This window comes from Bacillus sp. WP8 (assembly GCF_000800825.1).
GTDB classification, from domain to species: Bacteria; Bacillota; Bacilli; order Bacillales; family Bacillaceae; genus Bacillus; species Bacillus safensis.
In genome coordinates, this window is the sequence record NZ_CP010075.1 from 115344 (window position 1) to 171041 (window position 55698).

Annotated in this window: 70 protein-coding genes, 1 tRNA gene, 3 rRNA genes, 1 pseudogene and 2 other annotated features (2 of these 77 running past the window's edge); of the genes and pseudogenes, 72 read left to right on the forward strand and 3 right to left on the reverse strand. The window is 43.0% G+C overall.

Translation table 11 applies throughout. The features are described from left to right. From gltX to QR42_RS00910, 64 genes and pseudogenes are all read left to right on the forward strand, one after another. Nucleotides 1-476: the end of a glutamate--tRNA ligase gene (gene gltX / locus QR42_RS00610; protein ID WP_039175968.1), read on the forward strand. It extends 976 nt beyond the left edge of the window; 476 of the gene's 1452 nt are visible here — the last part of the coding sequence; its start codon lies beyond the left edge, outside the window; its stop codon occupies nt 474-476. Continuing rightward, nucleotides 476-706: a binding site (T-box leader), on the forward strand. (Overlaps the previous gene by 1 nt.) Nucleotides 707-788: 82 nt before the next feature. After that, a complete protein-coding gene (cysE, locus tag QR42_RS00615) occupies nt 789-1442 on the forward strand; it encodes a serine O-acetyltransferase (RefSeq protein ID WP_034283914.1) in 654 nt (217 codons plus the stop codon). Further along, nucleotides 1439-2839, forward strand: coding sequence for a cysteine--tRNA ligase (cysS, locus tag QR42_RS00620; protein ID WP_034283904.1), 1401 nt, complete (start codon nt 1439-1441; stop codon nt 2837-2839). The genes cysE and cysS overlap by 4 nt, the downstream gene beginning before the upstream one ends. A 3-nt stretch (nt 2840-2842) precedes the next feature. Continuing rightward, nucleotides 2843-3274, forward strand: coding sequence for a Mini-ribonuclease 3 (locus QR42_RS00625; RefSeq protein WP_024425587.1), 432 nt, complete (start codon nt 2843-2845; stop codon nt 3272-3274). Continuing rightward, nucleotides 3258-4007 carry a 23S rRNA (guanosine(2251)-2'-O)-methyltransferase RlmB gene (gene rlmB / locus QR42_RS00630; RefSeq protein ID WP_024425588.1) on the forward strand — a complete coding sequence of 250 codons (750 nt, stop codon included), beginning with the start codon at nt 3258-3260 and terminating at the stop codon, nt 4005-4007. Before QR42_RS00625 ends, rlmB begins: the two co-directional genes overlap by 17 nt. 2 nt (nt 4008-4009) lie before the next feature. After that, on the forward strand, nt 4010-4522 hold the full coding sequence (gene rae1, locus QR42_RS00635) for a ribosome-dependent mRNA decay endonuclease Rae1/YacP (RefSeq protein WP_024425589.1): 513 nt from the start codon (nt 4010-4012) through the stop codon (nt 4520-4522). Between the two features lie 63 nt (nt 4523-4585). Beyond that, nucleotides 4586-5242: an RNA polymerase sporulation sigma factor SigH gene (gene sigH, locus QR42_RS00640; protein WP_008345424.1), complete on the forward strand. Its 657-nt coding sequence runs from the start codon at nt 4586-4588 to the stop codon at nt 5240-5242. A 76-nt stretch (nt 5243-5318) separates the two neighbouring features. Beyond that, the gene (rpmG, locus tag QR42_RS18745) at nt 5319-5468 is read left to right on the forward strand and encodes a 50S ribosomal protein L33 (protein ID WP_008356502.1); all 150 of its coding nucleotides are present in this window, start codon (nt 5319-5321) and stop codon (nt 5466-5468) included. 34 nt (nt 5469-5502) lie between these two features. After that, the gene (gene secE / locus QR42_RS00645; protein WP_008345422.1) at nt 5503-5679 is read left to right on the forward strand and encodes a preprotein translocase subunit SecE; all 177 of its coding nucleotides are present in this window, start codon (nt 5503-5505) and stop codon (nt 5677-5679) included. Nucleotides 5680-5850: 171 nt separating this feature from the next. After that, complete coding sequence (gene nusG, locus QR42_RS00650) at nt 5851-6384, forward strand: transcription termination/antitermination protein NusG (RefSeq protein WP_003217197.1); 534 nt, start codon at nt 5851-5853, stop codon at nt 6382-6384. Between the two features lie 171 nt (nt 6385-6555). Next, nucleotides 6556-6981: a 50S ribosomal protein L11 gene (gene rplK / locus QR42_RS00655; protein WP_003216956.1), complete on the forward strand. Its 426-nt coding sequence runs from the start codon at nt 6556-6558 to the stop codon at nt 6979-6981. A 99-nt stretch (nt 6982-7080) separates the two neighbouring features. Next, nucleotides 7081-7779, forward strand: a complete 699-nt coding sequence (gene rplA / locus QR42_RS00660) for a 50S ribosomal protein L1 (protein ID WP_007496292.1) — start codon at nt 7081-7083, stop codon at nt 7777-7779. Between the two features lie 49 nt (nt 7780-7828). Further along, nucleotides 7829-7969 (forward strand) — a sequence feature (ribosomal protein L10 leader region). 69 nt (nt 7970-8038) lie between these two features. Further along, the gene (gene rplJ, locus QR42_RS00665) at nt 8039-8539 is read left to right on the forward strand and encodes a 50S ribosomal protein L10 (protein WP_024425590.1); all 501 of its coding nucleotides are present in this window, start codon (nt 8039-8041) and stop codon (nt 8537-8539) included. A 48-nt stretch (nt 8540-8587) separates the two neighbouring features. Then, the gene (gene rplL / locus QR42_RS00670) at nt 8588-8953 is read left to right on the forward strand and encodes a 50S ribosomal protein L7/L12 (RefSeq protein ID WP_008345418.1); all 366 of its coding nucleotides are present in this window, start codon (nt 8588-8590) and stop codon (nt 8951-8953) included. 96 nt (nt 8954-9049) lie between these two features. Continuing rightward, nucleotides 9050-9655 (forward strand): class I SAM-dependent methyltransferase, encoded by a 606-nt coding sequence (locus tag QR42_RS00675; protein WP_039175972.1) that lies wholly within the window; start codon nt 9050-9052, stop codon nt 9653-9655. A 255-nt stretch (nt 9656-9910) separates the two neighbouring features. After that, the gene (gene rpoB / locus QR42_RS00680) at nt 9911-13492 is read left to right on the forward strand and encodes a DNA-directed RNA polymerase subunit beta (RefSeq protein ID WP_003217223.1); all 3582 of its coding nucleotides are present in this window, start codon (nt 9911-9913) and stop codon (nt 13490-13492) included. A 61-nt stretch (nt 13493-13553) separates the two neighbouring features. Further along, nucleotides 13554-17153 carry a DNA-directed RNA polymerase subunit beta' gene (gene rpoC / locus QR42_RS00685; protein ID WP_039175975.1) on the forward strand — a complete coding sequence of 1200 codons (3600 nt, stop codon included), beginning with the start codon at nt 13554-13556 and terminating at the stop codon, nt 17151-17153. Between the two features lie 145 nt (nt 17154-17298). Continuing rightward, nucleotides 17299-17547 carry a 50S ribosomal protein L7ae-like protein gene (locus QR42_RS00690; RefSeq protein WP_024425593.1) on the forward strand — a complete coding sequence of 83 codons (249 nt, stop codon included), beginning with the start codon at nt 17299-17301 and terminating at the stop codon, nt 17545-17547. A gap of 113 nt (nt 17548-17660) precedes the next feature. Further along, complete coding sequence (rpsL, locus tag QR42_RS00695; protein ID WP_003216962.1) at nt 17661-18080, forward strand: 30S ribosomal protein S12; 420 nt, start codon at nt 17661-17663, stop codon at nt 18078-18080. Between the two features lie 121 nt (nt 18081-18201). Continuing rightward, on the forward strand, nt 18202-18672 hold the full coding sequence (gene rpsG / locus QR42_RS00700) for a 30S ribosomal protein S7 (protein ID WP_003216884.1): 471 nt from the start codon (nt 18202-18204) through the stop codon (nt 18670-18672). Between the two features lie 54 nt (nt 18673-18726). Further along, nucleotides 18727-20805: an elongation factor G gene (gene fusA / locus QR42_RS00705; RefSeq protein WP_039175978.1), complete on the forward strand. Its 2079-nt coding sequence runs from the start codon at nt 18727-18729 to the stop codon at nt 20803-20805. Nucleotides 20806-20923: 118 nt separating this feature from the next. Continuing rightward, a complete protein-coding gene (tuf, locus tag QR42_RS00710) occupies nt 20924-22114 on the forward strand; it encodes an elongation factor Tu (RefSeq protein WP_034283892.1) in 1191 nt (396 codons plus the stop codon). Between the two features lie 110 nt (nt 22115-22224). Continuing rightward, entirely contained in the window at nt 22225-23184 is a 960-nt protein-coding gene (locus tag QR42_RS00715; protein WP_039175981.1) for an alpha/beta fold hydrolase, read from the forward strand. 218 nt (nt 23185-23402) lie between these two features. Then, nucleotides 23403-23711: a 30S ribosomal protein S10 gene (rpsJ, locus tag QR42_RS00720; RefSeq protein ID WP_003156464.1), complete on the forward strand. Its 309-nt coding sequence runs from the start codon at nt 23403-23405 to the stop codon at nt 23709-23711. Nucleotides 23712-23748: 37 nt separating this feature from the next. Continuing rightward, a complete protein-coding gene (gene rplC, locus QR42_RS00725) occupies nt 23749-24378 on the forward strand; it encodes a 50S ribosomal protein L3 (protein WP_024425597.1) in 630 nt (209 codons plus the stop codon). 27 nt (nt 24379-24405) lie between these two features. Further along, nucleotides 24406-25029 carry a 50S ribosomal protein L4 gene (gene rplD, locus QR42_RS00730; RefSeq protein ID WP_007496312.1) on the forward strand — a complete coding sequence of 208 codons (624 nt, stop codon included), beginning with the start codon at nt 24406-24408 and terminating at the stop codon, nt 25027-25029. Further along, nucleotides 25029-25316, forward strand: a complete 288-nt coding sequence (gene rplW, locus QR42_RS00735; protein WP_003217016.1) for a 50S ribosomal protein L23 — start codon at nt 25029-25031, stop codon at nt 25314-25316. The genes rplD and rplW overlap by 1 nt, the downstream gene beginning before the upstream one ends. A gap of 28 nt (nt 25317-25344) precedes the next feature. Beyond that, nucleotides 25345-26178 (forward strand): 50S ribosomal protein L2, encoded by an 834-nt coding sequence (gene rplB / locus QR42_RS00740; RefSeq protein WP_024425599.1) that lies wholly within the window; start codon nt 25345-25347, stop codon nt 26176-26178. A gap of 57 nt (nt 26179-26235) precedes the next feature. Continuing rightward, complete coding sequence (rpsS, locus tag QR42_RS00745; RefSeq protein WP_003216920.1) at nt 26236-26514, forward strand: 30S ribosomal protein S19; 279 nt, start codon at nt 26236-26238, stop codon at nt 26512-26514. A gap of 17 nt (nt 26515-26531) precedes the next feature. Then, complete coding sequence (gene rplV / locus QR42_RS00750; protein WP_007496316.1) at nt 26532-26873, forward strand: 50S ribosomal protein L22; 342 nt, start codon at nt 26532-26534, stop codon at nt 26871-26873. A 3-nt stretch (nt 26874-26876) separates the two neighbouring features. Continuing rightward, nucleotides 26877-27533, forward strand: a complete 657-nt coding sequence (gene rpsC, locus QR42_RS00755) for a 30S ribosomal protein S3 (protein WP_003217241.1) — start codon at nt 26877-26879, stop codon at nt 27531-27533. Nucleotide 27534: 1 nt separating this feature from the next. Further along, entirely contained in the window at nt 27535-27969 is a 435-nt protein-coding gene (rplP, locus tag QR42_RS00760) for a 50S ribosomal protein L16 (protein ID WP_003156478.1), read from the forward strand. Next, entirely contained in the window at nt 27959-28159 is a 201-nt protein-coding gene (rpmC, locus tag QR42_RS00765; RefSeq protein ID WP_003217155.1) for a 50S ribosomal protein L29, read from the forward strand. The genes rplP and rpmC overlap by 11 nt, the downstream gene beginning before the upstream one ends. A 25-nt stretch (nt 28160-28184) precedes the next feature. Next, entirely contained in the window at nt 28185-28448 is a 264-nt protein-coding gene (gene rpsQ / locus QR42_RS00770; RefSeq protein WP_003216906.1) for a 30S ribosomal protein S17, read from the forward strand. A gap of 39 nt (nt 28449-28487) precedes the next feature. After that, the gene (rplN, locus tag QR42_RS00775; RefSeq protein ID WP_003216882.1) at nt 28488-28856 is read left to right on the forward strand and encodes a 50S ribosomal protein L14; all 369 of its coding nucleotides are present in this window, start codon (nt 28488-28490) and stop codon (nt 28854-28856) included. 35 nt (nt 28857-28891) lie between these two features. Then, nucleotides 28892-29203 (forward strand): 50S ribosomal protein L24, encoded by a 312-nt coding sequence (gene rplX / locus QR42_RS00780; RefSeq protein ID WP_008356538.1) that lies wholly within the window; start codon nt 28892-28894, stop codon nt 29201-29203. 25 nt (nt 29204-29228) lie between these two features. Next, nucleotides 29229-29768: a 50S ribosomal protein L5 gene (gene rplE, locus QR42_RS00785; protein ID WP_039175986.1), complete on the forward strand. Its 540-nt coding sequence runs from the start codon at nt 29229-29231 to the stop codon at nt 29766-29768. A 22-nt stretch (nt 29769-29790) separates the two neighbouring features. Continuing rightward, nucleotides 29791-29976: a 30S ribosomal protein S14 gene (rpsN, locus tag QR42_RS00790; protein WP_008356542.1), complete on the forward strand. Its 186-nt coding sequence runs from the start codon at nt 29791-29793 to the stop codon at nt 29974-29976. A 31-nt stretch (nt 29977-30007) separates the two neighbouring features. Further along, nucleotides 30008-30406: a 30S ribosomal protein S8 gene (gene rpsH, locus QR42_RS00795; protein WP_007496327.1), complete on the forward strand. Its 399-nt coding sequence runs from the start codon at nt 30008-30010 to the stop codon at nt 30404-30406. Between the two features lie 31 nt (nt 30407-30437). Further along, nucleotides 30438-30974, forward strand: coding sequence for a 50S ribosomal protein L6 (gene rplF / locus QR42_RS00800; RefSeq protein WP_008345395.1), 537 nt, complete (start codon nt 30438-30440; stop codon nt 30972-30974). 32 nt (nt 30975-31006) lie between these two features. Next, entirely contained in the window at nt 31007-31369 is a 363-nt protein-coding gene (rplR, locus tag QR42_RS00805; RefSeq protein WP_008356544.1) for a 50S ribosomal protein L18, read from the forward strand. Nucleotides 31370-31393: 24 nt separating this feature from the next. Further along, complete coding sequence (gene rpsE, locus QR42_RS00810) at nt 31394-31894, forward strand: 30S ribosomal protein S5 (protein WP_007496332.1); 501 nt, start codon at nt 31394-31396, stop codon at nt 31892-31894. A gap of 13 nt (nt 31895-31907) precedes the next feature. Next, a complete protein-coding gene (rpmD, locus tag QR42_RS00815; protein WP_003217067.1) occupies nt 31908-32090 on the forward strand; it encodes a 50S ribosomal protein L30 in 183 nt (60 codons plus the stop codon). Nucleotides 32091-32120: 30 nt separating this feature from the next. After that, nucleotides 32121-32561 carry a 50S ribosomal protein L15 gene (gene rplO / locus QR42_RS00820; RefSeq protein ID WP_003216888.1) on the forward strand — a complete coding sequence of 147 codons (441 nt, stop codon included), beginning with the start codon at nt 32121-32123 and terminating at the stop codon, nt 32559-32561. Nucleotide 32562: 1 nt separating this feature from the next. Next, nucleotides 32563-33855, forward strand: coding sequence for a preprotein translocase subunit SecY (gene secY / locus QR42_RS00825; protein WP_007496334.1), 1293 nt, complete (start codon nt 32563-32565; stop codon nt 33853-33855). 55 nt (nt 33856-33910) lie between these two features. Beyond that, nucleotides 33911-34564 carry an adenylate kinase gene (locus QR42_RS00830; RefSeq protein ID WP_024425604.1) on the forward strand — a complete coding sequence of 218 codons (654 nt, stop codon included), beginning with the start codon at nt 33911-33913 and terminating at the stop codon, nt 34562-34564. Continuing rightward, nucleotides 34561-35307, forward strand: coding sequence for a type I methionyl aminopeptidase (gene map, locus QR42_RS00835; RefSeq protein WP_003217210.1), 747 nt, complete (start codon nt 34561-34563; stop codon nt 35305-35307). The genes QR42_RS00830 and map overlap by 4 nt, the downstream gene beginning before the upstream one ends. A 27-nt stretch (nt 35308-35334) precedes the next feature. After that, nucleotides 35335-35641, forward strand: a pseudogene (locus QR42_RS19525) (KOW domain-containing RNA-binding protein). Beyond that, on the forward strand, nt 35619-35837 hold the full coding sequence (gene infA, locus QR42_RS00840; RefSeq protein ID WP_003217190.1) for a translation initiation factor IF-1: 219 nt from the start codon (nt 35619-35621) through the stop codon (nt 35835-35837). Before QR42_RS19525 ends, infA begins: the two are co-directional and overlap by 23 nt. Before the next feature lie 31 nt (nt 35838-35868). After that, complete coding sequence (gene rpmJ, locus QR42_RS00845; RefSeq protein WP_003156543.1) at nt 35869-35982, forward strand: 50S ribosomal protein L36; 114 nt, start codon at nt 35869-35871, stop codon at nt 35980-35982. Between the two features lie 21 nt (nt 35983-36003). After that, nucleotides 36004-36369, forward strand: coding sequence for a 30S ribosomal protein S13 (gene rpsM / locus QR42_RS00850; RefSeq protein ID WP_003217023.1), 366 nt, complete (start codon nt 36004-36006; stop codon nt 36367-36369). A 20-nt stretch (nt 36370-36389) separates the two neighbouring features. Continuing rightward, nucleotides 36390-36785, forward strand: coding sequence for a 30S ribosomal protein S11 (gene rpsK / locus QR42_RS00855; protein WP_003217231.1), 396 nt, complete (start codon nt 36390-36392; stop codon nt 36783-36785). A 175-nt stretch (nt 36786-36960) separates the two neighbouring features. Next, nucleotides 36961-37905 carry a DNA-directed RNA polymerase subunit alpha gene (locus tag QR42_RS00860; RefSeq protein ID WP_003217009.1) on the forward strand — a complete coding sequence of 315 codons (945 nt, stop codon included), beginning with the start codon at nt 36961-36963 and terminating at the stop codon, nt 37903-37905. Nucleotides 37906-37980: 75 nt separating this feature from the next. Further along, on the forward strand, nt 37981-38343 hold the full coding sequence (gene rplQ, locus QR42_RS00865; RefSeq protein WP_003216944.1) for a 50S ribosomal protein L17: 363 nt from the start codon (nt 37981-37983) through the stop codon (nt 38341-38343). A gap of 126 nt (nt 38344-38469) precedes the next feature. Beyond that, nucleotides 38470-39312, forward strand: coding sequence for an energy-coupling factor ABC transporter ATP-binding protein (locus QR42_RS00870; protein ID WP_008356549.1), 843 nt, complete (start codon nt 38470-38472; stop codon nt 39310-39312). Next, on the forward strand, nt 39288-40157 hold the full coding sequence (locus QR42_RS00875) for an energy-coupling factor ABC transporter ATP-binding protein (protein WP_039175989.1): 870 nt from the start codon (nt 39288-39290) through the stop codon (nt 40155-40157). Before QR42_RS00870 ends, QR42_RS00875 begins: the two co-directional genes overlap by 25 nt. Next, the gene (locus QR42_RS00880) at nt 40154-40951 is read left to right on the forward strand and encodes an energy-coupling factor transporter transmembrane component T family protein (protein WP_039175992.1); all 798 of its coding nucleotides are present in this window, start codon (nt 40154-40156) and stop codon (nt 40949-40951) included. The genes QR42_RS00875 and QR42_RS00880 overlap by 4 nt, the downstream gene beginning before the upstream one ends. Before the next feature lie 11 nt (nt 40952-40962). Next, on the forward strand, nt 40963-41706 hold the full coding sequence (gene truA / locus QR42_RS00885) for a tRNA pseudouridine(38-40) synthase TruA (RefSeq protein ID WP_039175993.1): 744 nt from the start codon (nt 40963-40965) through the stop codon (nt 41704-41706). A gap of 165 nt (nt 41707-41871) precedes the next feature. Next, nucleotides 41872-42309: a 50S ribosomal protein L13 gene (gene rplM / locus QR42_RS00890; protein ID WP_003217042.1), complete on the forward strand. Its 438-nt coding sequence runs from the start codon at nt 41872-41874 to the stop codon at nt 42307-42309. A gap of 20 nt (nt 42310-42329) precedes the next feature. Continuing rightward, the gene (gene rpsI, locus QR42_RS00895) at nt 42330-42722 is read left to right on the forward strand and encodes a 30S ribosomal protein S9 (protein WP_039175996.1); all 393 of its coding nucleotides are present in this window, start codon (nt 42330-42332) and stop codon (nt 42720-42722) included. A gap of 177 nt (nt 42723-42899) precedes the next feature. Then, complete coding sequence (locus tag QR42_RS00900) at nt 42900-43424, forward strand: GNAT family N-acetyltransferase (RefSeq protein ID WP_039175999.1); 525 nt, start codon at nt 42900-42902, stop codon at nt 43422-43424. Beyond that, a complete protein-coding gene (locus QR42_RS19315; RefSeq protein ID WP_158333012.1) occupies nt 43424-43564 on the forward strand; it encodes a hypothetical protein in 141 nt (46 codons plus the stop codon). The genes QR42_RS00900 and QR42_RS19315 overlap by 1 nt, the downstream gene beginning before the upstream one ends. A 37-nt stretch (nt 43565-43601) precedes the next feature. Beyond that, complete coding sequence (locus QR42_RS00905; protein WP_052196543.1) at nt 43602-44012, forward strand: GNAT family N-acetyltransferase; 411 nt, start codon at nt 43602-43604, stop codon at nt 44010-44012. Between the two features lie 108 nt (nt 44013-44120). Further along, complete coding sequence (locus QR42_RS00910) at nt 44121-45200, forward strand: serine hydrolase (protein WP_235354782.1); 1080 nt, start codon at nt 44121-44123, stop codon at nt 45198-45200. A gap of 36 nt (nt 45201-45236) precedes the next feature. Here the strand turns inward: QR42_RS00910 and QR42_RS00915 are convergent, their stop codons facing one another. After that, complete coding sequence (locus QR42_RS00915; RefSeq protein ID WP_039176003.1) at nt 45237-45806, reverse strand: DUF4825 domain-containing protein; 570 nt, start codon at nt 45804-45806, stop codon at nt 45237-45239. Between the two features lie 152 nt (nt 45807-45958). On the opposite strand from QR42_RS00915, the gene QR42_RS00920 reads away from it, so the two are divergent. The 3 genes from QR42_RS00920 (at nt 45959) to QR42_RS00930 (ending at nt 48336) form a co-directional block, all read left to right on the forward strand. After that, nucleotides 45959-46402 (forward strand): YbaK family protein, encoded by a 444-nt coding sequence (locus QR42_RS00920; protein WP_039176006.1) that lies wholly within the window; start codon nt 45959-45961, stop codon nt 46400-46402. Between the two features lie 58 nt (nt 46403-46460). Further along, the gene (gene cwlD / locus QR42_RS00925) at nt 46461-47174 is read left to right on the forward strand and encodes an N-acetylmuramoyl-L-alanine amidase CwlD (protein ID WP_034283867.1); all 714 of its coding nucleotides are present in this window, start codon (nt 46461-46463) and stop codon (nt 47172-47174) included. Between the two features lie 103 nt (nt 47175-47277). After that, a complete protein-coding gene (locus QR42_RS00930; RefSeq protein WP_039176011.1) occupies nt 47278-48336 on the forward strand; it encodes an Mrp/NBP35 family ATP-binding protein in 1059 nt (352 codons plus the stop codon). A 37-nt stretch (nt 48337-48373) separates the two neighbouring features. Here the strand turns inward: QR42_RS00930 and gerD are convergent, their stop codons facing one another. After that, on the reverse strand, nt 48374-48961 hold the full coding sequence (gerD, locus tag QR42_RS00935) for a spore germination lipoprotein GerD (protein ID WP_039176014.1): 588 nt from the start codon (nt 48959-48961) through the stop codon (nt 48374-48376). Nucleotides 48962-49051: 90 nt separating this feature from the next. Between gerD and QR42_RS00940 the strand changes: the two genes are divergently transcribed. Then, nucleotides 49052-49654 (forward strand): KinB-signaling pathway activation protein, encoded by a 603-nt coding sequence (locus QR42_RS00940; protein ID WP_039176017.1) that lies wholly within the window; start codon nt 49052-49054, stop codon nt 49652-49654. Here the strand turns inward: QR42_RS00940 and pdaB are convergent. Then, nucleotides 49647-50411, reverse strand: a complete 765-nt coding sequence (gene pdaB, locus QR42_RS00945) for a polysaccharide deacetylase family sporulation protein PdaB (protein WP_039176021.1) — start codon at nt 50409-50411, stop codon at nt 49647-49649. The two genes, QR42_RS00940 and pdaB, sit on opposite strands and share 8 nt — an antisense overlap. 378 nt (nt 50412-50789) lie before the next feature. Here pdaB and QR42_RS00950 point away from each other — a divergent pair. From QR42_RS00950 to QR42_RS00965, 4 genes are all read left to right on the forward strand, one after another. Next, nucleotides 50790-52338 (forward strand): 16S ribosomal RNA (locus tag QR42_RS00950). Between the two features lie 182 nt (nt 52339-52520). Next, nucleotides 52521-55451: ribosomal RNA gene (locus tag QR42_RS00955) — 23S ribosomal RNA — on the forward strand. Nucleotides 55452-55512: 61 nt separating this feature from the next. Continuing rightward, nucleotides 55513-55628 (forward strand): 5S ribosomal RNA (gene rrf / locus QR42_RS00960). Together the 16S, 23S and 5S rRNA genes with 1 tRNA gene alongside form the textbook arrangement of a ribosomal RNA operon. Nucleotides 55629-55670: 42 nt before the next feature. Further along, nucleotides 55671-55698, forward strand: a tRNA-Asn gene (locus QR42_RS00965); it runs 47 nt beyond the window's last position.

Here is a 55698-nt window from a genome sequence, read left to right on the forward strand (position 1 = left end):
ACCAATACGTGAAAGCACTTGATCTTGATCAGGTTGTGGCACTAACACTTCCGCATCTTCAAAAAGCAGGCAAGGTAAGTGAGCAGCTGACAGAAGAAGAAAACACGTGGGTACGCAAGCTTATTTCTCTGTATCACGAACAATTAAGCTACGGAGCAGAAATTGTTGAGTTAACAGAGTTGTTCTTTAAGGAGCAAATTGAGTATAATCAAGAGGCAAAGGAAGTTCTAGCAGAGGAGCAAGTACCAGAAGTCATGGCATCTTTTGCAGGTCAGCTTGAACAGCTTGAGTCTTTCACACCTGATGAAATCAAGGCTGCCATTAAAGCGGTACAAAAAGAAACAGGGCATAAAGGCAAGAAACTATTCATGCCGATTCGTGTGGCTGTCACAGGACAAACGCATGGCCCAGAACTTCCGCAAAGTATTGAATTACTAGGTAAAGAAACGGTATTAAACCGCATTAAACAAATATAAGGAAATCGTTGCGAGGGAGAAGTACAATGTACTCGTCCATCACAGAAAGAGTCTCCACCGGCTGAAAGAGACTTATGGGCAGACGTTGGAAATGCACCCTCAAGACCCTTGAGGAACACGTACGTTAGTATGCAAGGGCGGTACCCTCCGTTATGGGATTAAGTTGAGAAGGCTGAAAGATAAGAGGCTTTCTAAACAGAGTGGAACCGCGTTTTCAAAACGTCTCTGTCATTTGGCAGAGGCGTTTTTTATTTGTCCAAAAAAAGAGAGCAAGTCCTAAGAGAGATTGATGGGGAAGAACGGGGGGAGCATGTGTTTTTCAAAATGCTGAAAGAAGATATTGATACTGTGTTTGATCAAGATCCTGCTGCTAGAAGCTATATTGAAGTAGTGCTAACCTATTCAGGGCTTCATGCGATTTGGGCTCACCGTATTGCGCACGCATTTTATAAGCGGAAGCTGTATTTTATTGCGCGGATCATTTCTCAGGTCAGCCGTTTTTTCACAGGGGTGGAAATTCACCCGGCGGCAACCATTGGCAGGCGGTTCTTCATTGATCATGGCATGGGCGTTGTGATCGGGGAAACATGTGAAATTGGAGACAACGTCACTGTTTTCCAAGGCGTGACATTAGGGGGAACAGGGAAAGAAAAGGGAAAGCGGCATCCGACCATTTTAGACGATGCCCTCATTGCGACAGGTGCCAAGGTGCTTGGTTCCATTACAGTTGGAAAAGGAGCCAAGATTGGAGCGGGGTCGGTCGTGTTAAAGGACGTACCCGACCATTCCACCGTTGTCGGTATACCTGGGCGAGTCGTCGTTCAAAATGGAAAGAAAATCAATCGTGATCTCAATCATCAAGATTTGCCAGATCCAATTTCCGATCGTTTTAAAGAATTGGAACGAGAAATGGAAAAGCTAAAAGGTGAGCTGGCTTCATTGAGCAGAAAGGAAGAACAATCATGACAATCAATATTTATAATACATTGACACGTAAGAAAGAAGAATTTGTCCCGCTTGAGCCAGGAAAGGTCAAGATGTATGTGTGCGGACCAACCGTTTATAACTACATTCATATCGGGAATGCTAGACCTGCTATTGTTTATGACACTGTACGTAAGTATTTAGAATACAGCGGTTACGATGTGAACTTTGTATCAAACTTTACAGATGTGGATGATAAACTCATCAAAGCAGCCAATGAACTCGGAGAAGATGTGCCGACAATTGCTGACCGGTTTATCCAAGCTTACTTCGAAGACGTCAGTGCACTAGGCTGCAAAAAAGCAGACCTTCACCCGCGAGTAACGGAAAACATGGATGATATCATTGCGTTTATTGCGACATTGATTGAAAAAGGCTACGCCTATGAAGCAGATGGCGACGTGTATTACAGCACACGCTCATTTGAAGGCTATGGAAAGCTTTCACATCAATCGATTGATGAACTGAAGACAGGTGCCCGTATTCGTGTAGGTGAAAAGAAACGAGATGCACTGGACTTTGCCCTATGGAAGGCTGCAAAGGATCAGGAAATCTCATGGGATAGCCCATGGGGCGAAGGACGCCCAGGCTGGCACATCGAATGCTCGGCAATGGTCAAAAAATATTTAGGTGATACGATTGACATTCATGCTGGCGGACAGGATCTAACATTCCCGCACCATGAGAATGAAATTGCCCAATCTGAGGCTTTGACAGGGAAGCCTTTTGCGAAGTATTGGATGCATAACGGGTATATTAATATTGATAATGAAAAAATGTCAAAATCACTTGGCAACTTTGTGCTGGTGCATGACATTGTGAAAGAACAAGATCCTGATGTGCTGCGCTTCTTTATGTTGTCGGTTCACTATCGTCACCCAATTAACTACTCAATGGATTTATTAGAAAGTACAAAGAGTGCGTTTAACCGACTCAAAACATCGTATGCGAATTTACATCATCGTCTCGAGAGCAGCACGAATATCACGGAAGACAATGCTGAATGGCTGGCAAAAATTGAAGAACAGCGTGCGACATTTATTTCTGAAATGAATGATGACTTCAATACAGCAAATGCGATCTCTGTTTTATTCGAATTAGCGAAACAGGCGAATTATTATATGGAAAATGATCATACTTCGGAGGAAGTGATCAAGGCATTTATCGGCTTGTTCCAAGAAATTACGTCTGTTCTTGGCTTCTCATTAGAAGAAAAGCACACGCTTGACGAAGAGGTAGAAGCGTTAATTGAAAAACGTAATGAAGCTAGAAGAAATCGTGACTTTGCCCTATCTGATCAAATTCGTGACCAATTAAAGAACATGAATATTGTGTTGGAGGACACTCCTCAAGGTACTCGCTGGAAAAGAGGAGAATAGGCAATGTTGAATTTTGAAAAGCTGAAAGACGGTAAACAGCTGAACGGACTTGCGCTAGCTTATATGGGTGATGCCATTTTTGAAGTATATGTGAGGCATCACCTCCTCCAAACGGGGGCGACAAAACCAAATGAGCTGCACAAACGAGCAAGCAAAATTGTTTCAGCTAAATCACAGGCTGCTATTTTATTTACGCTTCAGCAGCAAGGCTTTTTCACTGAAGCAGAAGAAGCGGTGCTGAAAAGAGGAAGAAACGCAAAATCAGGCACGGTGCCTAAAAACACAGACGTTCAAACGTATCGTTATAGTACAGCGTTTGAAGCGCTCATGGGTTATTTATTTATCGAAAAGCAGGACGAACGCTTAGAAGAGCTGATTGGTCAGGCGATTGAAATCGGAACGTCAGGGAGGAAGACAAATGAGTCAGCAACATGATTATGTCATTGGGAAAAATGCAGTGATTGAGACACTGAAGTCAGATCGGGAGTTATACAAGCTCTGGATGGCAGAAAACACTGTAAAAGGACAAGCCCAGCAGGTCATTGAACTCGCTAAAAAGCAAAATATCACCATTCAGTATGTTCCGAGGAAAAAGCTTGATCAAATGGTGACAGGTCAGCACCAGGGAATCGTTGCACAAGTAGCAGCATATGAATATGCAGAATTGGACGATCTGTATCAAATCGCTGAAAAGCGCAATGAGCAGCCATTCTTTCTGATTTTAGATGAAATTGAAGATCCGCATAATTTAGGATCGATTATGCGTACGGCAGATGCTGTAGGGGCACACGGGATTGTCATTCCAAAAAGGAGAGCGGTCGGTCTAACAACAACAGTTGCTAAGGCATCCACTGGAGCAATTGAGCATATTCCTGTTGCAAAAGTGACCAATCTTTCAAGAGCCCTTGATGAAATGAAAGAAAGAGGAATCTGGGTTGCGGGAACAGATGCGTCTGCTAAACAGGATTACAGACAATTTGATGGTACAATGCCGCTGGCTCTTGTGATTGGCAGTGAAGGTAAAGGAATTGGCCGATTGATTAAGGAAAAGTGTGATTTTCTAATTAAACTGCCTATGGCCGGGAAGGTTACTTCTTTAAATGCATCAGTTGCCGCTGGTCTATTGATGTATGAAGTGTATCGAAAACGTTATCCGTTAGGAGAATAGAGATGGATATCCTCTTAGTCGATGGATACAACATGATAGGTGCATGGCCTCAGCTGCAGCACTTAAAGGAAAACAGCTTTGAAGAAGCCAGAGACGTGCTGATTCAACATTTAGCAGAATATCAAGCATACACAGGGTATCGAGTCATTGTCGTATTCGATGCCCATATGGTCAAAGGAATTGAAAAGAAGCGAACCAATCACCGAGTAGAGGTCATCTTTACGAGAGAGAATGAAACGGCGGATGAGCGGATTGAAAAGCTGGCGCAGGATTTGAATAATATTCGGACGCAAATTCATGTGGCAACCTCAGATTTTACGGAACAATGGGCTATTTTTGGACAAGGAGCTCTTCGGAAGTCGGCTCGTGAGCTTTTAAGAGAGATTGAAGTGATAGAACGAAAGATTGAAACGAGAGTCAAAAAGATTACTTCTGATAAACCAGCATCTAAGATTGAATTGTCAGAAGATGTATTGAAAACGTTTGAAAAATGGCGGCGCGGGAATCTGGAATAGCTTGACGATATTTCAACCATTAATGTATAATATTTCTATCTAGGTGCGGTCGGGGGGATCGAAGTGAATCTAAACAACAGCAAGGGTAAGTCCATCAGAGAGCAATTTTGCCAGTTGGAAGATGAACAAGTCATTGAAAGGGTTCATGTCGGAGATAGTGATGCGCTAGATTATTTAATAACGAAATACCGCAATTTTGTACGTGCGAAAGCAAGATCTTATTTCTTGATAGGAGCGGATCGAGAGGACATTGTCCAAGAGGGAATGATCGGACTTTATAAGTCTATCCGCGATTTCAGAGAGGACAAGCTTACTTCATTTAAGGCTTTTGCAGAATTATGTATTACCCGCCAAATTATCACCGCAATTAAAACAGCTACTCGCCAAAAACATATCCCGTTAAATTCCTATGTATCATTAGACAAGCCGATCTACGATGAAGAATCGGACAGAACATTATTGGATGTCATTTCCGGTGCTAAAGCGCTTAACCCAGAAGACTTAATCATTAGCAAAGAAGAATTTGATGATATCGAAATGAAGATGGGTGAACTGCTTAGCGAGCTGGAAAGAAAGGTACTTGTGCTTTATCTTGATGGCAGATCCTATCAAGAGATTTCTGAAGATTTAAACCGTCATGTGAAATCAATTGATAACGCACTCCAAAGAGTAAAGAGAAAATTAGAGAAATATTTAGAGCTTCGCGAGATTAGTCTCTAATCAAACCTATATTGACAGCTTTTTCGACACTGTGATAAGGTACTAATGAAATGATGTCGAGAAAATAGGTGTAAATATGAGGAAAAAGATTACTCTAGCCTGTAAAGACTGCGGAAGCCGCAATTATACGACAATGAAAAGTGTTGCTTCAGCAGCTGAAAGATTAGAAGTTAAGAAATATTGCAAGACTTGTAATTCACATAAAACACATTTAGAAACGAAGTAAGATTTGCGTTCTTTATTCTGTGGAGGTCTTTTACATGCGTATTATCAGTTTCTTAAAAAGTGTCGGAAAAGAAATGAAAAAGGTCAGCTGGCCAAAGAAGAACGAAATGGTCCGCTACACAATCACTGTTATTTTAACAGTCGTATTCTTTGCAATCTTTTTCTCTTTTCTTGATATAGGAATCTCACAATTAATCGAATTAATTCATTAATACTTGAATAATGGTCTGCTGAACGTGCTATAATAGATCATAATATGACTTGCCAAAAAACCCGTTTTACGGGTTTTTTCAATTGCTTGAAAATATTTACCGGTACTCGAGATTCGTCAAATAGACATTATGAAATGTGGGGAGGGAAGGACTAAATAGTCCTGAACGAAAATGGAAAAGAATTGGTATGTTGTGCATACGTACTCTGGCTATGAAAACAAAGTAAAAGCGAACTTGGAAAAGCGTGTTGAATCAATGGGCATGCAGGATAAAATCTTCCGCGTCGTCGTACCAGAAGAAGAAGAAACGGATATTAAAAATGGTAAGAAAAAAGTCGTCAAAAAGAAAGTATTCCCTGGCTATGTCCTAGTGGAAATCGTGATGACTGACGACTCTTGGTATGTTGTTCGTAATACACCGGGTGTCACTGGATTCGTTGGATCAGCTGGGTCAGGCTCAAAGCCAACTGCGCTGCTGCCAGGCGAAGCTGAAACCATTCTGAAGAGAATGGGTCTTGAAGAACGCAAAACAGAAATCGACTTTGAGCTCAAAGAAACAGTTAAGGTTATCGATGGGCCGTTTGCTAACTTCACTGGCTCTATTGAAGAAATTGATTACGATAAAAGCAAAGTCAAAGTATTCGTTAATATGTTTGGTAGAGAAACACCTGTTGAACTTGAATTCACGCAGATCGATAAATTGTAATTCAAAAGAGCTTGAAATGAGTGTATAGAAGTGGTAATATAGCAAAGGTACGTCTTGAGTTCACTCAAGATCGCTAGCTAGTTATTTCGTCATTCATATAAAGAATGAAGTTGTTGAGTGGGAGGGGGATTCCCCTATTACCACATCACGGACTTTAAGGAGGTGTGTCTCGTGGCTAAAAAAGTAGTTAAAGTTGTTAAATTGCAAATTCCTGCTGGAAAAGCTAACCCAGCTCCACCAGTTGGACCTGCACTAGGTCAAGCCGGTGTTAATATCATGGGATTCTGTAAGGAGTTTAACGCTCGTACAGCTGACCAAGCTGGTCTTATCATTCCTGTTGAAATTTCGGTTTTTGAAGACCGTTCATTTACATTTATTACTAAAACTCCACCTGCTGCAGTTTTACTTAAAAAAGCAGCTGGTATTGAGTCTGGTTCTGGTGAACCTAACCGTAATAAAGTGGCAACTGTTAAGCGTGATAAAGTACGCGAAATCGCGGAAACAAAAATGCCTGACTTAAACGCTGCTAGCGTTGAATCAGCTATGCGCATGGTTGAAGGTACTGCACGCAGTATGGGTATTGTCATCGAAGATTAATTTTTTGTCTTGTTGGGTTGCGAGTTTGGTTTTGACAAGTTCGCAACCCTTATTCGTGGGAGGTTATTCCGCTAAAACCACATAAGGAGGATTTTTATAATGGCTAAAAAAGGTAAAAAGTATGTAGAAGCTGCTAAGCTGATCGAACGTACTAAAGCGTATGATGTAGCTGAAGCTGTTTCTCTTACAAAAAAAGCAAATACAGCGAAATTTGATGCGACTGTAGAAGTTGCTTTTCGTTTGGGCGTAGACCCTCGTAAAAACGATCAACAAATCCGCGGTGCAGTTGTACTTCCTAACGGAACTGGTAAAACTCAACGCGTTCTTGTGTTCGCTAAAGGCGAAAAAGCAAAAGAAGCAGAAGCTGCTGGAGCAGACTACGTTGGAGATTCTGATTACATCACTAAAATCCAACAAGGTTGGTTCGAATTCGATGTAATCGTTGCGACACCTGACATGATGGGTGAAGTTGGTAAGATCGGTCGTGTACTTGGACCAAAAGGTCTTATGCCAAACCCTAAAACAGGAACTGTAACGTTTGAAGTTGAAAAAGCAATCAATGAAATCAAAGCTGGTAAAGTAGAATACCGCGTTGATAAAGCTGGTAACATCCACGCGCCAATCGGAAAGGTTTCTTTCGAGGACGAAAAGCTTGTTGAGAACTTTGCAACAATCTATGACACAATCCTTAAAGCAAAACCTGCAGCGGCTAAAGGTGTATACGTGAAAAACGTTTCTGTTACATCTACTATGGGCCCTGGCGTGAAAGTGGATCCATCTTCTTTCTCTGCAAAATAATTCTTGACTTATGACAACCATTTTGATAATATCAAAATGTTGTAAAATAGAATAATGTCCATTTATACCGTAGACAGCAGGGGCCTTATGGCTTAATTAACCCGCCGAGGTGTATATGTCACAGTCTTACGTTAACGTATGCTTGTATATACAGCCTCCATGTCTTAATGGAGGCTTTTTATATGGAGAACCGTTCGTTAGGAACGTGATTGCCTGATCGGTATAAGTGTTACACAAAGAATGTACAGGAGGTGTAACCATGAGCAATGCAATCGATACTAAAAAAGTTGTCGTTGATGAAATTACTTCTAAATTTAAAGATAGTATGTCTACTGTCATTGTAGATTACCGCGGTCTTTCAGTTTCTGAAGTGACTGAACTTCGTAAACAGCTTCGTGAAGCTGGCGTAGAATTCAAAGTTTACAAAAACACTTTGACTCGCCGTGCAGTTGAACAAGTTGAACTAACGGGTTTAAACGATTTCTTAACAGGTCCAAACGCTATCGCATTCAGTAACGAAGATGTTATCGCACCTGCGAAAATCATCAACGAATTTGCGAAAAGCCACGAAGCTTTAGAAATCAAAGCTGGTGTCATCGAAGGAAACGTAGCGACTGTAGAAGAAGTGAAGGCTCTTGCGGAACTTCCGTCTCGCGAAGGCTTACTTTCTATGTTGCTTAGCGTTCTTCAAGCTCCAGTTCGTAATCTTGCTCTTGCTACTAAAGCAGTTGCAGATCAAAAAGAAGAACAAGGCGCTTAATGCGTACTTTACGTTTACGTAAAAAAACTTAAAATGGAGGAATTACAAATGGCTTTAAATATCGAAGAAATCATTGCTTCAGTTAAAGAAGCAACTGTACTTGAGTTAAACGACTTAGTAAAAGCAATCGAAGAAGAATTTGGCGTAACTGCTGCTGCTCCTGTAGCTGTAGCTGCTGGTGGCGGTGCTGCTGCTGAAGAAAAAACTGATTTTGATCTAGTGCTTGCTGGTGCTGGAGACCAAAAAATCAAAGTTATCAAAGTGGTTCGTGAAATCACTGGTCTTGGCTTGAAAGAAGCTAAAGAACTTGTTGACAACACTCCAAAACCACTTAAAGAAGGTATTGCTAAAGAAGAAGCTGAAGAACTTAAAGCTAAGCTTGAAGAAGTTGGCGCTTCTGTAGAAGTTAAGTAATCTTCGCCTAATCTTTTGGGAAAGCTCGCTTTTACTGGCGGGCTTTTTCTTTTCTAATCTCCTGAAACGATTGAATCCAGAGGAGGTCCATTCACCATGAGTGACCACTATTATACGGAAAAGCCATCAGTGAAAAGCAATAAACAGACATGGGACTTCACCTTGAGAAACCGTACCTTTACTTTTACAAGTGACAGTGGAGTGTTTTCTAAGAAAGAAGTCGACTTTGGTTCAAGGCTTTTAATTGAAGCTTTCGAAGAACCTGACTTGGATGGCGATGTCTTAGATGTCGGTTGCGGTTATGGACCGATCGGCTTATCGTTAGCAAACGAAATGACTAGCCGTACCATTCATATGATTGATGTGAACGAAAGAGCAGTCGAACTTTCAAAGGAAAACGCTAAACATAATCGCATTGATAATGTTCACATCTATCAAAGTGATTTGTTCTCGAATGTTCATTCCTCAGCTGCTTTTGCCTCTATACTGACCAATCCCCCAATACGGGCAGGGAAGAAAGTTGTACATGCGATCTTTGAAAAAAGTGCTGATCATTTATTGCCGGAAGGTGAGTTGTGGGTGGTTATTCAGAAAAAGCAAGGTGGACCATCTGCGATTGAAAAATTAGAGCAGCTCTTTGGAGAAGTCGAGGTTGTATTGAAAAAAAAGGGCTACTATATAATCAAAGCTAAAAAAGTTTGACGCAGTTTCCTAGCTGTGTTAACATTATAAAATGCCAATGTGTATATTTTGCTTGATAGGCTTAAAAAACAACTATTTTGTATAAATTATGCATACTTGGGAAAACTAATAAAATCGGTATTTGTTTTTGGATGTGGTTTTCTTATTTTAGAAACCCTTTTTTCTTTTGTCTTGTAAAAGTATTTCTTTACTGACATTTGAAAGACAGAAATACTTTTTACACATATAATACGCATGATTTGAGGGGTGAATCAGTTGACAGGTCAACTAGTTCAGTATGGACGACACCGCCAGCGCAGAAGCTACGCACGCATAAGCGAAGTGTTAGAATTACCAAATCTCATTGAAATTCAAACCTCTTCTTATCAGTGGTTTCTTGATGAGGGTCTTAGAGAGATGTTTCAAGATATATCCCCAATTGAGGATTTTACTGGTAACCTTTCTCTTGAATTCATTGATTACAGCCTAGGGGATCCTAAGTATCCTGTAGCAGAATCAAAAGAACGTGATGTAACTTACTCTGCTCCACTAAGAGTAAAAGTTCGTTTAATTAACAAAGAAACTGGAGAAGTAAAAGACCAAGACGTGTTCATGGGTGATTTCCCAATCATGACAGACACAGGTACTTTTATCATTAATGGTGCGGAACGTGTAATCGTTTCTCAGTTAGTGCGTTCTCCAAGTGTATATTTCAGTGGTAAAGTAGACAAAAACGGTAAAAAAGGTTTTACTGCGACTGTCATTCCAAACCGTGGCGCATGGTTAGAATACGAAACTGATGCGAAGGATGTAGTCTATGTACGCATCGATCGCACACGTAAGTTGCCGGTTACGGTTCTTTTGCGTGCTCTCGGCTTCAGCTCTGATCAAGAGATTCTTGACCTCATTGGCGAGAATGAATACTTACGCAACACGCTGGAAAAAGACAATACAGAGAATGCGGATAAAGCACTTCTCGAAATCTACGAGCGCCTCCGCCCTGGAGAGCCGCCAACTGTTGAAAATGCGAAAAGCTTGCTAGACTCTCGCTTCTTCGATCCGAAGAGATATGACCTAGCAAATGTTGGACGCTACAAGATTAATAAGAAGCTTCATATTAAAAATAGACTGTTCAATCAAAAATTGGCTGAAACGTTAGTTGACCCTGAAACAGGTGAAATTCTAGCAGAAAAAGGTCAAATTTTAGACAGAAGAGTTCTTGATAAAGTTCTTCCATACTTAGAAAACGGCATCGGATTTAGAAAGCTTTATCCTAATGGTGGCGTAGTAGAAGATGAAGTAGAACTTCAATCTATTAAGATTTATGCACCGTCTGATCAAGAAGGCGAGCAAGTGATTAACGTGATTGGAAATGCATATGTAGAGGAAGCTGTGAAAAACATCACGCCTTCTGACATCATTGCATCAATCAGTTACTTCTTCAACCTTCTTCATGGTGTAGGTGACACAGATGATATCGACCACCTTGGTAACCGTCGTCTGCGTTCCGTAGGTGAACTTCTGCAAAACCAATTCCGTATTGGTTTAAGCAGAATGGAGCGTGTTGTTCGTGAAAGAATGTCAATTCAAGACACAAACACAATCACACCTCAGCAGCTGATCAACATTCGTCCTGTGATCGCTTCTATCAAAGAGTTCTTTGGTAGTTCTCAGCTATCTCAGTTCATGGATCAAACAAACCCGCTTGCTGAATTGACGCACAAACGTCGTCTGTCAGCGCTTGGACCGGGTGGTTTGACACGTGAGCGTGCAGGAATGGAAGTTCGTGACGTTCACTACTCTCACTATGGACGTATGTGTCCGATTGAAACACCAGAGGGTCCAAACATTGGTTTGATCAACTCTCTATCTTCATTCGCAAAAGTGAATCGCTTCGGATTTATCGAAACACCTTACCGCCGGGTTGATCCTGAAACTGGTAAAGTGACACCGAGAATCGATTACTTAACTGCTGATGAAGAGGATAACTACGTAGTAGCACAAGCGAACGCTATATTAGGTGAAGATGGTTCGTTTATTGATGATAATATCATTGCTCGTTTCAGAGGGGAAAACACCGTTGTTCCTCGAAACCGCGTTGACTACATGGACGTTTCGCCAAAGCAGGTTGTTTCTGCAGCGACAGCATGTATCCCATTCTTAGAAAACGATGACTCTAACCGTGCTCTAATGGGAGCGAACATGCAGCGTCAGGCTGTGCCTTTGATGCAGCCAGAATCACCGATTGTTGGTACAGGTATGGAGTACGTATCAGGTAAAGACTCTGGTGCTGCTGTCATCTGCCGTTACCCAGGTGTTGTAGAACGCGTAGAAGCAAAAAATATTTGGGTTCGCCGTTATGAAGACGTTGACGGACAACAAGTCAAAGGAAACCTAGACAAATACAGCTTGCTGAAATTTGTCCGCTCTAACCAAGGGACTTGCTACAACCAGCGTCCTATCGTAAGTGTTGGAGATGAAGTCGTTAAAGGAGAAATCCTTGCAGACGGACCTTCTATGGAAAAAGGTGAATTGGCTCTAGGACGTAACGTTATGGTCGGATTCATGACTTGGGACGGTTACAACTACGAGGATGCGATCATCATGAGTGAGCGCCTTGTAAAAGATGACGTCTACACGTCTATTCATATTGAAGAATATGAATCAGAAGCTCGTGATACAAAGCTTGGACCAGAAGAAATCACTCGTGATATTCCAAACGTTGGGGAAGATGCTTTACGCAACCTTGACGAGCGCGGAATCATCCGTATTGGTGCAGAAGTAAAAGACGGAGATCTTCTTGTAGGGAAAGTAACGCCTAAAGGTGTAACAGAACTAACAGCTGAAGAACGTCTATTACATGCAATCTTCGGTGAAAAGGCTCGTGAAGTGCGTGATACGTCTCTACGTGTTCCACACGGCGGCGGCGGAATTATCCACGATGTAAAAGTCTTTAACCGTGAAGATGGAGATGAATTGCCTCCAGGTGTAAACCAGTTAGTCCGCGTATACATCGTTCAGAAGCGTAAAATTTCTGAAGGTGACAAAATGGCCGGACGACATGGTAACAAAGGGGTTATCTCTAAAATCCTTCCAGAAGAAGATATGCCGTATCTTCCAGACGGAACACCGATCGATATCATGTTGAACCCACTAGGGGTACCATCTCGTATGAACATCGGTCAGGTACTTGAGCTTCATATGGGTATGGCTGCACGTTACCTTGGCATCCACATTGCGTCACCAGTATTTGATGGTGCGCGCGAGGAAGATGTTTGGGAAACGCTTGAAGAAGCAGGTATGTCTCGTGATGCGAAAACAGTCCTTTATGATGGTCGAACTGGTGAACCATTCGACAACCGTGTATCTGTCGGAATCATGTACATGATCAAACTGGCTCACATGGTTGACGATAAACTTCACGCTCGTTCAACTGGACCATACTCACTTGTTACGCAGCAGCCACTTGGCGGTAAAGCACAGTTTGGTGGTCAGCGTTTCGGAGAGATGGAAGTATGGGCACTTGAAGCTTACGGTGCAGCATATACACTTCAAGAGATCTTAACAGTTAAATCGGATGACGTTGTGGGTCGTGTGAAAACATACGAAGCCATCGTCAAAGGGGATAACGTACCTGAACCAGGTGTCCCTGAATCATTCAAAGTGTTAATCAAAGAACTTCAAAGTTTAGGTATGGATGTGAAAATCCTATCTGGCGATGAAGAAGAGATAGAAATGAGAGATTTAGAAGACGATGAGGAAACGAAGAAAGCAGACGGATTAGCGTTATCTAATGACGAAGATGCTGCAGACCTCGCACCTGTCGATCTTGAACGTGACGCAGTCACAAAAGAATAGCAGAAACGATTAGAGCAAGTGACTAGGGTATAACCCGAAGATTAAAAGGGAGGTAGGCCCCTTGCTAGATGTGAACAATTTTGAGTATATGAACATCGGTCTCGCATCACCTGATAAAATCCGTTCTTGGTCTTTTGGTGAAGTGAAAAAGCCTGAAACGATTAACTATCGTACACTGAAACCTGAAAAAGATGGTCTCTTTTGTGAACGTATCTTCGGACCACAAAAAGACTGGGAATGTCATTGTGGGAAGTATAAACGCGTTCGGTATAAGGGTGTTGTATGTGACCGTTGTGGTGTAGAAGTAACACGGGCAAAAGTCCGTCGTGAGAGAATGGGGCATATCGAACTGGCTGCCCCAGTTTCCCACATTTGGTATTTCAAAGGTATCCCAAGCCGTATGGGTCTTGTTCTTGATATGTCACCACGTGCGTTAGAAGAAGTGATCTACTTCGCTTCTTACGTCGTGACAGATCCGGGCAACACACCGCTGGAGAAGAAACAACTTCTTTCTGAGAAAGAATTCCGTGCTTATTTAGATAAATACGGTAATACATTCCAAGCAGCTATGGGTGCAGAAGCAATCAACAAACTTCTTCAAGATATCGATCTTGTAAAAGAAGTAGATACACTGAAAGAAGAGCTGAAAACTGCTCAAGGACAGCGTCGTACACGTGCGATCAAACGCCTTGAGGTATTAGAAGCCTTCCGTAACTCAGGAAACAAACCATCTTGGATGATTCTTGATGTACTTCCGGTGATTCCGCCAGAATTACGTCCAATGGTTCAGCTTGATGGTGGACGTTTTGCTACTTCTGACTTGAACGACCTTTATCGTCGTGTCATCAACCGTAACAATCGTCTGAAGCGTTTATTAGATCTTGGCGCGCCAAGCATCATCGTTCAGAACGAGAAGCGTATGCTTCAAGAAGCTGTCGATGCCTTGATTGATAATGGACGTAGAGGCCGACCAGTAACAGGACCAGGAAATAGACCATTGAAATCTCTTTCTCACATGCTGAAAGGGAAACAAGGACGTTTCCGTCAAAACTTGCTTGGTAAACGTGTTGACTATTCTGGACGTTCCGTTATCGTCGTAGGACCACATTTGAAAATGTATCAGTGTGGACTTCCGAAAGAAATGGCTCTTGAATTATTCAAACCATTCGTGATGAAGGAGCTTGTTGAAAAAGGATTAGCTCACAACATCAAGAGTGCGAAGCGTAAAATCGAGCGCGTGCAGCCAGAAGTATGGGATGTTTTAGAATCAGTTATTCGTGAGCATCCAGTCTTACTAAACCGCGCACCGACTCTTCACAGACTTGGTATTCAAGCGTTTGAACCTACACTTGTGGAAGGACGCGCAATTCGTCTGCATCCACTTGTATGTACAGCCTACAACGCTGACTTTGACGGTGACCAAATGGCGGTTCACGTACCATTATCTGCTGAAGCTCAAGCTGAAGCTCGTATCTTAATGCTTGCTGCTCAAAACATTTTGAACCCGAAAGATGGAAAACCAGTTGTTACGCCATCTCAGGATATGGTGCTTGGTAACTACTACCTTACACTTGAGCGCAAAGGTGCTATCGGAGAAGGTATGGTCTTCAAAGATACTGACGAAGCCCTTCTTGCTTATCAAAATGGTTATGTGCATCTTCATACACGTGTAGCTGTTGCAGCTAGCTCGTTGAAGAATGTGACATTCACTGATGAACAGCGTTCTAAATTGTTGATTACAACAGTTGGAAAACTGATCTTTAACGAAATCTTACCGGAATCATTCCCATACATGAATGAGCCGACAAAGAGCAATATTGAAGAAAAAACGCCTGATCGTTTCTTCCTTGAAAAAGGTGAGGATGTAAAAGCTGCGATCGAGAAACAAGAAATCAATGCACCGTTCAAAAAAGGTATTTTAGGTAAAATCATTGCAGAAATCTTTAAGAGATTCCATATCACTGAGACATCTAAAATGCTTGACCGCATGAAAAATCTTGGTTTCAGATACTCTACTAAAGCCGGTATTACGGTTGGTGTGTCTGATATCGTCGTATTAGATGATAAGCAGCAAATTCTTGAAGAAGCACAAGCAAAAGTAGATAACGTCATGAAGCAATTCAGACGTGGTTTGATTACTGAAGAAGAGCGTTATGAGAGAGTTATTTCAATCTGGAGTTCTTCTAAAGATGTCATCCAAGGTAAACTGATGAAGTCCCTTGATGAAGTCAACCCAATCTACATGATGAGTGACTCTGGAGCGCGTGGTAACGCATCTAACTTCACTCAGCTGGCTGGTATGCGTGGTCTGATGGCCAACCCGGCTGGACGTATCATTGAACTTCCGATTAAATCTAGTTTCCGTGAAGGTTTAACCGTATTGGAATACTTTATTTCCACTCACGGTGCGCGTAAAGGTCTTGCCGATACAGCTCTTAAAACAGCTGACTCAGGTTACCTCACGCGTCGTCTCGTTGACGTTGCACAGGATGTCATCATCCGTGAAACAGATTGCGGAACAGACCGTGGAATCTTGGCGAAGTCCATTAAAGAAGGAAATGAAATTATTGAGAAGCTTGAAGAACGTCTGATCGGACGTTTTGCAAGAAAACCAATTGTTCATCCTGAAACAGGCGAAGTCATTGTAGCCGAAAACGAACTAATTGATGAAGATAAAGCACTTGAAGTAGTTGAAGCAGGAATTGAGGAAGTATGGATCCGTTCTGCATTTACATGTAACACGCCTCATGGTGTATGTAAACGATGCTACGGCCGTAACCTTGCAACTGGTACTGACGTTGAAGTCGGTGAAGCAGTTGGAATCATCGCTGCACAATCAATCGGTGAGCCAGGAACTCAGCTTACAATGCGTACGTTCCACACCGGTGGGGTAGCAGGAGACGATATCACTCAAGGTTTACCTCGTATCCAAGAGCTGTTTGAAGCGCGTAATCCGAAAGGGCAAGCGACAATTTCTGAAATTGACGGTGTCGTTGCTGAAATTAACGATGTTCGTGACAAGCAGCAGGAAATTGTGGTTCAAGGCGAAGTTGAAACTCGCTCTTACACAGCTCCTTACAATGCACGTCTAAAAGTTGTTGAAGGTGACAAAGTCACTCGTGGTCAAGTGCTTACAGAAGGTTCAATCGATCCGAAAGAACTTCTTAAAGTGACTGACATGACAGCTGTTCAAGAATATCTGCTTCATGAAGTACAAAAAGTATACCGTATGCAAGGGGTAGAAATCGGAGATAAGCACGTAGAGGTAATGGTTCGCCAAATGCTTCGTAAAGTGCGTGTCGCTGATGCAGGGGATACAGATGTATTACCAGGCACACTTCTTGATGTACATCAATTCACTGAAGCAAACAAAAAAGTACTATTCGAAGGCAAACGTCCTGCAACAGGTCGTCCAGTTCTTCTTGGTATTACAAAAGCTTCGCTTGAAACAGACTCATTCTTGTCTGCGGCATCCTTCCAAGAAACGACTCGTGTCCTAACAGATGCAGCGATCAAAGGAAAACGTGATGAACTGCTTGGCTTGAAAGAGAATGTTATCATTGGTAAACTTGTTCCTGCTGGAACGGGAATGCCGAACTACCGTAAAGTTAAGCCGGTTTCGCAAGTGCAGCCGTCTGACGACATGGTTCCTGTAGAGTAATCTTTCTCGTGAGATTCCTATAAAATCATCAAAAAATGGTGAAGGATGTCAAGATAATCTGTCATACCATATTGACATCCTTCTGCCATGATGATAATATAACCAAGGTGCTCAAAATAAAACCTGTTACTTTGGAGGATATTCGATGTCTTATGATAAAGTATCACAGGCTCAATCCATTATTATTGGTACGAAGCAAACAGTAAAAGCTCTGAAACGAGATTCAGTAAAGGAAGTCGTCGTAGCGAAAGATGCTGATCCTGCTTTAACTGCTAGTGTATTGAAACTAGCGCAAGAGAAGGGTGTAGACATTTTAGTGGTAGATTCCATGAAAAAGCTCGGCAAGGCCTGCGGAATTGAAGTTGGGGCAGCAGCTGTTGCCATTATGTTATAACGTACTTGTTTTGTTTTTGCATGCTTAAAATGCAAAAGCATTGTTTTTTGCCTTTTGATGAACCACCTGGGTATGTGGGTTATAAAAAAAGTAATGAAGGGAGGAATAACAACATGCCTACAATTAATCAGCTAATACGCAAAGGACGCGTGAGTAAAGTTGAAAACTCAAAGTCACCTGCACTTAACAAAGGATACAACAGTTTCAAAAAAGAGCACACTAACGTAACATCTCCACAGAAGCGCGGGGTTTGTACTCGTGTCGGTACAATGACACCGAAAAAACCAAACTCAGCACTACGTAAATATGCTCGTGTACGTTTGTCTAACCTGATTGAGGTAACAGCTTACATTCCTGGTATCGGACATAACCTACAAGAGCACAGTGTAGTACTTATCCGTGGCGGACGTGTAAAAGACTTACCGGGTGTACGTTACCACATCGTTCGTGGTGCGCTTGATACTGCCGGAGTTGACGGTCGTATGCAAGGACGTTCTAAATACGGAACAAAACGCCCTAAACAAAGCAAATAATACAAACAAACATAAGGGTTTTTAGAAGTTGATATCAGATCAGTGGAGTCAGGTAACTGACAATGATATTGAGATGAGAGACAGATAGAAATCCTTTTAAAAGAGAAGGGAGGCTATTCAGATGCCACGTAAAGGTCCTGTAGCAAAAAGAGACGTATTGCCAGATCCAATTTACAATTCTAAACTTGTATCTCGTTTGATCAACAAAATGATGATCGACGGTAAAAGAGGAAAGTCACAAACTATTCTCTACAAGTCATTTGATATCATCAAAGAACGTACTGGTAATGAAGCGATGGAGGTTTTCGAACAAGCCTTGAAAAACATCATGCCAGTTCTTGAAGTTAAAGCACGTCGTGTAGGTGGAGCTAACTACCAAGTTCCTGTAGAAGTTCGCCCAGACCGTCGTACTACTTTAGGTCTTCGCTGGTTAGTAAACTACGCTCGTCTTCGTGGAGAAAAAACGATGGAAGAGCGTCTTGCTAACGAAATCCTTGACGCAGCTAACAACACTGGTGCTGCTGTTAAGAAACGTGAAGACACACACAAAATGGCAGAAGCGAACAAAGCATTCGCTCACTACCGCTGGTAGGATTTATACCAAACTAAAAAAACTATTCCCTAATGAGGAAGGAGAAATTACCCAATGGCAAGAGAGTTCTCCTTAGACAAAACTCGTAATATTGGTATCATGGCTCACATCGATGCCGGTAAAACGACAACGACTGAGCGTATCTTGTACTACACTGGTCGTATCCATAAAATTGGTGAAACTCACGAAGGAGCTTCACAAATGGACTGGATGGAGCAGGAGCAAGAACGTGGTATTACAATCACTTCTGCTGCTACTACAGCACAATGGAAAGGTTACCGTGTAAACATCATCGATACACCAGGACACGTAGACTTCACTGTTGAAGTTGAACGTTCTTTACGTGTACTTGATGGTGCGGTTGCTGTCCTTGATGCACAATCAGGTGTAGAGCCACAAACTGAAACAGTTTGGCGCCAAGCAACAACTTACGGAGTACCTCGTATCGTATTCGTTAACAAAATGGATAAAACCGGTGCGGACTTCCTATACTCTGTAAGCACATTAAGAGATCGTCTTCAAGCGAACGCTCATGCAATTCAATTGCCGATCGGCGCTGAAGATCAATTCGAAGGAATCATCGACCTTGTAGAAAACGTAGCATACTTCTACGAAGATGACCTTGGAACTCGCTCTGATGCTAAAGAAATCCCTGCTGAGTATAAAGACAAAGCTGAAGAGCTTCGCAGCAGCCTAATTGAAGCTGTCGCTGAGCTTGATGAAGAGCTTATGGAAAAATACCTTGAGGGTGAAGAAATTACAATTCCTGAATTGAAAGCTGCAATCCGTAAAGGAACGTTGAATGTTGAATTCTACCCAGTTCTTGTTGGATCTGCTTTCAAAAACAAAGGTGTTCAGCTTGTACTTGACGCTGTGCTTGACTACCTTCCTGCACCAACTGATGTTGCTGCAATCAAAGGTATCCTGCCAGATTCAAATGAAGAGGTTGTTCGTGAGTCTACTGATGACGCACCATTCGCAGCTCTTGCATTTAAAGTTATGACTGACCCTTATGTTGGGAAACTAACTTTCTTCCGCGTATACTCTGGAACACTTGATTCTGGTTCATACGTGAAGAACTCTTCTAAGAACAAGCGTGAACGTGTTGGACGTATCCTTCAAATGCACGCAAACAGCCGTGAAGAAATCTCTACTGTATACGCAGGGGATATCGCAGCAGCTGTAGGTCTTAAAGATACATCTACTGGTGACACTCTTTGTGACGAGAAAGATCTTGTTATCCTTGAGTCTATGGAATTCCCAGAGCCAGTTATCGATGTAGCTATCGAGCCTAAATCAAAGGCTGACCAGGATAAAATGGGTATCGCTTTAGCTAAACTAGCTGAAGAGGATCCAACATTCCGTACACAAACAAACCCTGAAACTGGTCAAACGATCATCTCTGGTATGGGTGAGCTTCACCTTGATATCATTGTTGACCGTATGAAGCGTGAGTTCAAGGTTGAAGCTAACGTAGGTGCTCCTCAAGTTGCGTACCGTGAAACATTCCGTTCTGGTGCAAAAGTTGAAGGTAAATTCGTACGTCAGTCTGGTGGACGCGGTCAGTTCGGACACGTTTGGATCGAATTCGAACCAAACGAAGAAGGCGCAGGCTTTGAATTTGAAAATGCAATCGTCGGTGGGGTTGTTCCACGTGAATACATCCCAGCAATTCAAGCAGGTCTTGAAGACTCACTTGAAAATGGTGTATTAGCTGGATTCCCATTAATCGACATCAAAGCAAAATTATTTGATGGATCTTACCACGATGTTGACTCGAACGAAATGGCGTTCAAAATTGCTGCATCTATGGCATTGAAAAATGCTGTCAGCAAATGTAACCCAGTTCTACTTGAGCCAATGATGAAAGTGGAAGTTGTTATCCCTGAAGAATACATGGGAGACATCATGGGTGATATCACATCTCGTCGTGGACGTGTAGAAGGTATGGAAGCTCGCGGTAACGCTCAAGTTGTTCGCGCTATGGTTCCACTTTCTGAAATGTTCGGATATGCAACTGCACTCCGTTCTAACACACAAGGACGCGGTACTTTCACTATGCACATGGATCACTACGAAGAAGTGCCTAAGAGCATCAGTGAAGAAATCATCAAAAAAAATAAAGGTGAATAATTGATTTTGCCTTTAAACTAAAGTATAACTACTATTGAAGATCAGAAAGTGAGAGGTAACTCTTCACTTTCTATCACTCTATACCAAATACAATGAACCTTTAAGGAGGATTTTTAGAATGGCTAAAGAAAAATTCGACCGTTCCAAATCGCATGCTAACATTGGTACAATTGGACACGTTGACCATGGTAAAACAACTCTAACTGCTGCTATCTCAACAGTTCTTCATAAGAAATCTGGTAAAGGTACAGCTATGGCTTATGACCAAATCGATGGTGCTCCAGAAGAGCGCGAGCGTGGAATCACAATCTCAACTGCACACGTTGAGTATGAAACTGAAACTCGTCACTATGCTCACGTAGACTGCCCAGGACACGCTGACTATGTTAAAAACATGATCACTGGTGCTGCTCAAATGGACGGCGCGATCTTAGTAGTATCTGCTGCTGACGGTCCAATGCCACAAACACGTGAGCACATCCTACTTTCTCGTAACGTAGGTGTACCTTACATCGTAGTATTCCTTAACAAATGTGACATGGTTGACGATGAAGAGTTACTTGAACTTGTTGAAATGGAAGTTCGTGACCTTCTTTCTGACTATGACTTCCCTGGTGACGATGTACCAGTTATTAAAGGTTCTGCTCTTAAAGCTCTTGAAGGAGATGCTGATTACGAAGCAAAAATCTTTGAACTTATGGATGCGGTTGATGAGTACATCCCAACTCCAGAGCGTGACACTGAGAAGCCATTCATGATGCCAGTTGAGGACGTATTCTCAATCACTGGTCGTGGAACAGTTGCTACTGGTCGTGTTGAGCGTGGACAAGTTAAAGTCGGTGACGAAGTTGAAATCATCGGTCTTCAAGAAGAAAACGGTAAAACAACTGTTACAGGTGTTGAAATGTTCCGTAAACTTCTTGACTATGCTGAAGCTGGTGACAACATCGGTGCACTACTTCGTGGTGTATCTCGTGAAGATATCCAACGTGGTCAAGTACTTGCTAAACCAGGTACAATCACTCCACATAGCCGTTTCAAAGCTGAAGTTTATGTACTTTCTAAAGAAGAGGGTGGACGTCATACTCCATTCTTCGCTAACTACCGTCCGCAGTTCTACTTCCGTACAACTGACGTAACTGGTATCGTACATCTTCCAGAAGGTACTGAAATGGTAATGCCTGGCGATAACACTGAGATGGAAGTTGAACTTATCTCTACTATCGCTATCGAAGAAGGAACTCGTTTCTCTATCCGTGAGGGTGGACGTACTGTAGGTTCTGGCGTCGTTTCAACTATCATTAAGTAATTAAACATACAAAAGAGACTCCTTGCAAAAGGGTCTCTTTTTTTGCTTTTCCAGATCAGAACGGCTACTATAAGCTATAGAATCTAAATGGAACCGAGAGGATCGCTGGAATGGCAAAGACATATTTGAAAAAATGGTTGATCGGCGGGATTGACCAATGGATTATGATGAAAGAAGATGAGACGAGTGAAACAAAGCCTGTACTTTTATTTTTACACGGCGGGCCCGGCTCAGCTCAAATCAGTTATATTGATTCCTTTCACGAGGAACTTGATCAGGACTTTACAGTTGTCCATTGGGATCAGCGAGGCGCAGGACTTTCCTATCAAGAGAATCTTCCCGATGCATCGATGACCATTCAGCAATTTATTGAAGACACGATTGAACTGACTGAGAAGCTCCTATCATATCTAGGTCACTCAAAATTGTATATCGCAGGATACTCGTGGGGATCATTAATTGCCATACAAGCAGTACATAAGCGTCCAGATATTTATCATGCTTATTACGGGATTAGTCAGGTAGTAGATGTGTTAAAGGAAGATATCGTATCGTACGAGCTTCTTATGAAGAAATACCATCGCAATCGGCTGTTTACTGGGTGTCTGCGATTACTGACGCCGCCTCCTTGGAAACGGACATCAGCTCATGCCTTGTTCTCTCTATATAAAGAGTTTGCAAGCGTAGGTCTCACACATAGATGGAAGCCGGTTTTTCAAATGCTAAAAGGGTTTCTTTTTAGTAAGCAATATCGGCTGAAAGATAAATGGAAGTTCATGAAAGGGCAGAAATTTAGTCAAAACAAGCTATGGGATCAGTTAATGAATGAGAGTATTCAATACCGAGTTTCTACTATATTAATACCGTGCTACTTTCTCATTGGTGATCACGACATGATTACCCCAGCTGCTGTATCAAAACCATATGTTGATCAATTAAAAGCACCCATCAAAGAATGGTTTACCTTTAAAGACTCTGCCCATTCCCCGCATATCGAGGAGCCAGATGAATTTATACGTATCATCAGAAAGACTGCTATACATCATCTTCAGGGAAAGCTTGATTTATAGGCTGAATCCCTGTATAATATGAAAAGTGTGCAAATCATAAATTTATCCGATTTATTATTGCAACACGCAGGCCAATTTGGTACAATAGTGCATGTTGGTCTTTGACTGCGATGAAGTGAGAGGTTGCTGACACACCCGGCCGCTTTGCCATGGCGAGGTGATCAGGTTTTTCTCACGGAGAACTGTCTAACGTAAGTAGGCGAAAAGGAGGGAAAATAATGGCAAAACAAAAAATTCGTATTCGTTTAAAAGCATATGATCATAGAATTCTTGATCAATCTGCTGAGAAGATTGTTGAAACGGCTAAGCGTTCTGGTGCTAGTGTATCTGGTCCAATCCCGCTTCCAACTGAAAAATCAGTTTACACAATCCTTCGTGCGGTGCATAAGTACAAAGATTCTCGTGAGCAATTCGAGATGCGTACTCACAAACGTCTAATCGACATCGTGAATCCAACTCCACAAACAGTTGATGCACTTATGCGTTTAGATTTACCATCTGGTGTAGATATCGAAATCAAACTTTAATTCAAATAGAAAACACATATTATAGGAGGTGTGACTAATGACCAAAGGAATCTTAGGTAGAAAAATTGGTATGACGCAAGTATTCGCAGAAAACGGTGATCTTATCCCTGTAACTGTTGTTGAGGCTGCTGCTAACGTTGTTCTTCAAAAGAAGACTGTTGACACGGATGGCTATGAAGCAATCCAAATCGGTTTTGATGACAAACGTGAAAAGCTTTCTAACAAACCAGAGAAAGGCCACGTTGCTAAAGCGGAAACTGCTCCTAAGCGCTTCGTAAAAGAATTACGCGGTGCGGAGTTAGATGCGTATGAAGTTGGTCAGGAAGTCAAAGTTGATATTTTCGCAAATGGAGATATCGTAGATGTAACAGGAACATCAAAAGGTAAAGGATTCCAAGGGGCTATCAAACGCCACGGACAATCACGCGGACCAATGACTCACGGTTCACGTTACCACCGTCGTCCTGGTTCAATGGGACCTGTTGATCCAAACCGTGTATTCAAAGGTAAACTTCTTCCAGGTCGTATGGGCGGAGAGCAAATCACTGTCCAAAACCTTGAGATCGTTAAAGTTGATGCAGAACGCAATCTTCTATTGATCAAAGGAAACGTACCAGGAGCTAAAAAATCTCTAGTAACTGTAAAGAGTGCAGTTAAATCTAAATAACTCTCTTAGGAAAGGAGGAAACAAGTCATGCCAAAAGTAGCATTATTTAACCAAAACGGTTCTACTAACGGTGAAATCGAATTAAACGCTTCTGTGTTTGGAATTGAGCCAAACGAAAGCGTAGTATTCGATGCTATTCTTATGCAAAGAGCTTCCTTACGTCAAGGAACTCACAAAGTAAAAACTCGTTCTGAAGTACGTGGCGGAGGTCGTAAGCCTTGGAGACAGAAGGGTACAGGTCGTGCTCGTCAAGGTTCTATCCGTTCACCACAATGGCGCGGAGGCGGTATCGTATTCGGTCCAACACCACGCAGCTATTCTTATAAATTACCTAAAAAAGTTCGCCGCTTGGCTATCAAGTCAGTATTGTCTTCTAAAGTAATCGACAACAACATCATCGTTCTTGAAGATCTGACTCTTGATGCAGTGAAAACGAAAGAATTCGCAGGCATCCTTAAAGGATTATCTGTTGAGAAGAAAGCGTTGATCGTCACTGCGGATGCAAACGAAACAGTTGCTTTATCTGCTCGTAACATCCCTGGAGTAACAGTTGTTGAAGCTAACGGTATCAACGTTCTTGACGTTGTCAACCACGACAAACTTCTGATCACTAAAGCAGCGGTTGAAAAAGTAGAGGAGGGACTTGCATAATGAAAGATCCTCGTGATGTTCTAAAGCGCCCTATCATTACTGAACGTTCTGCTGATCTAATGACAGAGAAGAAGTACACGTTCGAAGTTGATGTCAGAGCTAACAAAACAGAAGTGAAAGACGCTGTTGAAGAAATCTTTGGAGTGAAAGTTGAGAAAGTCAACGTTCAAAACTACAAAGGAAAATCAAAACGCGTTGGACGCTACACTGGTATGACTAGCCGTCGCAGAAAAGCGATCGTGAAATTAACTGCTGACAGCAAAGAAATCGAAATTTTTGAAGCGTAAATCTTAAAAAGAAGGAGGGAAATTCAAAATGGCGATTAAAAAGTATAAACCAACCAGTAATGGTCGTCGTGGCATGACTACTTCAGATTTTGCTGAAATCACGACTGACAAACCAGAAAAATCGTTGCTTGCACCGCTACACAAAAAAGGCGGACGTAACAACCAAGGTAGATTGACTGTTCGTCATCAAGGTGGCGGTCACAAACGTCAATACCGTATCATCGACTTTAAGCGTGATAAAGACGGTATACCTGGACGCGTTGCTACAATCGAGTATGATCCAAACCGTTCAGCGAACATCGCTCTTGTAAACTATGCAGATGGTGAGAAACGTTACATTCTTGCTCCGAAAGGAATCCAAGTTGGTACTGAAGTTACTTCTGGACCAGAAGCTGACATCAAACCAGGTAATGCTCTTCCACTTATCAACATCCCAGTTGGTACAGTTGTGCATAACATTGAATTAAAACCAGGTAAAGGTGGACAATTAGTTCGTTCTGCTGGTACTTCTGCTCAAGTTCTAGGTAAAGAAGGTAAATACGTTCTTGTACGTTTGAACTCAGGAGAAGTTCGCATGATTCTTTCTGCTTGCCGTGCGACTATCGGTCAAGTTGGAAACGAGCAACACGAATTAATTAACATCGGTAAAGCTGGACGTTCTCGCTGGAAAGGCGTACGCCCAACAGTTCGTGGTTCTGTAATGAACCCTAACGATCACCCACACGGTGGTGGTGAAGGACGCGCTCCAATCGGACGTAAATCACCAATGTCTCCATGGGGTAAACCGACTCTTGGATTCAAGACTCGTAAGAAAACCAACAAGTCTGATAAATTCATTGTACGTCGTCGTAAAAACAAGTAACGGGGTTGTCTACGGTTCATTTAGGACCGTAGTTCAATCACGAAGGGAGGTTCCACAATGGCTCGCAGCTTAAAAAAAGGACCATTTGTTGATGATCATTTGATGGCTAAAGTCGAGAAATTGAATGAAACTGACAAAAAGCAAGTCGTAAAAACTTGGTCTCGTCGTTCTACAATTTTCCCACAATTCATCGGTCACACAATCGCTGTCTATGACGGACGCAAACATGTACCTGTTTTCATTTCTGAAGATATGGTAGGTCACAAATTGGGCGAATTCGCACCAAGCCGTACTTACAAAGGTCATGCTAGTGACGATAAAAAAACAAGACGCTAATGAGAGGAGGCTTTTAAATGCAAGCTAAAGCTGTCGCAAGAACAGTCCGTATTGCTCCTCGTAAAGCACGTCTAGTAATGGACCTGATCCGAGGTAAGCAAGTAGGAGAAGCAGTTTCTATCTTAAACCTTACACCTAAGGCTGCTTCACCAATTATTGAAAAAGTATTAAAATCTGCTATCGCAAACGCTGAGCACAACTACGAGTTGGACGCTAACAGCCTAGTGATTACTCAAGCATTCGTTGACGAAGGTCCAACACTTAAGAGATTCCGTCCACGTGCTATGGGTCGTGCGAGCGCAATTAACAAACGTACTAGCCACATTACAATCGTTGTATCAGAAAAGAAGGAGGGATAATCCGTGGGTCAAAAGGTAAATCCAGTAGGTCTTCGTATTGGCGTCATTCGTGATTGGGAATCTAAATGGTTCGCAGGAAAAGATTACGCTGACTTCTTACATGAAGACTTGAAAATCCGTGAATTCATCAGCAAGCGTTTGTCTGACGCGTCTGTTTCTAAAGTAGAAATCGAACGTGCTGCAAACCGCGTAAATATCACAATCCACACGGCTAAACCAGGTATGGTAATTGGTAAAGGCGGATCTGAAGTTGAAGCACTTCGTAAAGCTCTTAACAGCCTAACTGGCAAACGTGTACACATCAACATTCTTGAAATCAAGAGAGCAGATCTTGATGCTCAGCTAGTTGCTGAAAACATCGCTCGTCAACTTGAAAACCGTATTTCATTCCGTCGTGCACAAAAACAAACAATCCAACGCACAATGCGTGCTGGAGCACAAGGAATCAAAACAATGGTTTCTGGTCGTCTTGGCGGTGCAGATATTGCTCGTTCTGAATATTACAGTGAAGGTACTGTTCCATTGCACACACTTCGTGCTGACATCGACTATGCTACTGCTGAAGCTGATACTACTTATGGTAAGCTTGGCGTAAAAGTATGGATCTATCGTGGAGAAGTCCTTCCAACTAAGAAGAATACTGCGGAAGGAGGAAAATAATATGTTATTGCCAAAACGCGTGAAGTATCGCAGAGAACATCGTGGAAAAATGCGTGGTCGTGCAAAAGGCGGTACTGAAGTACATTTCGGTGAGTACGGTATCCAAGCTCTTGAAGCTTCATGGATCACAAACCGTCAAATCGAAGCTGCTCGTATTGCTATGACTCGTTACATGAAACGTGGCGGTAAAGTTTGGATTAAAATTTTCCCTTCTAAGCCATACACAGCTAAACCTCTAGAGGTCCGCATGGGTTCCGGTAAAGGTGCTCCAGAAGGATGGGTAGCTGTAGTAAAACCGGGCAAAGTTTTATTTGAAATTTCTGGTGTGTCTGAAGAAGTGGCTCGTGAAGCTCTTCGTCTTGCATCTCACAAATTGCCAATTAAAACGAAGTTCGTAAAACGTGAAGAAATTGGTGGTGAATCAAATGAAAGCTAATGAAATTCGTGACCTTACCACTGCTGAAATTGAACAAAAAGTAAAGTCTCTTAAAGAAGAACTTTTCAATCTTCGTTTCCAATTAGCGACTGGGCAGCTTGAAAATACTGCTCGCATTCGTGAAGTGCGTAAATCAATCGCACGCATGAAAACTGTGATTCGTCAAAGAGAAATCGCTGCTAATAAATAATAATTAGAGGGGAGGCCCCGCAAACATGAGCGAACGTAACCAACGTAAAGTGTATCAAGGTCGTGTTGTTTCTGACAAAATGGATAAAACCATCACTGTTGTAGTTGAAACATACAAAAAGCATTCACTTTATGGCAAACGTGTAAGATACTCTAAAAAGTTCAAAGCACATGATGAAAACAACCAAGCAAAAATCGGAGACATCGTAAAGGTCATGGAAACTCGTCCTTTATCTGCGACTAAACGCTTTCGTCTAGTTGAAGTTGTCGAAGAAGCCGTTATTATCTAATAAAGTTCGGATTTCTTTTTCCGAAAGGAGGTAACATTAATGATTCAACAGGAGACTCGTTTAAAAGTAGCTGACAACTCTGGCGCACGCGAAGTACTAACGATTAAAGTTCTTGGTGGCTCTGGACGTAAAACGGCTAACATCGGTGATGTCATTGTTTGTACGGTTAAACAAGCAACACCTGGAGGCGTTGTCAAAAAAGGTGAAGTTGTGAAAGCAGTTATCGTTCGTACTAAGAGCGGAGCTCGCAGAAACGATGGATCTTACATCAGTTTCGACGAAAATGCTTGTGTCATCATCCGTGACGACAAGAGCCCACGTGGAACTCGTATCTTCGGACCAGTAGCACGTGAACTTCGTGAAAACAACTATATGAAAATTGTTTCTCTAGCACCAGAAGTACTTTAATGAATACAATCCGCGACTCAAGGAGGTGCGATTAAATGCATGTTAAAAAGGGCGATAAAGTAGTGGTTATCTCTGGTAAAGATAAAGGTAAACAAGGTGTCATCCTTGCTGCTTTCCCTAAAAAGGAACGTGTTTTAGTAGAAGGTATTAACCTTGTGAAAAAACACTCTAAACCAACCCAAGCTAACCCTCAAGGCGGGATTTCTGAACAAGAAGCGCCGATCCACGTATCAAACGTAATGCCGCTTGATCCTAAAACGGGTGAAGTGACACGTGTTGGGTATAAAGTTGAGGACGGAAAGAAAGTCCGTGTAGCGAAAAAGTCTGGGCAAGTTCTAGATAAATAGTAAATAAGGAAGGGAGGTCTTTCTCATGAACCGCCTTAAAGAAAAGTATGTAAAAGAAATTACACCTGCATTAGTTTCTAAGTTTGAATACACTTCAGTAATGCAAGTGCCAAAAATCGAAAAAATCGTGATCAACATGGGTGTTGGTGACGCCGTTCAAAACGCTAAAGCAATCGATACTGCTGTTGAAGAATTAACGTTTATCGCTGGTCAAAAACCTGTCGTTACTCGTGCGAAGAAGTCTATTGCTGGATTCCGTCTACGTGAAGGAATGCCAATCGGTGCGAAAGTAACACTTCGCGGAGAGCGCATGTATGATTTCCTTGATAAACTTATTTCTGTGTCTTTACCACGTGTACGTGACTTCCGCGGGATTTCTAAGAAATCTTTCGACGGTCGTGGAAACTACACGCTTGGTATTAAAGAACAGTTAATCTTCCCAGAAATTGATTACGATAAAGTAACAAAGGTCCGCGGTATGGATATCGTTATCGTTACTACTGCCAATACGGACGAAGAAGCATGTGAGTTATTAACTCAAGTAGGTATGCCGTTCCAGAAATAATCAATGAAAGGGAGGCGAAATCGTGGCTAAAAAGTCTATGATTGCGAAACAACAACGCAAACAAAAGTTTAAAGTTCAAGAGTATACGCGCTGCGAACGTTGTGGACGTCCACATTCAGTTATTCGTAAGTTTAAACTTTGCCGTATTTGTTTCCGCGAACTTGCATATAAAGGACAAATTCCTGGCGTTAAAAAAGCCAGCTGGTAATCCCCATAAATGGGAAGGAGGTTATTAAATAATGGTTATGACAGATCCGATTGCAGATTTGCTGACTCGTATTCGCAATGCGAACATGGTACGTCATGAGAAGCTAGAAGTACCGGCTTCAAAAATCAAAAGAGAAATTGCTGAAATCTTAAAGCGTGAAGGTTTTATCCGTGACGTTGAGTACGTCGAAGACAGCAAACAAGGAATAATCCGTTTGTTCCTTAAATACGGCCAAAACAACGAACGTGTTATCACTGGTCTTAAAAGAATCAGTAAACCTGGTTTACGCGTATATGCGAAATCAAATGAAGTACCACGTGTACTTAACGGACTTGGAATCGCAATTATTTCTACATCACAAGGTGTTTTATCGGACAAAGAAGCCCGTGCTAAACAAGCTGGTGGAGAAGTACTTGCTTACGTATGGTAAAAAAAGTTTAAGATGAATGGAGGTGCTTGGTATGTCTCGTATAGGTAAAAAACTAATCGAGATCCCTTCAGGAGTAACTGTGACAAACAACGATAACACAGTGACAGTAAAGGGACCAAAAGGTGAACTAACTCGTGCATTTCACCCTGATATGGAAATTAAAATTGAGGACAACGTCTTAACTGTAAGCCGTCCGTCTGAAAATAAAGAACACCGTGCATTACATGGTACAACACGTAGCTTGATTGCTAACATGGTTGAAGGTGTATCTAAAGGTTTCGAAAGAGGTTTAGAACTTATCGGTGTCGGTTACCGTGCAGCTAAATCTGGAAACAAACTTGTTCTTAACGTTGGATACTCTCACCCAGTTGAAATCGTTCCTGAGGCTGGAGTTGAAGTAGAAGTTCCATCTCAAACGAAAGTAATCGTTAAAGGTATCGATAAAGAGCGTGTAGGAGCTCTAGCTTCTAACATCCGCGCTGTCCGTGCTCCAGAGCCTTACAAAGGTAAAGGAATTCGTTACGAAGGTGAATTCGTTCGCCGTAAAGAAGGAAAAACTGGTAAGTAAGATCGCTTAAAGTGAAGAAAGGAGTGACTCGGATGATTACGAAAACTAGCAAAAACGCTACTCGTCTTAAAAGACATGCTCGTGTTCGTGCGAAACTTTCAGGTACTGCTGAAAGACCTCGCCTTAACGTTTTCCGTTCTAACAAGAATATCTACGCTCAAGTAATTGATGATGTTAACGGTGTAACACTTGTAAGTGCTTCTACTCTTGATAAAGAGTTAAAGATCGAGAATAGTTCTGACACTGCAGCTGCTACGAAAGTTGGCGAACTTGTTGCAAAACGTGCTGTTGAAAAAGGAATCTCTAACGTGGTATTTGACCGCGGAGGATACCTATATCATGGACGTGTAAAAGCTCTAGCTGAAGCTGCTCGTGAGGCTGGACTTAAATTTTAATAAAAGAAGGAGGGACACATCCGAATGAGTCGTATTGACCCAAGCAAATTAGAGTTAGAAGAACGCTTAGTTACGGTTAACCGCGTAGCGAAAGTTGTTAAAGGTGGACGTCGTTTCCGTTTTGCAGCTTTAGTTGTTGTCGGTGACAAAAACGGTCATGTAGGTTTCGGTACTGGTAAAGCACAAGAAGTACCAGAAGCGATCCGCAAAGCTGTTGAAGATGCGAAAAAGAATTTAATTGAAGTACCAATGGTTGGAACTACAATTCCACATGAAATCATCGGTCGATTCGGTGCAGGAAACGTTCTATTGAAGCCTGCTTCAGAAGGTACAGGAGTTATCGCTGGAGGCCCAGTGCGTGCGGTACTTGAGCTTGCTGGTCTAGCTGATATCCTTTCTAAATCTCTAGGTTCTAATACACCGATCAACATGATCCGCGCAACACTTCAAGGTTTAAGTGAGCTTAAACGTGCTGAAGATGTAGCGAAGCTTCGTGGAAAATCTGTAGAAGACCTGTTAGGATAAGGAGGGAACAATAATGGCAAATAAATTAGAAATTACCCTCAAACGCAGTGTAATCGGTCGCCCTGAAGATCAGCGTGTCACTGTTCGTACTCTTGGTCTTAAGAAAACAAACCAAACAGTCGTACATGAAGACAATGCAGCGATCCGCGGCATGATTAACAAGGTGTCTCATTTAGTTTCTGTTAAAGAACAATAAAACATTTTTAATCGATAAGGAGGTGCCCAAATGAAACTTCATGAATTGAAGCCTTCAGAAGGTTCACGTAAAGTACGCAACCGTGTTGGTCGTGGTATTGGATCAGGTAACGGTAAAACTTCTGGTAAAGGTCATAAAGGTCAAAACGCTCGTTCTGGCGGCGGTGTACGCCCTGGTTTCGAAGGTGGTCAGATGCCTTTATTCCAACGCCTTCCAAAACGTGGTTTTACAAACATCAACCGTAAAGATTACGCGGTAATCAACTTAGACAGATTAAACAGTTTTGACGAAGGAACGGAAGTAACTCCTGAACTTCTTCTAGAGACTGGTGCAATAAGCAAGTTAAAAGCAGGAGTAAAAATTCTTGGCAACGGTAAATTAGAAAAAAAATTAACTGTAAAAGCCAATAAATTCTCTGCTTCTGCGAAAGAAGCGATTGAAGCTGCTGGCGGTACAGCCGAGGTGATCTAACTTGTTTAAGACAATCTCCAATTTTATGCGCGTGAAAGATATACGGAATAAGATTATATTCACACTTTTAATGTTAGTCGTCTTTCGTATAGGTGCTTTCATCCCTGTGCCTAATGTGAACGCCGAAGTTCTCCAGGCACAGGATCAAATGAGTGTTTTCGGAATCCTCAACACGTTTGGGGGCGGGGCACTTTTCCAATTCTCCATTCTTGCAATGGGGATTATGCCGTATATCACTGCTTCGATCATCATTCAGCTCTTGCAGATGGATGTTGTTCCGAAGTTTACTGAGTGGTCAAAGCAAGGAGAGGTTGGCCGCCGAAAATTAGCACAATTCACAAGGTATTTTACAATTGTTCTAGGATTTATCCAGGCGTTAGGAATGTCATATGGATTCAACAATATGGCAGGAGGCATGCTGATTGAAAACCCTGGTGTATCAACGTATCTCTTAATTGCGGTCGTACTCACTGCGGGAACAGCATTTTTAATGTGGCTGGGCGAGCAGATTACTGCTCACGGTGTTGGTAACGGTATTTCGATTATTATCTTTGCCGGTATCATCGCTGGTATCCCTCAAACATTAAAACAAGTGTACGCTCAACAATTTGTAGGTGGAGATGGACAGCTGTTCATGCAAATCCTTAAAATTGCCCTTATTGTAATTGCCATTCTTGTCATTGTTATCGGTGTTATTTACATTCAAATGGCAGTGAGAAAGATTGCAATTCAATATTCAAAAGGTACTGGTCGTGCACAAATGTCTGCTAGTCAAGCTACGCACCTTCCATTGAAAGTGAATCCAGCAGGGGTGATTCCAGTCATCTTTGCCGTTTCTTTCATTATTACTCCGCAGACGATCGCATCGTTCTTCGGAACCAATAATGTGACAACTTGGATAACCAACAACTTTGACTATACTAAGCCAATCGGTATGACGATTTATGTAGCACTGATTGTTGCTTTCACATATTTTTATGCCTTTGTCCAAGTCAATCCTGAACAAATGGCTGAAAATCTGCAAAAGCAGGGTGGCTATATCCCGGGAGTTCGTCCAGGGAAAATGACTCAAGATAGAATTACGAGCATTTTGTACCGACTCACGTTTGTGGGCGCCATTTTCTTAGCCGTGATTTCAATACTTCCTATCTTTTTCATTCAATTCGCTGGATTACCTTCCGCTGCACAAATTGGCGGCACAAGTCTTCTCATTGTTGTAGGTGTTGCACTTGAAACAATGAAACAGCTTGAAAGCCAATTAGTGAAACGAAATTACCGTGGATTTATGAAATAAAACAGAGGGCTGGGCAGCTGCCCAACCTCTCTAAGTAAGGAAGGGGAAATCCGAAATGAACTTAGTCTTAATGGGGCTTCCGGGTGCTGGTAAAGGCACTCAGGCAGAACGAATTGTTGATGATTATGGGATCCCTCATATCTCAACAGGAGATATGTTCCGCGCTGCTATGAAAGAGGAGACACAACTTGGGCTCGAAGCAAAATCCTTTATCGATAAAGGAGAGCTTGTTCCTGATGAGGTCACAATCGGTATTGTTAGAGAAAGACTTGGCAAAAATGATTGTGAACAAGGTTTTCTTCTGGACGGATTTCCGCGAACAGTCGCTCAGGCTGAAGCTTTAGAAGAAATTCTAAAGGACCTTGGCAGAACGATTGATTATGTCATTAATATTAAAGTCGATAAAGATGCTTTGATGGAGCGTCTGACTGGCCGAAGAATTTGCAAAAATTGCGGAGCAACATATCATTTAGTATTTAATCCACCTGCGAAAGAAAATGTTTGTGACAAGTGTGGAGGCGAGCTTTATCAACGTGCAGATGATAATGCAGAAACCGTTTCGACTAGACTTGAAGTGAACTTAAAGCAGACTGAACCTTTACTGAACTTCTATTCAGAAAAAGGATATCTTGCAAACATTGATGGTGCGAAGCACATTAACGATGTATATGCAGATATCAAGGACCTGCTTGGAGGATTAAATAAATGATTATCTGTAAAACTCCTCGCGAGCTTGAGATTATGAGAGAAGCTGGACGTATTGTCGCACTGACTCATGAAGAGCTGAAGAAACACATAAAACCAGGTATTTCGACAAAAGAATTGGATCAAATTGCCGAACGTTTTATTACAAAGCAGGGTGCAATCCCATCTTTTAAAGGGTATAATGGTTTTCGCGGGAGCATTTGCGTTTCGGTGAATGAAGAACTCGTTCACGGTATTCCTGGTAAACGGGTTTTACGTGATGGTGACATCATTAGTATCGATATTGGCGCAAAGTTAAATGGCTATCATGGTGACTCTGCTTGGACTTATCCAGTTGGGGTAATCAGTGATGAAGACCGCAAACTACTGGAAGTCACAGAGGAATCTCTATATAAAGGCTTACAGGAAGCAAAGCCAGGCGAACGTCTGTCGAACATTTCCCATGCCATACAAACGTATGTTGAAAATGAGAATTTTTCAGTTGTTAGAGAATATGTTGGACATGGGGTCGGACAGGATCTTCATGAGGACCCTCAAATTCCTCATTATGGTCCGCCCAACAAAGGCCCGCGGCTAAAACCTGGGATGGTGTTGGCCATCGAACCGATGGTGAACGCAGGCAGCCGATATGTGAAAACATTGGCTGATAACTGGACGGTTGTAACGGTTGATGGGAAAAAGTGTGCTCACTTTGAGCATACGATTGCGATTACAGATACAGGTTTTGATATACTGACTAAGATTTAGGTCTTCACTGAAGCCTTTCAGGCCCAAATCGGGCAGGTTGTCTGTATAGTCCAAAGAAAGAACAAGATCAGTATACAGGTGTCATCGGCATGTTCGTTGGCTGCCATGTACTAATCGCAGACGGAGAAAAGCGTAAATTTCATTCTCCTAAGAAAAAATATCAATCATATAACCTTTTATGATTGCGTATCTCCGGAAGTTCAGAACAGTATATTCAAAACAGGTCGGGTGATAGATGAACAATTGAGAGATTCTCATTTGGGCATTTGTCAGAGAGCAAGTTACTGATTTGAAGAAGGGAGAACACTTGAATGGCGAAAGACGATGTAATTGAAGTGGAAGGTACTGTAGCAGAAACTTTGCCAAACGCAATGTTCAAAGTTGAACTAGAGAATGGTCATACAGTTTTGGCTCATGTATCAGGAAAAATCCGTATGCACTTCATTCGCATTTTACCTGGAGACAAAGTTACGGTAGAATTATCTCCATATGACTTAACTCGTGGTAGAATTACGTACCGTTACAAATAAAGCAACTCCGGAAGAAGGAGGTTGGAAACACATGAAAGTGAGACCATCTGTTAAACCTATCTGTGAAAAATGTAAAGTGATTCGCAGAAAAGGAAAAGTAATGGTGATCTGTGAAAACCCAAAACATAAACAAAAACAAGGCTAATAACAAGGAGGTGCCCAAATCATGGCTCGTATTGCTGGTGTAGATATTCCACGTGATAAGCGTGTTGTCATTTCTTTAACATATGTTTTTGGAATTGGTCGTACGACTGCGCAACAAGTCCTTAAAGAAGCAGGTGTTTCTGAAGACACTCGCGTTCGCGATCTAACTGAAGACGAACTTGGTAAAATCCGTGATATCATTGACAAACTTAAAGTAGAAGGTGACCTTCGTCGTGAAGTTTCACTTAACATTAAGCGTCTAATTGAAATCGGAAGCTACCGCGGAATCCGTCATCGTAGAGGACTTCCTGTTCGTGGACAAAACACAAAAAACAACGCGCGTACTCGTAAAGGTCCGCGTCGTACTGTAGCTAACAAGAAAAAATAAGTAAAGGAGGTAGTTAAAGAATGGCTGCTGCTCGTAAACAAAATACGCGTAAACGTCGCGTGAAAAAGAATATTGAAGCTGGAATTGCTCATATTCGTTCCACTTTCAACAACACGATTGTAACGATTACTGATGTTCATGGAAACGCAATTTCTTGGTCAAGTGCTGGTGCATTAGGATTCAGAGGTTCTCGTAAATCTACTCCTTTCGCTGCACAAATGGCTGCTGAAACTGCTGCTAAAGGTTCTATCGAACATGGTCTTAAAACACTTGAAGTAACTGTTAAAGGTCCTGGTTCTGGTCGTGAAGCTGCAATTCGTGCGCTTCAAGCTGCTGGTCTTGAAGTTACTGCAATTAGAGACGTAACTCCAGTTCCTCATAACGGATGCCGTCCACCAAAACGTCGCCGCGTGTAATTTGTTTGTATAGATTTTGTGTCCCTGTCAATAATGGGTTATGATACAGTTATTTATGAGACGAATACACGACTCGTTGCCTGAGCACATACGGGACTAAACAATGAGGAATTTCGGATGGAATCTCATATGATTCTATTCGAGGTTTCGACGTTTTGAAGGAGGGTTTTATTAGATGATCGAAATTGAAAAACCAAAAATCGAAACGGTTGAAATCAGCGACGATGCCAAGTATGGCAAGTTTGTCGTAGAGCCACTTGAGCGTGGATATGGTACCACTTTAGGGAACTCCCTTCGTCGTATCCTTTTATCCTCACTTCCTGGTGCAGCTGTAACATCGATCCAGATAGATGGTGTCTTACACGAATTCTCAACGATCGAAGGCGTGGTTGAAGATGTTACAACGATTATCTTAAACATTAAAAAGCTTGCACTCAAAATCTACTCTGAAGAAGAGAAGACGCTTGAAATTGATGTACAAGATGAAGGTACTGTAACAGCTGCTGATATTACACACGACAGCGATATTGAAATCTTAAATCCAGATCTTCACATCGCAACTCTTGGCAAGAATGCGAGCTTCCGTGTTCGCTTAACTGCACAAAGAGGTCGCGGGTATAATCCTGCTGATGCAAACAAAAGAGACGATCAGCCAATCGGTGTGATTCCGATCGACTCAATCTATACACCTGTATCTCGTGTGACTTATCAAGTGGAGAACACCCGTGTTGGGCAAATCACAAACTATGATAAATTAACACTAGATGTATGGACTGATGGAAGCACAGGACCGAAAGAAGCGATCGCTCTAGGTTCTAAGATTTTAACTGAACACCTGAATATTTTCGTTGGGTTAACTGACGAAGCTCAGCATGCTGAAATCATGGTTGAGAAAGAAGAAGACCAAAAAGAAAAAGTGCTTGAAATGACAATTGAAGAGCTTGATCTTTCTGTTCGTTCTTACAACTGTTTGAAGCGTGCGGGTATTAACACTGTTCAAGAGCTTGCTAACAAGACAGAAGAGGATATGATGAAAGTTCGTAACCTTGGACGTAAATCTCTTGAAGAAGTGAAAGCGAAACTAGAAGAACTTGGACTGGGTCTTCGTAAAGACGATTGACTAGTTTCATTGTGAACTAGGATTTTCGTGTGTTTTTTATTCATACAGCATCTCTAATTAAGGAGGGGACATCACATGGCATACAGAAAGCTAGGACGCACTAGTGCACAACGTAAAGCAATGCTTCGTGACCTAACGACTGATTTGATCATCAACGAACGCATCGAAACAACTGAAACACGTGCGAAAGAACTTCGCTCTGTAGTTGAAAAAATGATCACTCTTGGCAAACGCGGAGATCTTCATGCTCGCCGTCAAGCTGCAGCTTACATTCGTAATGAAGTAGCTAACGCTGAAACAAACCAAGATGCACTTCAAAAATTATTCGCTGACGTTGCAACTCGCTACGAAGATCGCCAAGGTGGATACACTCGTATCATGAAGCTTGGACCTCGTCGCGGCGATGGCGCACCAATGGCTGTCATTGAATTAGTTTAATCACATATCGTGTATCTAAGAAAGGGCGGGACAGTTCATAACTGGATCTATGCCCTTTTTTAGGTACTACGGCTTTTTTTAGGAATAAGCAAAGAAGAGGTTGAGCTGAGAGGAGGTCCGGTAGAGATGGGGAAGACATTAATTGACGTAAAGGACATTGTATTTCGTTATCACAAGGATGCGGACAAGCCCGCTTTAGATCAAGTGTCACTGCATGTGAATCAAAATGAATGGCTCGCCATTGTTGGTCATAACGGTTCAGGTAAATCCACACTTGCCCGTGTGCTGAATGGGCTCATTTTACCGGATGCTGGTACGGTCAAGGTTGGAGAGATTGAGCTCAAAGAAGAAAGTGTTTGGGATATTCGCAAAAAGGTCGGAATGGTCTTTCAAAACCCAGATAACCAATTTGTGGGCTCAACGGTTCGTGATGATGTGGCTTTTGGTTTAGAAAATAACGGGGTTGAGCGGGAATTGATGATAGAACGTGTAGATTGGGCTGTCAAACAGGTCAATATGCAGGAGTTTCTTGATCAAGAGCCGCACCATCTATCAGGCGGGCAGAAGCAGAGAGTCGCTATTGCAGGTGTGCTTGCCGCAAGCCCTGACATCATGATCTTGGATGAAGCAACATCAATGCTTGATCCGATTGGCCGTGAAGAAGTGTTAGAGACTGTTAGACTACTGAAGGAACAAGGAACAGTCACAGTCATTTCCATCACACATGATTTAGACGAGGCTGCCAAGGCAGACCGCGTCATTGTGATGAATGGCGGGAAGAAATTTGCCGAGGGAACGCCAGAGGAAGTATTTGAACTAGATGAACAGCTGGTTCAGATTGGACTTGATCTGCCATTCTCCTATCGATTGAGCAAGCAATTGAAGCAGCAAGGTGTGCCGCTTGCAAATGCCCATTTGACACAAGAAGGATTGGTGAAAGAGCTATGGACATTACGATCAAAGAATTAGAGCATCGTTATCAAATGAAAACGCCGTTTGAGCGTCTCGCTTTGTATGATGTCAATGCTTCCATCAAAGAGGGCAGCTATGTCGCTGTCATTGGTCATACGGGCTCTGGCAAGTCTACATTGCTGCAGCATTTAAATGGATTGCTCAAACCAACGAAGGGGAGCATTGCGCTTGGAGAGACAGTTTTACAAGCCAATAAAAAGCAGAAGGATATGAAACCCCTCCGGAAAAAGGTAGGCATCGTGTTTCAGTTTCCTGAGCATCAGCTCTTTGAGGAAACCATCCTCAAGGATATCTGCTTCGGCCCGATGAACTTCGGTGTTCCTCAAGAGAAAGCAGAAGCGAAGGCGAAGGAGATGCTGAAACTGGTGGGTCTTCCTGAATCCCTATTATCTCGATCTCCCTTTGAACTAAGCGGTGGTCAAATGAGACGTGTGGCGATTGCTGGCGTTTTAGCGATGGAGCCAGAAGTGCTTGTGCTTGATGAGCCGACTGCTGGACTGGATCCACGCGGGCGGAAGGAAATTATGGACATGTTCTATGACCTTCATCAAAAGGCAAACCTCACCACGATCCTAGTCACACACAGTATGGAGGACGCCGCTCATTATGCGGATCAAATGATTGTGATGCATAAAGGGACAGTGAAGGCGACAGGCACACCGAGAGAGTTGTTTGCCAATCGTACAGACATGTCTTCGTTTGGTCTCGACCTCCCGGAAACGATTAAATTCCAGCAGACTGTAGAAGAAAAGCTAGGTATTACGTTTCCTAGGCCGCTTCTGACCATGGATGAAATGGCAGAAGCCTTAACAGCTCTTTATCAGGAGGACACGACATCATGATGGATAGTATGATTATCGGCAAATATGTGCCAGGTTCATCCTTTGTCCATCGTCTTGATCCAAGGACAAAGCTGTTATCAATTTTCTTTTTTGTCTTTATCGTCTTTTTTGCTAATAATTACATCACTTACGGGCTGTTAGGTGTCTTTACCATTCTTGTGGTGATGGTTTCTCAGGTGCCGCTATACTTTATTCTCAAGGGAATGAAGCCGATCCTATGGATTGTCCTGTTTACCTTTATTCTGCATATTTTCATGACAAAGGATGGCGTCTTGCTATTCCACTTTGGTTTTCTGAATATTTATGAAGAAGGTTTAAAGCAGGGGATCTTCATTTCACTCCGTTTTGTCTATCTCATTATGATGACGACACTTCTCACGTTAACCACAACGCCTATAGAAGTGACAGACGGAATGGAGAAGCTGCTGCACCCATTCCGTAAAATCAAACTGCCTGTTCATGAGCTTGCTCTCATGATGTCCATCTCACTTCGGTTTATTCCGACTTTACTAGAAGAGACGGACAAAATCATGAAGGCACAAATGGCTCGAGGCGTTGATTTTACAAGCGGACCTTTAAAGGATCGCATGAAAGCCATCGTTCCTTTGCTTGTTCCCCTTTTCGTCAGTGCGTTTAAGCGTGCAGAGGAACTGGCGACAGCGATGGAAGCGAGAGGCTACCGCGGGGGAGAAGGACGGACGAAATACCGTCAGCTTGTCTGGGGTATGAAGGACACGTTCACGCTGCTTCTATTCATCCTGTTAACAGCGCTCCTTGTGCTGCTTAGAAATTAGGTGATTCCTAGATGAAGGTCAAATGTACTGTATCCTACGATGGGACACATTTTAAAGGCTATCAGGTGCAGCCAGGGCAGCGAACCGTACAGACGGAGATTGAGTCTGCCCTTGCAAGAATGCACAAACAGGATGAACTGATTCCGATTGTGGCTTCCGGCCGGACAGACAGCGGTGTTCATGCAAAGGGACAGGTCATCCATTTTGAGACCCCGCTCTCGATTCCGATGGAGAGATGGCCTTTTGCCCTCAACAGCCTGCTGCCGGATGATATCCGTGTTTTAAAGGCTGAGGAGGTCGATGACTCGTTTCATGCCAGATTTGGTGTTGTTTCGAAAGAGTACCGTTATAAGGTCTCAACGGAAACGCACCAAAATGTGTTCACGAGACAGTATGCCTGCCACTATCCTTACCGGCTGGATATCGATAAAATGAGAGAAGCTGCTGAGCTCCTGATTGGGACACATGACTTTACAAGCTTTTGTGCGGCCAATACAGAGGTTCAGGACAAGGTGAGGGATATTTATGCCCTCGAGTGGAAAAACGTCTCAGACAGGCTTGAAATGCGTGTGAGAGGGAATGGTTTTTTATACAACATGGTGCGGATTATCGCTGGAACGTTGCTTGAAATCGGTTCTGGTAAATTTCACCCTGAGGAGATAAAAGCCATGCTTGCCGCCCGAAATCGCGAAGCGGCAGGCAAGACTGCGCCTAGTCACGGACTGTATTTATGGGAAGTTTTCTATGACAACTAAACCAGGTGTAACATGTTCTTGACACAGGAAGCAGAAAGTTATAAGATATCATATGGTATGTATTTCAACCCCACAAATAAGCCCCGGAAGACTTATCTGTGTTTTGAAATAGAACGTAGCATTTGATTCAAGGAAAATTCATTGATTTATTTAGGAGGGAAACTCATGCGTACAACACCAATGGCGAACGCAAGCACAATTGAGCGCAAATGGCTAGTTGTTGATGCGGCAGGCAAGACTCTAGGTCGTCTTTCTACTGAAGTAGCATCACTTTTGCGCGGTAAGCACAAACCAACTTATACACCACACGTTGATACAGGTGATCATGTGATCATTATCAATGCTGAGAAAATCGAATTAACTGGTAAGAAATTGACGGACAAAATTTACTACCGTCACACTATGCACCCAGGTGGTTTGAAACAAAGAACTGCTCTTGAGATGCGTACAAACTACCCTGAAAAAATGTTGGAGCTTGCTATCAAAGGTATGCTTCCAAAGGGTCCACTAGGTCGTCAAATGTTCAAAAAATTAAATGTGTACCGTGGTTCTGAGCATCCACATCAAGCACAACAACCTGAAGTTTACGAACTTCGCGGTTAATTATAAGGGAGGTTAATAATTTGGCACAGGTTCAATATTACGGTACAGGTCGTCGTAAAAGTTCTGTAGCGCGCGTTCGCTTAGTTCCAGGTGAAGGCCGTATCGTCGTTAATAATCGTGAAATTACTGAATACATTCCATTCGCTGCTTTAATCGAAGACGTGAAACAGCCTTTGAACATCACAGAAACAGCTAACAGCTACGATGTTCTTGTAAATGTTCACGGTGGTGGATTCTCTGGTCAAGCTGGAGCAATTCGTCACGGTATCTCTCGTGCTCTTCTAGAAGTAGATCCTGAGTACCGTACATCACTTAAACGTGCTGGACTTCTTACTCGTGACCCACGTATGAAAGAGCGTAAGAAATACGGTCTTAAAGGCGCACGTCGCGCACCTCAGTTCTCAAAACGTTAATTAATTTTATATTGTATGGACGTTTTACAAAGGTTTGTTACAGACAAACCTTATAAAAAAAGCATCAGCATCCTGCTGGTGCTTTTTTATTTGTGTTTTTTTCTGTTTGGAAACATATAAAATAGGATCATAGCAAGGTTTCTGTTTAAAAAACGAAGTCTATGGAGAGGGTGTCATATGAATCTAACAACAGAAAGGTGTATCATTCGCTCATTTGCTGAAGATGATTGGCAGGATGTCTATGCATATACATCTGATCTGGCGGTAATGAAGTATATTCCGGAAGGTGTTTTTACAGAAGAAAATGCGCAGGAATTTGTTAAAAATAATCGTCTTAAAGCAGCCAAGAATTTTGCTGTCATATTAAAAGTAGATCAGATATGTATCGGGCATATCGTGTTCCACCCAACCTTTGGTGAGCACACATATGAGATTGGCTGGGTTTTCAATCCTGCCTATCAAAACAAGGGCTATGCATCAGAAGCGGCTTATGCCGTTCTGCATCATGGTTTTCACACAATGAATTTACATCGAATCATTGCCACTTGTCAGCCTGAAAATGTGCCATCTTGGAGAGTGATGGAGAAAATGGGGATGAGGAGAGAGGGGTATTTTAAAAAATGTATACCACAAGGATATGAGTGGTGGGATGAGTTTTACTATGCCCTCCTACAAGAGGAATGGTTCGAGAAGAGGGCTTGATGAGTTTTCATGATATGAAGTACTTTGATGAAAAAGCAGCTGAACAAATCTTATATGAGAATGATATTTTGGTAAGTGAAAACAGTCTTCCATCCATCATAGGAGGTGCTTTCATTGAATTTAAATCAATTGACATTTAGAGAAGCCGTGCAAGAAGACCTCGACAAAATCGTCCTCATGCTTTCAGATGATAAGTTAGGTCAAAAGAGAGAGCGTTACACTCGCCCATTATTAGAAAGCTATATTAAAGCCTTTCATTCAATCGATGCTGATCCAAATATTGAACTCATTGTTGCGTGTGACCAGGAAGAAGCAGTTGGTGTTCTTCAGTTAACCATGACGCCATTTCTTACACATCAAGGGGGATGGAGAGCATCCATCGAAGGAGTTCGTACGGCTTCGAGTCATAGAGGAAAAGGAGTCGGTTCGCTGCTTATCAAGTGGGCCATTCAACGCGCAAGCGACCGCGGCTGTCATATGATTCAGCTGACAACAGATAAACAGAGGCCAGAAGCACGCCATTTTTATGAGAAATTAGGGTTTGAAGCCACTCATGAAGGAATGAAGCTGCGTTTGCCCCATAAATAAGGATATCAAGATGCGGAGGATTCAAGAGCCTCTGCCTTTTTTGTGCCTTTATTTGAAATATTTGTTATATTTAATATATAAATCCTCTGTTATTTGGAAAGGAGAAGCATGTTACTCAAAGTCGGTCTAGTTGTCATAGGTGTGGTCATACTTTACGTGGTGGTTCAAGTCTTGTTGTATAAAAGAGATATGAAGAAAACGAAGGAAGATCTTTTGACATTTGTCGTAAAAAACAAAAAGGACGTTTCAGTGACAATCATTGAAAATGATGATGTGGTGTTAGAATGGAATGCTGATCAAAAAACACCGCTTGCAAGTACGGTGAAATTAGTTGTTTTATTTCATTTTGTTAAAGCTGTATCGAGCGGCTCCATTAAGCTAGAGGAAAAAGTGGCATTGTCTGATATAGAGCGATTTTATATTGATAGAACAGACGGTGGTGCGCACGCGTACTGGCTGGAGGTCAATGGTTTTTCTGAGCATGCGGCTTTATTAGATGTTGCCAAAGGGATGATGCAATTCAGTTCGAATGCTTGTACGGATTATTTGATTGACCGGCTGGGCTTAGAAAAGATCAATGATCAGATGAAACAAGCAGGTCTTACAGAACATGGTGAACTCATGCCGCTGACGCCGATGATTTTGTGGTCCGCTTATGTATCTAATCGTCGGCGGGATGCATTCAAGAAAATGAGCGGTGTATCCGAAGAACAATACAAATCTCTAATGAATGAGATTTTTAATATCATGAAAAATGACCCAGAGCATAAAAAGACGTTAGAAGAAAAAATGAAAAAAAAGAACTTATTAGGGTGGCGTATACAATCATTACTGACGCAAAAAATGACAAAGTCTACAACCAATGAATATACATATTTTATGAAACGTCTTCATGACGAGCTGTTAACAACAGAAGAAAAAAGTCTTTTTAGCCAAATCGTACTGGGAGAAACATTGAAAAAGGAAACAGATCAATATTTTTGGTATAAAGGCGGAGCAACATTGTTTGTTTTCACAGGTGCTTTATATCGAAGAACAGATACATCCTCTATCTCCATCTCTCTTTTTATCAATGATCCGAAAGCGAACAATTCTCATTGGATTGGGGAAGTATTCAACGAATTTATGCTTACTGCAGCAGTGGATCAATACTTTCGACAACGTTTGATTCAGGCTTTCACTACATAAACATCAAAAAACAGAGGGAAACTTCCCTCTGTTTTATTATTTCTGCATTGGAAACGCTTTGTATACATCTTGGCGTTTCTCTTTTGACTTCACAATTTCATCAACCAGTTCCTTTTGCCAAAGCGCTGTATCGTCTTTGTACTTTTTAAAAGGGTGAGGGAGCTTTTTTTCTAGTTGTTTTCTTTTAAACGTGACGGACGGCTCGTCTTTAGAGCTCATGTTCAGTGTCACTTGCTCTACGTTATCAACAAGAATAAAAAGTGCGATTGCGTTGTATAAATACGTTTTTTCAACCGTGTCCTTTTGATCAAACCAGAAGGCGTCAAACTGTTCTTCTGTATAGCCGTCATTTTCTTCTACCCCATATGTGACGTTTAATGCTTTTCCATCGATGATTTCAAATTCACGAATTACTCCTCCAGGTTGATTTGATAAGATTTCACGAATGGCTGAATTGTCACCGAGATACGTGTTTTTGTGTTTTGAAAGTTGTTTTAAGGATATGTCTTCTATTCCTTTTATATCGCTTTTTTTCTCTGTGGCTTGACTGCTGCATGCAGATAGGACGACTGTTAATAGCAGCAGGATATATATCCATTTCTTCATTGATTTTGCCCCTTTATCATTCTTTCTATATGTAAATGTCTATTTTATCACAATTTTCCATTCTGATCGTTCACTGACCGTCATTTCCATTTACTGAACTGCATGTTTTGTTCAAACCAACGAACAATACAAAGAAAAAAGGAGTTCAGTCCATGGCAGAAGTACTTTCATTTTATCAATTGAAAACAAAACGAGATGTCACGCTTGAAAAGAAGCTTTTGCGTACATTGTCTCTTCAACAAGTAACGGCTGCTTCCGAGAAATTCACGAAGAAGCTGTTTCCATTTGCAGATGATCCAGCCGGTATTATGAGTGATGGCTGCATCGATTTCGCTATTGAAGCTTTTTTAGCTGGCGGGAGATACGGTGAGTCTAGTAAATACGGCGAATCGTTCGACGATATCAAGAAGCGGTCCTCTCAGGAGGAAACTGAGCTGATTGAAGAGCTGGCAGGATGCTTGCAATCGTGGGGGAATATGTTCCGAATGGAGCGGAAGATGTCGTGTTTGTATCCATCTGCGAAAGAATTTTTAAGCATGTGGTGGCAGGAAGGCTTTCGTGAATCAGAAAAAAGACACAAGCTTCGGCTGCAGTAAGCATATTTCCAGCCCTTGTCCCATATCTATAAAATAATGGTGTATGGGAGGGACAGGGATGAAAAGAAAGCTGAAGTGGACAGGGTTTTTAATTGGGTTTATTGTCCTCTTATTCTTATTCAGGTTTCAATTTCTAAATGATGATTCGTGGAAGTCGTGGAATTTGCCTCTAAGCGGGAAGATCATTTATTTAGATCCGGGTCACGGCGGCCCAGATGGCGGGGCTGTAGGAGGAGAGCTGCTTGAGAAAGAGATTGCACTGGATGTATCCATGAAGATACGTGACTATTTGCAGGAGCAGGGAGCGCTTGTTCTCATGACCCGAGAGGATGATTCTGATTTATCATCAAAGAATACAAGGGGATATGCCCGGAAGAAAGCGGAGGATTTAAGGAACCGCGTAAAAGTCATCAATGAGTCTGAAGCGGATCTCTATTTAAGCATTCATTTAAATGCGATACCATCTAACAAATGGAGCGGGGCTCAGACTTTTTTTTACGGAAAGTATGAAGAAAATGAAAAGGCAGCGAAGTTCATTCAAGATGAATTGCGCAGAAACCTTGAAAACACAGATCGAAAGGCGAAGCGGATCAACGGCATTTATTTAATGCAAAATGTCACAAAGCCAGGAGCTCTTGTGGAAATTGGATTTCTCTCCAATCCAAAAGAGGCTGGCCAGCTGGCAACACCTAAATATCAGGATCAAATTGCCGCCTCTATTTATAAAGGGATTTTAAGATATTTAACAGAGCAAAAAGAGCCGCCTGAATAAGGGGCTTTTTCCTTTTGATCGCAGGCAAACAGGACAGACATTGTAAGGATATGTATGATATACTTGGATTGTAAACGAATTCAATAAAGGGTGAGGTTCTGCTATGATCGGACAAGATGATGTGAGAAAACTAGTTGGGAAGATGGACGAACCTTTCCTTCATATACCGCTTGGTGAGCTGGATGCCATCAAGGAAATCAGCCTAAAGCCTGAAAAAGAGCATGTGAGCCTGAAGGTGGCTATTGCAAAAACAGGCACTGCTGAGCAGATGAAGCTGCAGCAAGACATCGTACAAGCCTTGAAATCAGCAGGCGCTAACACAGTAGGACTTCGTTTTGAGGAACTGCCTCAGGAAACACTTGAAAAGTTTATGCCATCACAAGAAGAGGAAGAAACCCTGCTTAACTCTAAAAACCCGCCTGAGTTCTTAGCGATTGCGAGTGGAAAGGGTGGCGTTGGTAAATCGACTGTTTCTGTTAACCTTGCTGTAGCACTGGCTCGTCTAGGGAAAAAAGTCGGGCTGATTGATGCTGATATTTATGGCTTTAGTGTACCGGATATGATGGGGATCACTGTCAGACCAACAGTTAAAGGGGAAAAAATTATTCCTGTGGAGCGCTTTGGAGTCAAAGTGATTTCAATGGGCTTTTTTGTTGAAGAAAATGCACCGGTTATTTGGAGAGGGCCGATGCTTGGAAAAATGTTAAATAACTTCTTCCACGAAGTTGAGTGGGGAGAATTAGATTACTTACTATTAGACCTTCCGCCTGGAACGGGAGATGTGGCGCTTGATATTCATACAATGCTGCCTAGCTGTAAAGAAATCATTGTTACTACACCGCATCCTACGGCTGCCTTCGTTGCAGCAAGAGCAGGCGCAATGGCACTGCAAACAGATCATGAAGTGCTCGGTGTCGTTGAGAATATGAGCTATTATGAAAGCAAAAAAACAGGTGAGAAGGAATACGTCTTTGGAAAAGGCGGCGGGGACAAGCTGGCTGAAGAGCTGCGAGTATCAGTCCTTGGCCAAATTCCTTTAAGACAGCCTGATTGGAATGAGGATGATTTCGCGCCTTCTGTCTATGATGCAAGTCATCCAACAGGAGAAGTGTATCAACACATTGCGAATAAAGTCATTGAACAATTAGCAGTGAAAGCATAATGAAAGCCCGAGTGGATGAATGCCACTCGGGTGATGTTTAACTGTCGCTTCCTTCGCTGCCTTGCGATCCGGAATCACTGCTGCTTTCAGATGCTGCCTTTTTGAGCTCATCTTCGAATTTCTTCTTATAAAGAGGGCTGCTTAATGTTTCCGTAATGACTTTTTCTAAGTGCTTTCTAAACTCTTTGCTTTTTACCAGTTCACCGTATTTCTTTTCCATCTCAGGATCCTTGAGAATATCCATCATTAGCTGTTGATAGTCAGGATCCTTCATTAACTGTTTTAACATCCTTTCATGCTGTTGCTGCATGGATTTTGCGAAAGTCTCGGCAAATTTAGAATCCTCAAAGACCTTCTTCCAGAACTCTTTGCCTTTATCAGAAGTCAGCGTTTTCTCTATCGTTTTTTTCACAGTTTGTTCATCCATTACCAAAGCTTCATTCATTGCCTCGTCATTTAATAACTGTTGAATGGCCTTTTTACCGTCATCTGTCTTTAATATATCGACGACCATTTTTTTTGTTTCGTCATAGTCCATATTAGATGAGGATTGGGTTTTGGGAGCACAAGCTGTTAGAGATAAAAGAAGAAAACAGCTCACTATACGCAAGATGCCTTTTGACATACTGTGGCTCCTTTCGTTACATGTCTTACTTTTAATATGAATGTTTCACGTAAATTTATACATAACAAAAATAGGGGTTGGATCAATTCAATGAAAAGTCGGGATTTAGTTCGTTTTTTCTTCTCTGTGCTAGCTGTTGGAGCGGTCATTACAAGCGTGGTAGGCTTTGCGCTGGAGTGGGGAAAATATCAGAAGCTTTTTATATCGTTTGAAATTCTAGAGATCGCATCTGTGTTGTTTTGGTTCATTGGTGTAGGGATGATCTTTAGTGTCATTAGCCAGATGGGGTTTGTTGTCTTCTTGACGGTGCACCGGTTTGCGTTAGAGATTTTCCGGTCACATTCTTTATGGAATACCATTCAGCTGTTTCTTGTGATTTTTGTGCTGTTTGATTTAGCTTACTTGCGATTTTTGTTTTTCGGGGAGAATGAATCATTTCTTCCATACTTGTGGCTGCCTTTATTTATCGGTGTGTTTGCTTTGATCGTGGCTTACTTTAAACAGCAGCAGTCCTCTAAGAAAACATTTATTTCTGCAATGTTTCTCATGGTCGTCATCACGTCGTTAGAATGGTTCCCGGCGCTCAGAGTCAATGAAGAGGACTGGCTGTATTTAATGCTGTTCCCGCTATTAGGCTGTAATGCCTTTCAGCTGTTAGCGATGCCGCGGTTTTCAAAAGCGAAAACTACTTAACTTCCGATGACTTTGTTTTCGTGTTGGAGATCAGTTCGCCAACCGTCACATTTTTTAAATGCTTTTCTTTTATTTGTTTCAAAATAGCAGGTAAGGCTTGAGCGGTTTGGGTTGCTGAATCTGAGGCGTGAAGGAGAACAATGTCTCCGCTTTTCATTCGGTCATTTACATTCTGAACAATCTGGTCGACACCCGGATTCAGCCAATCCTGTGAATTAATGCTGTAATGAACAACGGTATAACCGTACTGTGTGGCAATTTTCAGTGCTGTTTCGTTAAACTGTCCAGTTGGCGGTCTTAATAGTTGAATGTCATCCAGTCCAAGCTTTTGAAATGTATTTTGTGCACGGACAAGATCTTGCTTGATTTCACTATCCTCAAGCTGGCTATAATTTTTATAAGCATAGCCGAGGCTTCCAATTTGATGGCCGTCCTCCTTAATTTGTTTCACGATATCAGGATGACGCTCAGCCCAAGAAGCAGACAGAAAGAAAGTGGCGTTCTTTATACCGTACTCTCGAAGAACATTTAAAATAGGAACAGCCTTCTCATCCCCCCAGCCAATATTAAAAGTGAGAGAGACATGCTTTGATGAAATCTCGCCTTTATAAATGGCTCGGGGTCCATGTTCAGTTTTAAATACCGACAGCGGCGGTGCCTTTTGTACATAAAAAAAGGTTGCAGCTGCAAGGGCTGCTACAAGAATAATGACAACTTGCTTCAGCCGTTTAATAGGCAACACATATAATCGACTCAATTCAAACACTCCTGCCTTGTCCAAGATTGTTACTTGATTGTATGCAGGACAAGGGTTTAAGATGCTTAATAAAACTATTTCAAAAAAAGTTTTGAAAAGGCGTTGACTGATAGAATGTTTTCGTGATATATTATTAATCGTCGCTGACACACAGTGACAAACACAAAACGCTTCGGGAAATAAACTTTAAAAAAGTTGTTGACATAAGATGAAGCGAAATGTTATATTATTAAAGCCGCTAAGAACGGCGAAGATGATCTTTGAAAACTAAACAAGACAAAACGTACCTGTTAATTCGAGTTTTTATAAAAAAATCCTATGATACTTCATAGGTAGTCAGTCAAACGCTGACGAAAAACAAAACTTCGGTTTTGTACTTTTTCGGAGAGTTTGATCCTGGCTCAGGACGAACGCTGGCGGCGTGCCTAATACATGCAAGTCGAGCGGACAGAAGGGAGCTTGCTCCCGGATGTTAGCGGCGGACGGGTGAGTAACACGTGGGTAACCTGCCTGTAAGACTGGGATAACTCCGGGAAACCGGAGCTAATACCGGATAGTTCCTTGAACCGCATGGTTCAAGGATGAAAGACGGTTTCGGCTGTCACTTACAGATGGACCCGCGGCGCATTAGCTAGTTGGTGGGGTAATGGCTCACCAAGGCGACGATGCGTAGCCGACCTGAGAGGGTGATCGGCCACACTGGGACTGAGACACGGCCCAGACTCCTACGGGAGGCAGCAGTAGGGAATCTTCCGCAATGGACGAAAGTCTGACGGAGCAACGCCGCGTGAGTGATGAAGGTTTTCGGATCGTAAAGCTCTGTTGTTAGGGAAGAACAAGTGCGAGAGTAACTGCTCGCACCTTGACGGTACCTAACCAGAAAGCCACGGCTAACTACGTGCCAGCAGCCGCGGTAATACGTAGGTGGCAAGCGTTGTCCGGAATTATTGGGCGTAAAGGGCTCGCAGGCGGTTTCTTAAGTCTGATGTGAAAGCCCCCGGCTCAACCGGGGAGGGTCATTGGAAACTGGGAAACTTGAGTGCAGAAGAGGAGAGTGGAATTCCACGTGTAGCGGTGAAATGCGTAGAGATGTGGAGGAACACCAGTGGCGAAGGCGACTCTCTGGTCTGTAACTGACGCTGAGGAGCGAAAGCGTGGGGAGCGAACAGGATTAGATACCCTGGTAGTCCACGCCGTAAACGATGAGTGCTAAGTGTTAGGGGGTTTCCGCCCCTTAGTGCTGCAGCTAACGCATTAAGCACTCCGCCTGGGGAGTACGGTCGCAAGACTGAAACTCAAAGGAATTGACGGGGGCCCGCACAAGCGGTGGAGCATGTGGTTTAATTCGAAGCAACGCGAAGAACCTTACCAGGTCTTGACATCCTCTGACAACCCTAGAGATAGGGCTTTCCCTTCGGGGACAGAGTGACAGGTGGTGCATGGTTGTCGTCAGCTCGTGTCGTGAGATGTTGGGTTAAGTCCCGCAACGAGCGCAACCCTTGATCTTAGTTGCCAGCATTTAGTTGGGCACTCTAAGGTGACTGCCGGTGACAAACCGGAGGAAGGTGGGGATGACGTCAAATCATCATGCCCCTTATGACCTGGGCTACACACGTGCTACAATGGACAGAACAAAGGGCTGCAAGACCGCAAGGTTTAGCCAATCCCATAAATCTGTTCTCAGTTCGGATCGCAGTCTGCAACTCGACTGCGTGAAGCTGGAATCGCTAGTAATCGCGGATCAGCATGCCGCGGTGAATACGTTCCCGGGCCTTGTACACACCGCCCGTCACACCACGAGAGTTTGCAACACCCGAAGTCGGTGAGGTAACCTTTATGGAGCCAGCCGCCGAAGGTGGGGCAGATGATTGGGGTGAAGTCGTAACAAGGTAGCCGTATCGGAAGGTGCGGCTGGATCACCTCCTTTCTAAGGATATATGGAGCAGCGTGCGTTTTCGTCTTGTTTAGTTTTGAAGGATCATTCCTTCAAAACATGTCTCTAGCGAGACAGGATTGTTCTTTGAAAACTAGATAACAATAAGTAATACATTCACATTGAATGCAATGCAAAGTTCATCACACATAGTGATTCTTTCTAAAGTAAGAAATGGTTAAGTTAGAAAGGGCGCACGGTGGATGCCTTGGCACTAGGAGCCGATGAAGGACGGGACGAACACCGATATGCTTCGGGGAGCTGTAAGCAAGCTTTGATCCGGAGATTTCCGAATGGGGAAACCCACTGCTCGTAATGGAGTAGTATCCATACTTGAATACATAGAGTATGAGAAGGCATACCCGGGGAACTGAAACATCTAAGTACCCGGAGGAAGAGAAAGCAAATGCGATTCCCTGAGTAGCGGCGAGCGAAACGGGAACAGCCCAAACCAAGAGGCTTGCCTCTTGGGGTTGTAGGACACTCTATACGGAGTTACAAAGGAACGATATAAGCGAAGAGGTCTGGAAAGGCCCGCCAAAGAAGGTAACAGCCCTGTAACTGAAATGTTGTTCTCTCCAGAGTGGATCCTGAGTACGGCGGAACACGTGAAATTCCGTCGGAATCCGGGAGGACCATCTCCCAAGGCTAAATACTCCCTAGTGACCGATAGTGAACCAGTACCGTGAGGGAAAGGTGAAAAGCACCCCGGAAGGGGAGTGAAATAGATCCTGAAACCGTGTGCCTACAAGTAGTCAGAGCCCGTTAACGGGTGATGGCGTGCCTTTTGTAGAATGAACCGGCGAGTTACGATCCCGTGCAAGGTTAAGCAGAAGATGCGGAGCCGCAGCGAAAGCGAGTCTGAATAGGGCGCATGAGTACGTGGTCGTAGACCCGAAACCAGGTGATCTACCCATGTCCAGGGTGAAGTTCAGGTAACACTGAATGGAGGCCCGAACCCACGCACGTTGAAAAGTGCGGGGATGAGGTGTGGGTAGGGGTGAAATGCCAATCGAACCTGGAGATAGCTGGTTCTCTCCGAAATAGCTTTAGGGCTAGCCTCAAGGTAAGAGTCTCGGAGGTAGAGCACTGATTGGACTAGGGGCCCCTACCGGGTTACCGAATTCAGTCAAACTCCGAATGCCGATGACTTATCCTTGGGAGTCAGACTGCGAGTGATAAGATCCGTAGTCGAAAGGGAAACAGCCCAGACCGCCAGCTAAGGTCCCAAAGTATACGTTAAGTGGAAAAGGATGTGGAGTTGCTTAGACAACCAGGATGTTGGCTTAGAAGCAGCCACCATTTAAAGAGTGCGTAATAGCTCACTGGTCGAGTGACTCTGCGCCGAAAATGTACCGGGGCTAAACGTATCACCGAAGCTGCGGACTGTTCTTACGAACAGTGGTAGGAGAGCGTTCTAAGGGCTGTGAAGCCAGACCGGAAGGACTGGTGGAGCGCTTAGAAGTGAGAATGCCGGTATGAGTAGCGAAAGACGGGTGAGAATCCCGTCCACCGAATGCCTAAGGTTTCCTGAGGAAGGCTCGTCCGCTCAGGGTTAGTCGGGACCTAAGCCGAGGCCGAAAGGCGTAGGCGATGGACAACAGGTTGATATTCCTGTACCACCTCCTCACCATTTGAGCAATGGGGGGACGCAGGAGGATAGGGTAAGCGCGGTATTGGATATCCGCGTCCAAGCAGTTAGGCTGGGAAATAGGCAAATCCGTTTCCCATAAAGGCTGAGCTGTGATGGCGAGCGAAATTTAGTAGCGAAGTTCCTGATTCCACACTGCCAAGAAAAGCCTCTAGCGAGGTGAGAGGTGCCCGTACCGCAAACCGACACAGGTAGGCGAGGAGAGAATCCTAAGGTGATCGAGAGAACTCTCGTTAAGGAACTCGGCAAAATGACCCCGTAACTTCGGGAGAAGGGGTGCTTCTTAGGGTGTTAAAGCCCCGAGAAGCCGCAGTGAATAGGCCCAGGCGACTGTTTAGCAAAAACACAGGTCTCTGCGAAGCCGTAAGGCGAAGTATAGGGGCTGACGCCTGCCCGGTGCTGGAAGGTTAAGAGGAGCGCTTAGCGTAAGCGAAGGTGCGAATTGAAGCCCCAGTAAACGGCGGCCGTAACTATAACGGTCCTAAGGTAGCGAAATTCCTTGTCGGGTAAGTTCCGACCCGCACGAAAGGCGCAACGATCTGGGCACTGTCTCAACGAGAGACTCGGTGAAATTATAGTACCTGTGAAGATGCAGGTTACCCGCGACAGGACGGAAAGACCCCGTGGAGCTTTACTGCAGCCTGATATTGAATGTTGGTACAGCTTGTACAGGATAGGTAGGAGCCTTGGAAACCGGAGCGCTAGCTTCGGTGGAGGCATCGGTGGGATACTACCCTGGCTGTATTGACCTTCTAACCCGCTGCCCTTATCGGGCAGGGAGACAGTGTCAGGTGGGCAGTTTGACTGGGGCGGTCGCCTCCTAAAATGTAACGGAGGCGCCCAAAGGTTCCCTCAGAATGGTTGGAAATCATTCGCAGAGTGTAAAGGCACAAGGGAGCTTGACTGCGAGACCTACAAGTCGAGCAGGGACGAAAGTCGGGCTTAGTGATCCGGTGGTTCCGCATGGAAGGGCCATCGCTCAACGGATAAAAGCTACCCCGGGGATAACAGGCTTATCTCCCCCAAGAGTCCACATCGACGGGGAGGTTTGGCACCTCGATGTCGGCTCATCGCATCCTGGGGCTGTAGTCGGTCCCAAGGGTTGGGCTGTTCGCCCATTAAAGCGGTACGCGAGCTGGGTTCAGAACGTCGTGAGACAGTTCGGTCCCTATCCGTCGCGGGCGCAGGAAATTTGAGAGGAGCTGTCCTTAGTACGAGAGGACCGGGATGGACGCACCGCTGGTGTACCAGTTGTTCTGCCAAGGGCATCGCTGGGTAGCTATGTGCGGACGGGATAAGTGCTGAAAGCATCTAAGCATGAAGCCCCCCTCAAGATGAGATTTCCCATTCCGCAAGGAAGTAAGATCCCTGAAAGATGATCAGGTTGATAGGTCTGAGGTGGAAGCGTGGTGACACGTGGAGCTGACAGATACTAATAGATCGAGGACTTAACCTATATTCTATTGTGAAGCATGAACATTGTTATCTAGTTTTGAGAGAACATTCTCTCCATCAGGTTTGGTGGCGATAGCGAAGAGGTCACACCCGTTCCCATACCGAACACGGAAGTTAAGCTCTTCAGCGCCGATGGTAGTTGGGGGTTTCCCCCTGTGAGAGTAGGACGCCGCCAAGCTTTTTATTTATATCCTTCCAATGGAAGAAGTTACTTTATCATTCCGCAGTAGCTCAGTGGTAGAGCTATC

Bases quoted from the DNA above. Each gene is read 5' to 3' on its own strand.
- rplM (WP_003217042.1), top strand. From the start codon at position 41,872: ATGCGTACAACACCAATGGCGAACGCAAGCACAATTGAGCGCAAATGG.
- rplE (WP_039175986.1), top strand. From the start codon at position 29,229: ATGAACCGCCTTAAAGAAAAGTATGTAAAAGAAATTACACCTGCATTA.
- QR42_RS00870 (WP_008356549.1), top strand. From the start codon at position 38,470: ATGGGGAAGACATTAATTGACGTAAAGGACATTGTATTTCGTTATCAC.
- QR42_RS00920 (WP_039176006.1), top strand. From the start codon at position 45,959: ATGGCAGAAGTACTTTCATTTTATCAATTGAAAACAAAACGAGATGTC.
- rplW (WP_003217016.1), top strand. From the start codon at position 25,029: ATGAAAGATCCTCGTGATGTTCTAAAGCGCCCTATCATTACTGAACGT.
- rplQ (WP_003216944.1), top strand. From the start codon at position 37,981: ATGGCATACAGAAAGCTAGGACGCACTAGTGCACAACGTAAAGCAATG.
- rplX (WP_008356538.1), top strand. From the start codon at position 28,892: ATGCATGTTAAAAAGGGCGATAAAGTAGTGGTTATCTCTGGTAAAGAT.
- rpsL (WP_003216962.1), top strand. From the start codon at position 17,661: ATGCCTACAATTAATCAGCTAATACGCAAAGGACGCGTGAGTAAAGTT.
- QR42_RS00915 (WP_039176003.1), bottom strand. From the start codon at position 45,806: ATGAAGAAATGGATATATATCCTGCTGCTATTAACAGTCGTCCTATCT.
- map (WP_003217210.1), top strand. From the start codon at position 34,561: ATGATTATCTGTAAAACTCCTCGCGAGCTTGAGATTATGAGAGAAGCT.
- fusA (WP_039175978.1), top strand. From the start codon at position 18,727: ATGGCAAGAGAGTTCTCCTTAGACAAAACTCGTAATATTGGTATCATG.
- QR42_RS00625 (WP_024425587.1), top strand. From the start codon at position 2,843: ATGTTGAATTTTGAAAAGCTGAAAGACGGTAAACAGCTGAACGGACTT.
- rplL (WP_008345418.1), top strand. From the start codon at position 8,588: ATGGCTTTAAATATCGAAGAAATCATTGCTTCAGTTAAAGAAGCAACT.
- rplP (WP_003156478.1), top strand. From the start codon at position 27,535: ATGTTATTGCCAAAACGCGTGAAGTATCGCAGAGAACATCGTGGAAAA.
- rplV (WP_007496316.1), top strand. From the start codon at position 26,532: ATGCAAGCTAAAGCTGTCGCAAGAACAGTCCGTATTGCTCCTCGTAAA.
- rpsM (WP_003217023.1), top strand. From the start codon at position 36,004: ATGGCTCGTATTGCTGGTGTAGATATTCCACGTGATAAGCGTGTTGTC.
- rpsQ (WP_003216906.1), top strand. From the start codon at position 28,185: ATGAGCGAACGTAACCAACGTAAAGTGTATCAAGGTCGTGTTGTTTCT.
- rpmG (WP_008356502.1), top strand. From the start codon at position 5,319: ATGAGGAAAAAGATTACTCTAGCCTGTAAAGACTGCGGAAGCCGCAAT.
- tuf (WP_034283892.1), top strand. From the start codon at position 20,924: ATGGCTAAAGAAAAATTCGACCGTTCCAAATCGCATGCTAACATTGGT.
- rplA (WP_007496292.1), top strand. From the start codon at position 7,081: ATGGCTAAAAAAGGTAAAAAGTATGTAGAAGCTGCTAAGCTGATCGAA.
- QR42_RS00690 (WP_024425593.1), top strand. From the start codon at position 17,299: ATGTCTTATGATAAAGTATCACAGGCTCAATCCATTATTATTGGTACG.
- QR42_RS00930 (WP_039176011.1), top strand. From the start codon at position 47,278: ATGATCGGACAAGATGATGTGAGAAAACTAGTTGGGAAGATGGACGAA.
- rplR (WP_008356544.1), top strand. From the start codon at position 31,007: ATGATTACGAAAACTAGCAAAAACGCTACTCGTCTTAAAAGACATGCT.
- rpsS (WP_003216920.1), top strand. From the start codon at position 26,236: ATGGCTCGCAGCTTAAAAAAAGGACCATTTGTTGATGATCATTTGATG.
- nusG (WP_003217197.1), top strand. From the start codon at position 5,851: ATGGAAAAGAATTGGTATGTTGTGCATACGTACTCTGGCTATGAAAAC.
- QR42_RS00830 (WP_024425604.1), top strand. From the start codon at position 33,911: ATGAACTTAGTCTTAATGGGGCTTCCGGGTGCTGGTAAAGGCACTCAG.
- rpsJ (WP_003156464.1), top strand. From the start codon at position 23,403: ATGGCAAAACAAAAAATTCGTATTCGTTTAAAAGCATATGATCATAGA.
- rpmC (WP_003217155.1), top strand. From the start codon at position 27,959: ATGAAAGCTAATGAAATTCGTGACCTTACCACTGCTGAAATTGAACAA.
- infA (WP_003217190.1), top strand. From the start codon at position 35,619: ATGGCGAAAGACGATGTAATTGAAGTGGAAGGTACTGTAGCAGAAACT.
- rpmJ (WP_003156543.1), top strand. From the start codon at position 35,869: ATGAAAGTGAGACCATCTGTTAAACCTATCTGTGAAAAATGTAAAGTG.
- QR42_RS00675 (WP_039175972.1), top strand. From the start codon at position 9,050: ATGAGTGACCACTATTATACGGAAAAGCCATCAGTGAAAAGCAATAAA.
- rpsE (WP_007496332.1), top strand. From the start codon at position 31,394: ATGAGTCGTATTGACCCAAGCAAATTAGAGTTAGAAGAACGCTTAGTT.
- rae1 (WP_024425589.1), top strand. From the start codon at position 4,010: ATGGATATCCTCTTAGTCGATGGATACAACATGATAGGTGCATGGCCT.
- truA (WP_039175993.1), top strand. From the start codon at position 40,963: ATGAAGGTCAAATGTACTGTATCCTACGATGGGACACATTTTAAAGGC.
- QR42_RS00910 (WP_235354782.1), top strand. From the start codon at position 44,121: ATGTTACTCAAAGTCGGTCTAGTTGTCATAGGTGTGGTCATACTTTAC.
- rpmD (WP_003217067.1), top strand. From the start codon at position 31,908: ATGGCAAATAAATTAGAAATTACCCTCAAACGCAGTGTAATCGGTCGC.
- cysS (WP_034283904.1), top strand. From the start codon at position 1,439: ATGACAATCAATATTTATAATACATTGACACGTAAGAAAGAAGAATTT.
- rplO (WP_003216888.1), top strand. From the start codon at position 32,121: ATGAAACTTCATGAATTGAAGCCTTCAGAAGGTTCACGTAAAGTACGC.
- QR42_RS00875 (WP_039175989.1), top strand. From the start codon at position 39,288: ATGGACATTACGATCAAAGAATTAGAGCATCGTTATCAAATGAAAACG.
- rplF (WP_008345395.1), top strand. From the start codon at position 30,438: ATGTCTCGTATAGGTAAAAAACTAATCGAGATCCCTTCAGGAGTAACT.
- QR42_RS00900 (WP_039175999.1), top strand. From the start codon at position 42,900: ATGAATCTAACAACAGAAAGGTGTATCATTCGCTCATTTGCTGAAGAT.
- rplJ (WP_024425590.1), top strand. From the start codon at position 8,039: ATGAGCAATGCAATCGATACTAAAAAAGTTGTCGTTGATGAAATTACT.
- QR42_RS00905 (WP_052196543.1), top strand. From the start codon at position 43,602: ATGCTTTCAGATGATAAGTTAGGTCAAAAGAGAGAGCGTTACACTCGC.
- secE (WP_008345422.1), top strand. From the start codon at position 5,503: ATGCGTATTATCAGTTTCTTAAAAAGTGTCGGAAAAGAAATGAAAAAG.
- QR42_RS00880 (WP_039175992.1), top strand. From the start codon at position 40,154: ATGATGGATAGTATGATTATCGGCAAATATGTGCCAGGTTCATCCTTT.
- QR42_RS00715 (WP_039175981.1), top strand. From the start codon at position 22,225: ATGGCAAAGACATATTTGAAAAAATGGTTGATCGGCGGGATTGACCAA.
- QR42_RS00940 (WP_039176017.1), top strand. From the start codon at position 49,052: ATGAAAAGTCGGGATTTAGTTCGTTTTTTCTTCTCTGTGCTAGCTGTT.
- rplN (WP_003216882.1), top strand. From the start codon at position 28,488: ATGATTCAACAGGAGACTCGTTTAAAAGTAGCTGACAACTCTGGCGCA.
- gerD (WP_039176014.1), bottom strand. From the start codon at position 48,961: ATGTCAAAAGGCATCTTGCGTATAGTGAGCTGTTTTCTTCTTTTATCT.
- rlmB (WP_024425588.1), top strand. From the start codon at position 3,258: ATGAGTCAGCAACATGATTATGTCATTGGGAAAAATGCAGTGATTGAG.
- QR42_RS19315 (WP_158333012.1), top strand. From the start codon at position 43,424: ATGAGTTTTCATGATATGAAGTACTTTGATGAAAAAGCAGCTGAACAA.
- cwlD (WP_034283867.1), top strand. From the start codon at position 46,461: ATGAAAAGAAAGCTGAAGTGGACAGGGTTTTTAATTGGGTTTATTGTC.
- rplB (WP_024425599.1), top strand. From the start codon at position 25,345: ATGGCGATTAAAAAGTATAAACCAACCAGTAATGGTCGTCGTGGCATG.
- rpsG (WP_003216884.1), top strand. From the start codon at position 18,202: ATGCCACGTAAAGGTCCTGTAGCAAAAAGAGACGTATTGCCAGATCCA.
- rplD (WP_007496312.1), top strand. From the start codon at position 24,406: ATGCCAAAAGTAGCATTATTTAACCAAAACGGTTCTACTAACGGTGAA.
- rplC (WP_024425597.1), top strand. From the start codon at position 23,749: ATGACCAAAGGAATCTTAGGTAGAAAAATTGGTATGACGCAAGTATTC.
- rpsH (WP_007496327.1), top strand. From the start codon at position 30,008: ATGGTTATGACAGATCCGATTGCAGATTTGCTGACTCGTATTCGCAAT.
- rpsK (WP_003217231.1), top strand. From the start codon at position 36,390: ATGGCTGCTGCTCGTAAACAAAATACGCGTAAACGTCGCGTGAAAAAG.
- QR42_RS00860 (WP_003217009.1), top strand. From the start codon at position 36,961: ATGATCGAAATTGAAAAACCAAAAATCGAAACGGTTGAAATCAGCGAC.